Source organism: Caulobacter sp. UNC279MFTsu5.1, from assembly GCF_900114015.1.
Taxonomy (GTDB): domain Bacteria; phylum Pseudomonadota; class Alphaproteobacteria; order Caulobacterales; family Caulobacteraceae; genus Caulobacter.
In genome coordinates, this window is sequence record NZ_FORN01000011.1 from 1 (window position 1) to 57,671 (window position 57,671).

42 protein-coding genes and 1 riboswitch are annotated in these 57,671 nt (G+C 68.4%); of the genes, 17 read left to right on the plus strand and 25 right to left on the minus strand.

All coding sequences use genetic code 11. The annotated features are described in order from the left end of the window. Positions 1-576: 576 nt before the first annotated feature. The gene (locus BM066_RS08315) at positions 577-1,455 is read right to left on the minus strand and encodes an isoaspartyl peptidase/L-asparaginase family protein (RefSeq protein ID WP_018113125.1); all 879 of its coding nucleotides are present in this window, start codon (positions 1,453-1,455) and stop codon (positions 577-579) included. 71 nt (positions 1,456-1,526) lie between these two features. On the opposite strand from BM066_RS08315, the gene BM066_RS08320 reads away from it, so the two are divergent. From BM066_RS08320 to BM066_RS08335, 4 genes are all read left to right on the plus strand, one after another. Further along, entirely contained in the window at positions 1,527-2,525 is a 999-nt protein-coding gene (locus BM066_RS08320) for an NADPH:quinone oxidoreductase family protein (RefSeq protein ID WP_018113124.1), read from the plus strand. A 207-nt stretch (positions 2,526-2,732) separates the two neighbouring features. Further along, a complete protein-coding gene (locus tag BM066_RS08325; protein ID WP_029589448.1) occupies positions 2,733-3,647 on the plus strand; it encodes a WecB/TagA/CpsF family glycosyltransferase in 915 nt (304 codons plus the stop codon). After that, entirely contained in the window at positions 3,644-3,838 is a 195-nt protein-coding gene (locus BM066_RS08330) for a hypothetical protein (RefSeq protein WP_018113122.1), read from the plus strand. Before BM066_RS08325 ends, BM066_RS08330 begins: the two co-directional genes overlap by 4 nt. Before the next feature lie 109 nt (positions 3,839-3,947). Next, on the plus strand, positions 3,948-4,835 hold the full coding sequence (locus BM066_RS08335; RefSeq protein WP_018113121.1) for an SDR family NAD(P)-dependent oxidoreductase: 888 nt from the start codon (positions 3,948-3,950) through the stop codon (positions 4,833-4,835). Between the two features lie 64 nt (positions 4,836-4,899). Here BM066_RS08335 and BM066_RS08340 read toward each other — a convergent pair whose 3' ends face one another. The 3 genes from BM066_RS08340 to BM066_RS08350 all read right to left on the minus strand — a co-directional run bounded on the left by BM066_RS08340 (position 4,900) and on the right by BM066_RS08350 (position 8,830). Beyond that, positions 4,900-5,766, minus strand: a complete 867-nt coding sequence (locus tag BM066_RS08340) for a transglutaminase-like cysteine peptidase (protein WP_018113120.1) — start codon at positions 5,764-5,766, stop codon at positions 4,900-4,902. A gap of 224 nt (positions 5,767-5,990) precedes the next feature. Then, on the minus strand, positions 5,991-6,461 hold the full coding sequence (locus tag BM066_RS08345; RefSeq protein WP_029589447.1) for a VanZ family protein: 471 nt from the start codon (positions 6,459-6,461) through the stop codon (positions 5,991-5,993). Between the two features lie 164 nt (positions 6,462-6,625). Beyond that, positions 6,626-8,830, minus strand: a complete 2,205-nt coding sequence (locus BM066_RS08350) for a GumC family protein (RefSeq protein WP_029589446.1) — start codon at positions 8,828-8,830, stop codon at positions 6,626-6,628. 280 nt (positions 8,831-9,110) lie between these two features. On the opposite strand from BM066_RS08350, the gene BM066_RS08355 reads away from it, so the two are divergent. The 3 genes from BM066_RS08355 (at position 9,111) to BM066_RS08365 (ending at position 12,717) form a co-directional block, all read left to right on the plus strand. Beyond that, positions 9,111-11,582 (plus strand): beta propeller repeat protein, encoded by a 2,472-nt coding sequence (locus BM066_RS08355; protein ID WP_255367523.1) that lies wholly within the window; start codon positions 9,111-9,113, stop codon positions 11,580-11,582. A gap of 179 nt (positions 11,583-11,761) precedes the next feature. After that, positions 11,762-12,241 (plus strand): glycosyltransferase family protein, encoded by a 480-nt coding sequence (locus BM066_RS08360; protein WP_218150899.1) that lies wholly within the window; start codon positions 11,762-11,764, stop codon positions 12,239-12,241. After that, on the plus strand, positions 12,238-12,717 hold the full coding sequence (locus BM066_RS08365) for a glycosyltransferase (protein WP_029589444.1): 480 nt from the start codon (positions 12,238-12,240) through the stop codon (positions 12,715-12,717). The genes BM066_RS08360 and BM066_RS08365 overlap by 4 nt, the downstream gene beginning before the upstream one ends. A 37-nt stretch (positions 12,718-12,754) precedes the next feature. On the opposite strand, the gene BM066_RS08370 is transcribed toward BM066_RS08365, so the two are convergent. Continuing rightward, complete coding sequence (locus tag BM066_RS08370) at positions 12,755-13,894, minus strand: glycosyltransferase family 4 protein (RefSeq protein ID WP_089926212.1); 1,140 nt, start codon at positions 13,892-13,894, stop codon at positions 12,755-12,757. Positions 13,895-14,148: 254 nt separating this feature from the next. On the opposite strand from BM066_RS08370, the gene BM066_RS08375 reads away from it, so the two are divergent. Further along, entirely contained in the window at positions 14,149-15,231 is a 1,083-nt protein-coding gene (locus BM066_RS08375) for an acyltransferase family protein (protein ID WP_018112991.1), read from the plus strand. Between the two features lie 1,407 nt (positions 15,232-16,638). Here the strand turns inward: BM066_RS08375 and BM066_RS08380 are convergent. The 3 genes from BM066_RS08380 to BM066_RS08390 form a co-directional block, all read right to left on the minus strand. Beyond that, a complete protein-coding gene (locus BM066_RS08380) occupies positions 16,639-18,672 on the minus strand; it encodes an acyltransferase family protein (protein ID WP_018061286.1) in 2,034 nt (677 codons plus the stop codon). Positions 18,673-18,841: 169 nt separating this feature from the next. Continuing rightward, positions 18,842-19,912: a glycosyltransferase family 4 protein gene (locus BM066_RS08385; protein WP_089926215.1), complete on the minus strand. Its 1,071-nt coding sequence runs from the start codon at positions 19,910-19,912 to the stop codon at positions 18,842-18,844. 61 nt (positions 19,913-19,973) lie between these two features. Next, positions 19,974-21,140, minus strand: coding sequence for an acyltransferase family protein (locus BM066_RS08390; RefSeq protein WP_177218408.1), 1,167 nt, complete (start codon positions 21,138-21,140; stop codon positions 19,974-19,976). 165 nt (positions 21,141-21,305) lie between these two features. Here BM066_RS08390 and BM066_RS08395 point away from each other — a divergent pair, with 165 nt between their 5' ends. Both BM066_RS08395 and BM066_RS08400 read left to right on the plus strand, forming a co-directional pair. Then, a complete protein-coding gene (locus BM066_RS08395) occupies positions 21,306-22,142 on the plus strand; it encodes a heparin lyase I family protein (RefSeq protein ID WP_018061083.1) in 837 nt (278 codons plus the stop codon). A gap of 75 nt (positions 22,143-22,217) precedes the next feature. After that, positions 22,218-23,246, plus strand: a complete 1,029-nt coding sequence (locus tag BM066_RS08400) for a glycosyltransferase family 2 protein (RefSeq protein ID WP_089926221.1) — start codon at positions 22,218-22,220, stop codon at positions 23,244-23,246. 1 nt (position 23,247) lies between these two features. On the opposite strand, the gene BM066_RS08405 is transcribed toward BM066_RS08400, so the two are convergent. The 11 genes from BM066_RS08405 to BM066_RS08455 all read right to left on the minus strand — a co-directional run bounded on the left by BM066_RS08405 (position 23,248) and on the right by BM066_RS08455 (position 36,885). Then, positions 23,248-24,696 carry an oligosaccharide flippase family protein gene (locus BM066_RS08405; RefSeq protein WP_018061179.1) on the minus strand — a complete coding sequence of 483 codons (1,449 nt, stop codon included), beginning with the start codon at positions 24,694-24,696 and terminating at the stop codon, positions 23,248-23,250. An 81-nt stretch (positions 24,697-24,777) separates the two neighbouring features. Further along, the gene (locus tag BM066_RS08410; RefSeq protein WP_089926224.1) at positions 24,778-26,724 is read right to left on the minus strand and encodes an acyltransferase family protein; all 1,947 of its coding nucleotides are present in this window, start codon (positions 26,722-26,724) and stop codon (positions 24,778-24,780) included. Continuing rightward, positions 26,717-27,733: a glycosyltransferase family 2 protein gene (locus BM066_RS08415; protein WP_089926226.1), complete on the minus strand. Its 1,017-nt coding sequence runs from the start codon at positions 27,731-27,733 to the stop codon at positions 26,717-26,719. The genes BM066_RS08410 and BM066_RS08415 overlap by 8 nt, the downstream gene beginning before the upstream one ends. After that, the gene (locus tag BM066_RS08420; RefSeq protein ID WP_089926229.1) at positions 27,730-28,995 is read right to left on the minus strand and encodes an MATE family efflux transporter; all 1,266 of its coding nucleotides are present in this window, start codon (positions 28,993-28,995) and stop codon (positions 27,730-27,732) included. The genes BM066_RS08415 and BM066_RS08420 overlap by 4 nt, the downstream gene beginning before the upstream one ends. A 60-nt stretch (positions 28,996-29,055) precedes the next feature. Next, positions 29,056-30,378: an O-antigen ligase family protein gene (locus BM066_RS08425; protein WP_089926232.1), complete on the minus strand. Its 1,323-nt coding sequence runs from the start codon at positions 30,376-30,378 to the stop codon at positions 29,056-29,058. A gap of 48 nt (positions 30,379-30,426) precedes the next feature. Then, the gene (locus BM066_RS08430) at positions 30,427-31,575 is read right to left on the minus strand and encodes a glycosyltransferase family 4 protein (RefSeq protein WP_177218409.1); all 1,149 of its coding nucleotides are present in this window, start codon (positions 31,573-31,575) and stop codon (positions 30,427-30,429) included. Between the two features lie 56 nt (positions 31,576-31,631). Further along, positions 31,632-32,441, minus strand: a complete 810-nt coding sequence (locus BM066_RS08435) for a WecB/TagA/CpsF family glycosyltransferase (RefSeq protein WP_218150900.1) — start codon at positions 32,439-32,441, stop codon at positions 31,632-31,634. A 458-nt stretch (positions 32,442-32,899) separates the two neighbouring features. Continuing rightward, the gene (locus BM066_RS08440; protein WP_089926238.1) at positions 32,900-34,252 is read right to left on the minus strand and encodes an O-antigen ligase family protein; all 1,353 of its coding nucleotides are present in this window, start codon (positions 34,250-34,252) and stop codon (positions 32,900-32,902) included. A gap of 11 nt (positions 34,253-34,263) precedes the next feature. Further along, positions 34,264-35,574: an outer membrane beta-barrel protein gene (locus tag BM066_RS08445; RefSeq protein ID WP_255367524.1), complete on the minus strand. Its 1,311-nt coding sequence runs from the start codon at positions 35,572-35,574 to the stop codon at positions 34,264-34,266. Positions 35,575-35,637: 63 nt separating this feature from the next. Beyond that, entirely contained in the window at positions 35,638-36,114 is a 477-nt protein-coding gene (locus BM066_RS08450; protein WP_143093692.1) for a hypothetical protein, read from the minus strand. A gap of 189 nt (positions 36,115-36,303) precedes the next feature. Next, positions 36,304-36,885 carry a hypothetical protein gene (locus tag BM066_RS08455; RefSeq protein ID WP_143093693.1) on the minus strand — a complete coding sequence of 194 codons (582 nt, stop codon included), beginning with the start codon at positions 36,883-36,885 and terminating at the stop codon, positions 36,304-36,306. A gap of 206 nt (positions 36,886-37,091) precedes the next feature. Here BM066_RS08455 and BM066_RS08460 point away from each other — a divergent pair, with 206 nt between their 5' ends. From BM066_RS08460 to BM066_RS08470, 3 genes are all read left to right on the plus strand, one after another. After that, positions 37,092-37,685 carry a polysaccharide biosynthesis/export family protein gene (locus BM066_RS08460; protein WP_255367525.1) on the plus strand — a complete coding sequence of 198 codons (594 nt, stop codon included), beginning with the start codon at positions 37,092-37,094 and terminating at the stop codon, positions 37,683-37,685. Positions 37,686-37,866: 181 nt separating this feature from the next. After that, positions 37,867-38,652, plus strand: a complete 786-nt coding sequence (locus BM066_RS08465) for a metallophosphoesterase family protein (protein ID WP_255367526.1) — start codon at positions 37,867-37,869, stop codon at positions 38,650-38,652. Positions 38,653-38,743: 91 nt separating this feature from the next. Next, entirely contained in the window at positions 38,744-41,182 is a 2,439-nt protein-coding gene (locus BM066_RS08470; RefSeq protein ID WP_255367531.1) for an EAL domain-containing protein, read from the plus strand. 466 nt (positions 41,183-41,648) lie between these two features. Here BM066_RS08470 and BM066_RS08475 read toward each other — a convergent pair whose 3' ends face one another. Next, entirely contained in the window at positions 41,649-43,193 is a 1,545-nt protein-coding gene (locus tag BM066_RS08475) for a helicase HerA-like domain-containing protein (RefSeq protein ID WP_089926255.1), read from the minus strand. A 116-nt stretch (positions 43,194-43,309) separates the two neighbouring features. Between BM066_RS08475 and BM066_RS08480 the strand changes: the two genes are divergently transcribed. From BM066_RS08480 to BM066_RS08490, 3 genes are all read left to right on the plus strand, one after another. Then, the gene (locus BM066_RS08480; protein WP_089926259.1) at positions 43,310-44,455 is read left to right on the plus strand and encodes an AI-2E family transporter; all 1,146 of its coding nucleotides are present in this window, start codon (positions 43,310-43,312) and stop codon (positions 44,453-44,455) included. Between the two features lie 269 nt (positions 44,456-44,724). Beyond that, complete coding sequence (locus tag BM066_RS08485; protein ID WP_089926262.1) at positions 44,725-49,590, plus strand: NAD-glutamate dehydrogenase; 4,866 nt, start codon at positions 44,725-44,727, stop codon at positions 49,588-49,590. A 156-nt stretch (positions 49,591-49,746) separates the two neighbouring features. Next, on the plus strand, positions 49,747-50,979 hold the full coding sequence (locus tag BM066_RS08490) for a DUF418 domain-containing protein (protein ID WP_089926265.1): 1,233 nt from the start codon (positions 49,747-49,749) through the stop codon (positions 50,977-50,979). Here BM066_RS08490 and BM066_RS08495 read toward each other — a convergent pair whose 3' ends face one another. The 3 genes from BM066_RS08495 to BM066_RS08505 all read right to left on the minus strand — a co-directional run bounded on the left by BM066_RS08495 (position 50,980) and on the right by BM066_RS08505 (position 52,655). Beyond that, on the minus strand, positions 50,980-51,324 hold the full coding sequence (locus tag BM066_RS08495) for a hypothetical protein (RefSeq protein ID WP_089926268.1): 345 nt from the start codon (positions 51,322-51,324) through the stop codon (positions 50,980-50,982). Continuing rightward, positions 51,321-51,794 (minus strand): hypothetical protein, encoded by a 474-nt coding sequence (locus BM066_RS08500; RefSeq protein WP_089926271.1) that lies wholly within the window; start codon positions 51,792-51,794, stop codon positions 51,321-51,323. The genes BM066_RS08495 and BM066_RS08500 overlap by 4 nt, the downstream gene beginning before the upstream one ends. Positions 51,795-51,881: 87 nt before the next feature. Further along, positions 51,882-52,655: a dienelactone hydrolase family protein gene (locus tag BM066_RS08505; protein WP_089926273.1), complete on the minus strand. Its 774-nt coding sequence runs from the start codon at positions 52,653-52,655 to the stop codon at positions 51,882-51,884. A gap of 435 nt (positions 52,656-53,090) precedes the next feature. Between BM066_RS08505 and BM066_RS08510 the strand changes: the two genes are divergently transcribed. Then, positions 53,091-53,699 (plus strand): exopolysaccharide biosynthesis polyprenyl glycosylphosphotransferase, encoded by a 609-nt coding sequence (locus tag BM066_RS08510; RefSeq protein ID WP_255367527.1) that lies wholly within the window; start codon positions 53,091-53,093, stop codon positions 53,697-53,699. A gap of 84 nt (positions 53,700-53,783) precedes the next feature. Here BM066_RS08510 and purH read toward each other — a convergent pair whose 3' ends face one another. Continuing rightward, a complete protein-coding gene (purH, locus tag BM066_RS08515) occupies positions 53,784-55,373 on the minus strand; it encodes a bifunctional phosphoribosylaminoimidazolecarboxamide formyltransferase/IMP cyclohydrolase (protein ID WP_089926279.1) in 1,590 nt (529 codons plus the stop codon). A gap of 31 nt (positions 55,374-55,404) precedes the next feature. Then, a riboswitch (ZMP/ZTP riboswitch) is annotated at positions 55,405-55,541 on the minus strand. 115 nt (positions 55,542-55,656) lie between these two features. Continuing rightward, on the minus strand, positions 55,657-57,483 hold the full coding sequence (locus BM066_RS08520) for a heparin lyase I family protein (RefSeq protein WP_089926282.1): 1,827 nt from the start codon (positions 57,481-57,483) through the stop codon (positions 55,657-55,659). Positions 57,484-57,671 lie beyond the last annotated feature (188 nt).

Sequence of the window (57,671 nt, forward strand, 5' to 3'; positions counted from 1 at the left end):
ACCCTTCCAGACCACCCCCATACTGGTCCCACCTGAAGGCACGGGAAGGGCGTCCGGCCGGCGACCGAGCGGCCTTCGGGGGTGGACGAGCGGGAAGCGCTCGCCGGTGGTCTTGAGTGACGCTTCGGGCGTCCTGGGCAGGTTCCTTGCAACACAGGACGAAGCCCGGCGGCGAAGGATCGGCGGACGCGGCAGGCCTGGGCTGAAATCGCCCAGGCGGTCCGGAAGGGTCGTCAACCTTCCGCCCGTCGGGGGCCTCCATCGGAGCGGGTTAAAAATCCGCGATCCGAAGGCTTCCGGATAACGGCTGCACGCGAAGCGCCTGCCCTTCGTCGAAACGGTACACAACATCAAAGCTACTCCGGGCGAGGCCCGGGCGCTTCGCACCCTTCCCACCCATCGCAGCGAAAGCGCGTGAGCGCGAAATCGCGCCTGCGAGAGGCCCCCTCAGTCGCTTCGCGACAGCTCCCCCAGAGGGGGAGCATCTATGCGGCGCGGCGGCCGATCAGATCCTCCCCCTCTGGGGGAGGTGGCCCGGAGGGCCGGAGGGGGATCGCGGGCGGTGCGCCGGGACCCCTAGAACGCCTCGGCCACGATCGTCCCGTCCGGCAGCAGCGCCGCGCGCTTGAGGCCGCTCGAGGCGAACGGCATGGCCACGTTGCCGTCGCGGTCGACGGCGACCAGCCCGCCGTGGCCGCCGAGGTCGGCCACGCCCTGGATGGCGGCCCGGGCGGCGCTGTCCAGGCTTTCGCCGCCGAACCGCACCCGGTGGGCGATCTGGGCGGCGACGGCGGTGCGGATGAAGTATTCGCCCTGGCCGGTGCAGGACACCGCCGCATGGCCGTCGGCCCAGGCGCCGGCCCCGATGATCGGACTGTCGCCGACCCGGCCTGGCAGCTTGCCGAACACCCCGGCGGTCGAGGTCGCGGCGGCCAGGCGCCCCTCGGCGTCGCGGACCACGCAGCCGACGGTGCCGGTCGGCAGGACCTCTGGGGCGTGATTGGCCTCGAAGGCCCCGGCCTGGGTGAACCAGGTGGTCGGATCGGCGATCGCCTTGAGGCCCTGCTCGCGGGCGAAGGCCATGGCCCCTTCGCCGGCCAGCATCACGTGCGGGGTGCGCTCCATCACCGCGCGGGCCGCCAGGATCGGGCTTTCGAAGCCCTGCAGGGCCGCCACCGACCCGGCGCGCAGGGTGGCGCCGTCCATCAGGCTGGCGTCCAGCTCGTAGGCGCCGTCGGCGTTGGGCGAGGCGCCCTTGCCGGCGATGTAGAGGCCGCTGGCCTCCAGGGCGACGACGGTCTCGACGGCCACGTCCAGGGCGCTGGCCCCCGCCGCCAGCCGCTCGCGCGCCGCCTCGACCAAGCCGCGCATGTGGGCGATCTCGACGCCGTAGTCGTGGCCGCGCTTGGCCCCCGCGCCGCCGTGCAGGGCGAGGGTAAAACGTTTGTTTGACATTCTGCTTCCTTGGCCGTCCGGCGTGCGCTAGCGTCCGGCCGCTCATAAAGACAAACGCAGGGAGAGGCGAGATGAAGGCGGTGCTCAGCAAGGCGGTCGGCGGACCCGAGACCCTGGTGCTGGAAGACCTGCCCGATCCGCGTCCCGGTCCGGGCCAGGTGGTGCTGGAGGTCAGGGCCTGCGGCGTCAACTATCCCGACGTGTTGATCATCGAGGACAAGTACCAGTTCAAGCCCGAGCGGCCGTTCGCCCCCGGCGGCGAGGTGTCGGGCGTGGTCACGGCGGTGGGCGAGGGGGTCACGGCCCTGCGGGTCGGCCAGCGGGTGCTGGCCTCGACCGGCTGGGGCGGCATGGCCCAACAGGTGGCGCTGGACGCCGCGCGCTGCACGCCGATCCCCGACGGCATGCCGTTCGACGAGGCCGCCGCCTTCATCCTGACCTACGGCACCTCCTACTACGCCTTGAAGGACCGCGGCCGCTTGAAGGCCGGCGAGACCCTGCTGGTGCTGGGCGCGGCCGGCGGCGTCGGCCTGGCGGCGGTCGAGCTGGGCAAGGCGGCCGGGGCGCGGGTGATCGCCGCCTGCTCCAGCCAGGAGAAGGTCGACCTGGCCGTCAGCCGCGGCGCCGACGCCGGCGTGGTCTATCCGCGCGGCCCGTTCGACAAGGACGGCCAGAAGGCCCTGGCGACATTGATCAAGGACGCCTGCGGTCCGGGCGGCTGGGACGTGGCCTATGACGCGGTCGGCGGCGACTATTCCGAGGCGGCGATCCGCGCGGCCGGCTGGAACGGCCGCTTCCTGGTGATCGGCTTCCCGTCCGGCATCCCGAAGATCCCGCTGAACCTGACCCTGCTGAAGTCCTGCGACATCGTCGGGGTGTTCTGGGGCGCGGCGGTGGCCCGCGATCCCGAGGGCCACGCCCAAAACGTCCGCGAGCTGATGGACCTCTATGCGGCGGGCAAGATCCGGCCCTATGTCTCCGAGCGGTTCCCGCTGGCCAGGGCCGGCGACGCCATCGCCCACCTGGCCAGCCGCAAGGCCATGGGCAAGGTCGTGGTCGTCAACGAATAGTCCGCGACATCGCGACACAGGCGGATTCATGGTCTCCGAAATCGAAGTCTTCAAAGGGCCTGGTCTGTCTGCGTCGTCAGTTGCTTAAATGGTAAATCGTTCCTGAATGCACAACCTCAAGGTTAAGTCTCGCTAATCATCCTTCTTGGGAAAAGGCTAAGCCTGTTCCTGTAGACCTATGCTCCAAGTTGTCGGAGTTGGGCCAAGATGTTTCTTCCAGCGAGAGACGCTTCCTCTCCAGAGGTGCGTCAGAACTTCCGTATGAACCGCCGCCCTGAAGAGCGCGTGCAGGTGCTTGGCGGGTCGATGGACCTGGTCCGTCCCGAGGAGGTCTTCCACTTCGTGGCGGGCAAGATCGCCGCGCGGGAAAGCGCCGTGGTCGCCAACCACAACCTCCACAGCCTGTACCTGATCCGCAGGGACGAGAAGATCGCCGAGTTCTTCCGCACGTCCGACCTGATCGAGGTCGACTCCGTGCCGCTGATCTTCTGGGCGCGCATCGTCGGCCGGGCCAGCCGCCGGTTCCACCGCTGCACCTATCTGGACTGGCGCGACGCGTTCTGGGAGCGGGCCATCCACGAGAACTGGAAGGTGTTCTTCGTCGGCGGCGCCCCGGGCGTCGGCGAGAAGGCGACGGCGCGGATCCAGGCCGACTGGCCGGGCGCGCGGATCCGCACCCACCACGGCTATTTCGACGTCACGCCCGGCTCGGCCGAGAACCAGGCGGTGGTCGACGCGATCAACGACTATCGGCCCGACATCGTGCTGGTCGGCATGGGCATGCCGCGCCAGGAGGTCTGGGTGCTGGAGAACAAGGCCAAGCTGGGACCCTGCGTGACCTTCACGGTCGGCGGGGCGTTCGACTACGAGGCCGGCGTCCAGCGTCCTTCGCCCCGCTGGATGGGGCAGGTGGGCATGGAGTGGCTGTTCCGGCTGGTGGTCGATCCGCGGCGCCTGTTCACCCGCTATTGCGTGGAACCGTGGCACCTGATGGGCCCGGCCCTGCGGGACGTGCGCCGCGCCTTGGCGCGGCAGGCCGTTTCCGGTAAAGCTGCGGACGCTCGCGCGGAGTATGTGCGGGCGTCGGATTTGGCGCGCTCTGATGTTCTGGGGGGACAATGAGCCTGAAAATCTACATGCCGTCGCCTGGCCGCAAGGCCGAACCCAATATCGCGCAACGCGTCGCGGCGATCTTCGGCCTGGCCGGACTTGTCCTGGCCTGGGCCGTCGTTCTGCTGCCCTGCGCGGTCTGGCTGCTGTTTAACCTGGTGTTCAACCGGCCGCAGCCGTCGCCGGCCGGTCAACAAGCCTGAACGTCGTTCACTTAGTCCTGGCCAGGCGCGCCGCGCCGCGCCAGGATAGCCGCGCCTGACGCAGCGGCCCGCCCTTCCAGAGGCCGCGCGCGGCCAAAGGGAGCGGCGCATGACGGGACGTCTGGACGGCAAGGTCGCGGTGATCACCGGCGGGTGCTCGGGCATCGGGCTGGGGACGGTGGAGCTGTTCGCGGCTCAGGGCGCGAAGGTCGTCGCCGCCGACGTGCAGACCGAGAAGGGCGAGATGCTGGAGAAGCGTTTCCCCGGCCAGGTCCGCTTCGCCCCTTGCGACGTCACTCACGAAAGCCAGATCGCCGCGGCCATGGCCCTGGCCCAGGAGGCGTTCGGCGGCCTCGACATCCTGTTCAACAACGCCGGTCACGGCGGGGCGCCCAACGGCGTGGCCGACATGACCGCCGAGGGCTGGGACGCCACCTTCGCCCTGCTGCTGCGCGGTCCGGTGCTGGGCATGAAGCACGCCCTGCCGCTGATGCTGGAGCGCGGCGGCGGCAGCATCGTCAACACCGCCTCGATCGCCGGCCTGCAGGCGGGTTTCGGACCCCTGGCCTATTCCACGGCCAAGGCGGCGGTGATCCACCTGAGCCGCTGCGCGGCGGCCGAGCTGTCGCCGCTGAAGGTCCGGGTCAACGCCATCTGCCCCGGTCTGATCGCCACCTCGATCTTCGGGGCGTCGATGGGCCTGTCGCGTGAGGTCGCCGACCAGATGGCGGCCCGGGTGGCCGAGGTCGGGCCGAAGATCCAGCCGATCCCCAAGGCCGGCCTGCCCGACGACATCGCCCGGGCGGCGCTCTATCTGGCCAGCGACGATTCCGAGTTCGTGACCGGCACGCACATCGTGGTCGACGGCGGCGTCACGATCGGCGGCCGCCACGCCTGGGACCACGCCGCCCCCTCGCCCCTGTTGTCGGCCATGGGGATCACGCCCGAACAGGCCGAGCAGATGCGGGCGGCGATGATCGCCGGGCAGGGCCGGTGAAGTCGGTGCGGCGAGTCTGATCGGTCGGGGGCGTGCGAGCCGGCGTCCGCTTCGGTTGGATCCTTTAGGAGCGCACGCCCACGCCAACATGAACCCACTTCGTGGGCGCGCCGGGGGCCTGGCGGTCCAGCCACTGATAGGGCGCTTCGTTCCAGGGCACGATCCAGGGCGACAGGTTGTCGAGCACGACCTCGCCCTCGCTGGTGGCCACCAGCAGCACGGCGTGCATCTCCCCGTGGAAGGTGCGGACGATGGCGATCGACAAGGCCTCGCCCGGAGCGCCGGCCTCGATCAGCGCCCGCCGCTTGGCCAGAGCGTAGTCCTCGCAGTCGCCGCGTTTGACGTGGTCGACGCCGGCGGCCCAGTAGTCGGCGCGCCCATAGGCGGCGTAGTCGTCGGAGCGGCGGATCGAGCGGTTGATCTGGGTGTTGATGCGCTGCAACTCGCGGTCGCTCAAGGCGCTGACGATCGGGGGCGCCGGGGCGTCCTCCACCGCCGGGGCGTCCTCCACCGCCGGGGCGGGGGTTTCGGCCGCCGCCTGCTCGGCCTCTTCCGTGAAGGCGGGGGCGATGGGTTCGAACAGGTTCGGGACGGGCCGCGGCGCGAGCGGGCGGTTGATGTAGCCCGGGAAGGCCGAGGCGGGCGCCTCGCTGAGCTCGGCGGTCGTGCGCCCGAACAAGGCGGCCCAGCGGGCCTGGCCGGCCCACTGACGGACTTCGGCGAGCTTGGCCGCCTGGCTGGCGTCGATCTCGCCGCCGCGGATGCCGTCCACGCACTCGATGGGCTGGCGCTGGCAGAGGTCGGCGAAGCCGACCGGCGCGGCGGTGGGGGCGCCCAGCGGCATGGGCGGCGCAACCTTCATCGGCGCCGCGACGGCCAGGGCCGGAGCGAACGCAAGAACCAGAAGGCTGAGGGCAGGCCAGTTGCGCATGGATATTCATCCCCTGTTCGGGAGTAAATATCACCAACAAAACATAACAACCGGCGTAGATGGATGGGTAAATAGAAGTATATAGACATAGTAAATTCCCCATTATTCAATAAGGGATTTTACCTAGACGAGTAAGCGTTGCTGCATGGCTTGATCTTGGCGCGCGCAACGAAAAAGCCGGCGACGTCGGGGACGTCGCCGGCTTCTGAGGTCGCACAGGCCGATCAGGCTGGGTTGGCCGAGGAGGCCGCGCCCCGCCCCTCGGGAGCGGGACGGTGACGGCGGCGCTTGCGCCTGTCCATCGCCCGGAGCTGCCGGACGCTGAGGTCGGGGTGGGCGCGAAGCTGATGGCGCAGGCGCTCGACCATGCCCGGCAGAACGGCCGCGGCGATCCCCGCCGTGTCCGCGATGAAGTCAGCCAGCGACATGTCGCGGCCTGTCAGGCCCTGCAGGAGTTCGATGGCCAGGCCCAGCGCGGCTGCGACCACGGCCAGGTCGGTCCGTCGCCGGCGGGGCGCGATGATGAAGAGCGCATTGGTCACCGCGAAGAAGGCGATGGCGTGGGCTTCCTTGTCGGTGAAGCCGAACCGCAGTTCGAGGTCCTGGAACGGACCCAGCATCACCACCATCAGGCTGGCGAACGCGATCGCGAAGAAGGCTTTAAAGCATCGTTGCAGAGTGCGCGGCGTCAACATCGAGGGGGTGCTCCTTAACTCGCGCACATTCCCTCATCGACTTCAATTACTGGTAAATTCCTATGATTAATGCCTGATAATACTTGGAAATTTATCGATGGGGCAAAAGAAAAGCCCGCCGCCGGACGGCGACGGGCTTTTCCAAAAAAGACCGGCGGGTCTTTCTAGCTCGCGTAGTACTTCTTGTATTCGTCGTAGTAGTAGCCGGCGTCGCCGTAGCCGTGCTTGGACTGGGCGTTCATGTCGACCTGGGTCAGGGCCACGCCGGCGATCTGGGCGTTCGCCTGCTGAAGCAGGCGGACCGAGGCGCCGATGGCGCGGGCCGGGGTCTTGCGCCAGCGGGCCAGCAGCACGACCAGATCGGTCTTGCCCGCCAGGATCCGGGTGTCGGCCAGGGCCAGCACTGGCGCGGTGTCGAGGATGACCAGATCGAACGAGGCGCGGGCGCGGGCCAGGAGCTGGTCCATCGCCGCCAGGCCGAAGATGTCCTCGGTGGACGAGGCGGTGTGGGCCAGCGGCAGGACGTAGGCGCCCGAGGCCTGGTCCAGCAGCACCGCGCTCTCCAGCGACGCCGCGCCGTGCAGCACCTCGGCCAGGCCCTTCTCTGGCGTCAGGCCCAGGGTGCGGGTGACGGCCCGGCGGCGCAGGTCGCAGTCGAGCAGGAGCACCTTGCTGCCGGCCTGGGCGGCGACGCGCGCCAGGCAGATCGAGGTGGTGGTCTTGCCTTCGCCCGGCAGGGCCGAGGTCAGGACCACGATCTTACCTTGCTGGCCGGGCACCGCGTAGAGGATCGAGGTGCGCAGCGAGCGGAAGGCCTCGGCGAAACCGGAGAGCGGTTTGCGAAGCACGTAGTCGATCGGCTGGATGCCGCGCTCGTTCGCTTCGGCGACCGACGACATCAGGGGGATCGAGGCGACGCTGGCGAGGCCGATCTTGCGCTCGACATCGTCCGAGGTCGCCAGACCGGCGTCCATGATCTCGGCGATGACGATCGCCGCCAGGCCGGCGCCGGCGCCGACGATGACGCTCAGCGCCAGGGCCAGCATCACGTTGGGCGAGCTCTGGTGGGTCGGCGGAACGGCGTGGGACACGACGCGGGCGTCGGCCTGCTCGACGCCTTCCTGAGCGCCGGTCTGCTTATAGCGGTCCAGGAAGCTCTGATAGACGTTGCGGGCGGCTTCGGCGTTGCCTTCGAGTTCTTTCAGGTGGACCGAGGCCGCGCTGTTGGCGGCCAGGGTGCCGCGCGCGCCGCCAAGGCTCGATTCCACGGAGGCGGTGCGCTGCTGCGAGACGCGAACGCGGGCTTCGAGGTTGGAGACGATACGGCGGATTTCGGCCTGGATCTGCTGGTCGATATCGGCCAGTTCGCGCTGGGCCCGGACCATGTCGGGGTGGCGCTCGCCGTAACGGCCGGACATCTCGGCCACGCGGCCGCTGACCACCGCGCGTTGGGCGCGCAGGTTCTGCACGACCTGGGAGCTCAGGGCCTCGCCGACGTCGTCGCCGTTGGAGCCGGCGGCCAACTGGGCGCGGGCGGTGCGCAGGCGGGCCTCGTCCTCGGCTTGCTGGGCGCGGGCCTGGGCCAGCTGCTGGTTATAGGCCGAGATCTCCTGCTCGGTGAGCGTGGTGCCTTCCGAGCTGAGCAGGTTGTTGGCGACACGGTAGTTGGAGACGGCCGCATCGGCTTCCTGCAGCTGGGTGCGCAGGGTGTCCAGGCGGGTGTTCAGGAAGCTGTTGGCCTGGCGAGTGGCGTCGAACTTCGCGGTCAGTTGCGACCGGATGTAGGCGTCGGCGAACGCGTTGGCGATCGTGGCGGACTTCATGGCCGAGGTGGACTGGAAGCTGATGGTGATCGAGTAGGTCAAGCCCACGCGACGAACCGTCAGCTGCTTGCCGACCGCGGCGATGACGGCCTGCTTCTCGGCCTCGGCCGAGCCGGGCGCGACGGGCGCGGCCTTCTTGCCGCCCAGGATGCTGCCGATCAGGCCCGGCGACTGGAGCGCGGCGTTGTATTCCGGATCCCGGTCGAGCTTGAGGGCCTCGACGACGCTCGCGGCCAACTGCGGCGACTTGAGAATCTCGACTTCAGTGTCGACCGTGCCGGTGTCCGCCGTCAGGCCGGACAGGACGGCCTGGGAGTCGACGACTTTCTCAGTACGCGTGTTGATCATGACATTGGCGGTCGCCGTGTACATCGGTGTCTGCCGAAGCATCACGAACATCAGGGCGGCGGCGATCAGGCCGGCGACGCCCAGGAACAGCCACATGCGACGCCGAAATGCGGCGATCAGGCGTTCAACATCGATGGTCTCGCCAGAAGACCCGCGGGCGCGGTTCGTCAGCGGCTGCGTATCAACACTGTTTTCCATTAATCTTCGCCAGATCCGTTTCTAAAGGGCTGCGCTTAGTCAATATGAACAAATACGCAGTGAAGGCGTGAGCCGCTTCCTGATAGTGGATGCATAGTTCACAACCCACCTTTCAAAAGCGTTTCTCTGTTTTTCCGTCTCATCGTATGGCGAGCGCCAAACCGGGCTCCACTAGCACACCCCCGGAACGCAAGCGAAGGGGTAAATTGAAGTCAACCAAGTTTGGACAACAAGCGCGTCAGGATTCTGGCGCCCGCACCCCCGAAATGAAAAAGCGCCTATGTGCTGGGCGCCGTGTACGTTCTGTAACGGCGAAGCTTGCCGCGGAGCTCCGTTGACCAACGACTGCGGAAAGCCTGTAGGAGGTGGGCTGATGTACAGTCCCGACCAGGGTCCGCTTGGACGTTCAGGGGGGTGTGTGTTCAGGAGTTTCATAATGCTCTCGGCGCTCGTTCTCGCTCTTCTGGCGTTGGCCGCGGACCAGTCGGCGGGTTCCGGCGACGTTCCGGCGAGGCTTATCGCGCCGCCCATGGCCGAGGCGACGGCCCAGGCCTATGCGTGGCGTCCCGTGGCGATCGGAGGGGGAGGCTTCATCACGGGGTATAGCGCCGACGCAAGGGGTTTGACCCGGACTGTCAGAACCGACGTCTACGGCGCCTATCTCTGGCTGCCCGAGGCGAACCGTTGGCTTCAACTGGTCACGACGGCGAGCATGCCATCGGAGGATCACAGGCCGATGACGCTGAACGAGGGCGTCTACGAAATCGCGGTCGCGCCCTCCGATCCGGATCGGATCTACATGGCCATCCGCGGCGGGGTCTATCGGTCGAGCGATCGTGGGCGCAGCTTCGTCCGGACCAACCTTCCGCCGGTGACCTTCGACGCCAACAGTCCCTTTCGCCACTACGGCCCGTTCATGGCCGTCTCGCCCCGCGACCCCGACCTCGTGCTGCTGGGCACGCCGACCGACGGATTGTGGCGATCGGGAAACGGCGGCCGGGACTGGACCAGGATCGCGACGGCGCCGGGCGGGCTCGGCCCGGGACGCGCCGCGCTGCAGCCCAGGCCTGGGCTGGTTTTGTGGTTCGCGCCGGACGGCGCGCAGATCTGGGCCATGTCGGCCGGCGACGGGGTCGCGCGGTCGCTCGACGGCGGCCGAAGCTTCGCGCCCCTGGTCTCGCCTTGGGATCCCCAACCGACCTCCCTTCGCCACGGCGCCTTCGGTCTCGACGGGGCGTTCTACGGCGTCGATCACGATCAGAAGAAGATCTGGAAGTTCTCGGGAGGAGCCTGGGAGGACCTGACGCGGGCGGCCGGCGTGACCCCGGCGTCGTTCGGCAGCGTCGCCGTCAATCCGGTGGACGGATCGATCTATGTCTTCGACGAGGGCGGTCACGCGATCCGCAGCGACGACGGCGGCCGGCGGTGGTCTCGCGTGCTCACCAATGCGCGGGTCGGAAAGGGCGAGCCGCCCTGGCTTCATGTCGCCGACCAGGGTTTCTTCGCCACCGGCCAGGTGGTGTTCGACCCCGTCGTCCCCGGCCGGCTCTGGAACGCCGCCGGCACGGGCGTCTATTTCGGCGACATCGCCTGGCCCCTCGGAAACATCACCTGGGAAAGTCAGGTCCGAGGCATCGAGGAGCTGGTCGCCAACGACGTCAGCGCTGCGCCGGGCCAGCTGCCGCTGTTCGCGGCTTGGGATTTCGGCATTCATCGACGCGACGATCTCGAGCGCTTCTCGACCGGCTATGGTCCCAAGGAGCGGGTGCTGATCGCCGCGCAGCAATTGGATTGGACGCCGGCCCAGCCCGGCTTCTTTGTCACCAACGCCTCGGACACCCGCACCGATTGTTGCTCCGGGGACGGCGACGCGGTGCTCGCGGGCTACAGCGAGGACGGCGGCCGGACCTGGTCGAAGTTCGCGACCTTGCCGCAACCGCCCGGAACGGCGCTGTCCGACCCTTGGCGCATGGCGTTCGGGGCGATCGCGGTCGCGGCCGACGATGCGCGCAACATCGTCTGGGCGCCCACCCACAACCGGTCGCCCTTCTACACGACCGACATGGGGCGGACCTGGCGGCGCGTGGTTCTGCCCGGCGAGCGGCTGCCCAGCACCGGCTCACACGCCGACTACTATTTCCACCGCAAGACCCTGGCCGCCGACAAGGTGCTGGCCAGGACCTTCTACCTGGTCCACAGCGGCGACGGCCTGAATCCGGGGCTCGCCGGCCTGTGGGTCACGCGTGACGGCGGCGCGGACTGGTCGAGGGTCTACAAGGGCGAGATCGCGCCTGGCAGCCGCTACAGCGCCAAGCTCCGGGTCGTTCCCGGCCAGGCGGGCCATCTGTTCTTCACATCGGGCGTCTCAGACCCGGGCGATCGGGCCCTTCGGCGGTCCGTCGACGGCGGCCGCACTTGGACCGTATTGCGTCGGGTGCAGGCGGTGCATGACATCGCCTTCGGCAAGGCCGCGCCCGAACAGGACTATCCGGCCATTTATCTCACGGGGCGGATTGACGGTCGCTACGGGGTGTGGCGATCGATAGACAATGCGGTGAACTGGGTGCGGATCGGCGAGTTTCCCGTCGGCGCCCTGGATGAAGTCGTCGCCATGGATGCAGACAAGGACGTGTTCGGTCGTGTTTATCTCGGCTTCAAGGGGTCGGGATGGCGATTTGGGCAACCTTCAGTGTGTAAACCGGGGCCTTACACGTTCGGGGATGGTGGGGAGTGCTATTTTTTGGGGTTGTGAAGCGTGCTCGGCCTCAATTTTGAGCCAAAATGTTTCAATGACATTTCTTAAGATCGAGGCTTGCTTATATTCACCGGCAGGAAGGCTTGGCGTCCGATCCGCAGAACACTTTTGGGGAATGATGAGGCCATGATCGACCGTCCGCTGGGTGCGGAGGCAGCATTGGGGTTGGGCCAGTCATGCCCGACAAGGCCCCCGCGACCATGACGGCGCCCAGACTTCTCCTTGTGGCGTCGGCCGGAGGGCATTGGGTCCAGCTCTCGCGGCTGGCCGCGGCCTTCGAGGGTTTCGACGCACAGTATGTCACCACGCTGAAAGGCGCGCGCGCGCCTTGCGGCTGGCGGCCGGTCGCCGTGGTGCGGGACGGGTCCCAGACGGATCCTCTGGCGTTGCTGATCATGTTCGCGCAACTGCTGTTCATCGTGCTGAAGTTCCGCCCGTCCACCATCGTGACCACGGGAGCCGCCCCGGGGGTCTTCGCCGTGCGGCTTGGCAAGCTGCTGGGCGCTCGCACCGTCTGGATCGACAGTATCGCCAATTCCGAGAAGCTCTCCCTGTCCGGCCGCCTTGTGCGCAAGCACGTGGATCTGTGCCTGACCCAGTGGCCTCACCTCACGGACGCCTATCCGGACGTGCAATGTTTCGGATCGGTCATTTGATACTGCTGTCCGTAGGCACCCAACTTCCGTTCGACAGGCTGGTGCGCACGGTCGACGACTGGGCGATCGCGACCGGACGGTCGGACGTGGTCGCCCAGATCGGCCCCTCGACCTACGCGCCGCGCTCGCTGAAGGCCTTCCCGTTCCTCGCCCCCGAGGCGTTCCGGGAGCTCCAGCTGAACGCCACGATCATGATCAGCCATGCGGGCATGGGCTCGATCCTGACGGCGCTGGAATACGGAAAACCGATCATCATCATGCCCCGCGATCATTCGCGCGGCGAGCATCGCAACGGCCATCAGCTGGCGACGGCCGAGCGCTTCAAGGCCGTTCCCGGCATCTACGTCGCCTCCGACGAGCTCGGCCTGGTCGAGCATCTGACGCGTTTGGCCGAATTGACGGGCTCGGCGAGGTTGCCGCCTCATGCGCCGGCCAGCTTTACGGACCGGTTGCGCGATTTCATCAGCAGGCCCTGAGCGACCTGCTCCCGGTCTCCACTTTTCCGCGGAGGCCTTAGTCGAACAACCCGGCCAGTTGCCGCCCGATCCGGGGCCAGGCCAGGGTCTGGTTCAGCAGGACGCGGCCGCGGGCCGCGCGATCCGACCACTCCGCCGCAGGCTTGGCGTAGAAGGCCAGGATGGACTCGGTGACGCCGTCGAGTTCGACGGGCTGAGGGATCTCGACCGCCGCCAGGCCGGCGGCGATCAGATCGGCGATGCCGCCCGCCGGGGCGGCGATGACCGGCCGCCCCGCCATGCCCGCCAGCACGGCCACGCCGCTCTGGGAGTTGAAGTCGGTGTAGGGCATCAGCAGCGCGTCGCAGGCCGTGAGCAGTTCGTTGACGCGCTCGTCCGTGATGAAGCCCGTCTCCAGGGTCAGGCCGTCGGGGCAGCGCGCGGCGATCGCCTGGCATTCGTCGAGATAGGCGGGGTCGTTGGGATCCTTGGCGCCGGCGACGATCATGCGGACGGGGCAGCCGGCGTCGCGGGCGGCGATGACGGCCTCCATCGCCAGGGCCACCTGCTTGTTCCGGCGGATCGTGCCGAAGGCCAGCAGGGTGTTGGAGCCTGGGACCGGTCCGGCGGCGGGGACATTGAAGGCCCCGTGCGGCGCCACCACGATCTTGCCGGCGGGCACGCCGAACAGCTGGATCAGCGGGGCGCGGCCGGCTTCGGACAGCACGGCGATCACGGAGGCGCAACCGTAGATCAGCCGATAGCCCGCGCGCTCCAGCCACCGCCAGCGCGGGGGCAGGCTCCAGGAGTGGGGCTCGGGATCGTGGCAGACGAAGACGACCTTGGCGCCGGTCAGCCGCAACAGCATCAGCGGCCAGATCGCGAAGACGAACGGGTCGGGAATGCTGACGATGAACCGATCGCTGGTGAAGCGCGCCGCCAGCAACGCGCCCAGACCGCCCGCCACCCGCGCGAGCGAAAGGAACGCCCGGTGCAGGCGCGAGCCGCCGCCAACGAGTTCCCGGACCGGGCGGACGCGGCGGACGTTGCCAAGCCGCGCGGTGCGGTCTTCCGGGTAGCCGGCTGGCGCGATGAACAGGACATCGCTTCCCGCGGCGGCCAGGCCTTCCACCAGGCCCTGGGCGTAGAGGCCGGTCCCCGAGCGCCAGGCGCGCGTATAGACGACGATCCGCTTCAAGGGTGACAGCTCCCGATGCTCGAATAGGATGGCGCGCCGGCCGAGCCGGGCTTGACCGCCGCCAGAGCCTTATCGCGCGTCGGGCGTTCCGCCAATGTCGGCCGGTCTCGACCGGCGTGAGCGTGGGCGACCGGCCTCTGGAGCGTGCATTCGGACGGCGGGATCGCCGTCACGGCCTCCAGCAGGGCGGCGTCGCTTTTCAACAGGTCCCGGGCGCGATAGTCAGGAGCCTCTTCCGTGACCTCGGAGTCCGAATGGGACGCTATCTGCCGCAGATCGACGGGCTCCGCGCCGTGGCGGTGTCGGCTGTCCTGATCGACCATTGCTTCGGGCCGCGGATTCTGGTCGGCGGCCATATCGGCGTCGACATCTTCTTCGTCATCAGCGGTTTCCTGATCACCGGCCTGCTGGTCGAGGAGATCGATCGCGACGGGCGCGCGTCGCTGCGCGACTTCTACGCCCGACGCTTCCTGCGGATCATGCCGGCCCTGCTGGGCGTGTCGCTCTTCGTCGTGGCGGCGCTCCTGGCGGGGTCCCTGGTGGCCCGGAGGCTGGACCTCTGGGGCGAGCTGCGCAACGTGCTCTACGCATTGGCCAGCATCATGAACTGGGCCCGGGCGGCCGGCTGGACCGGGGGAGGCTTCATGGGCCACGCCTGGTCGCTGAGCGTGGAGGAACAGTTCTACCTGATCTGGCCGCTGCTGCTGAACGCCACGGCCGGACGCCTGGACCGCAGGCGATACGCGATGGTGCTGGTCGGGGCGATGTTGGCTTTGGCGGCCTGGCGCGGCTTCCTGGCCTGGAACGGCGCCAGCGCCGAGCGCCTCTACAACGGGACGGACACGCGCGCCGACGGCTTGCTGCTGGGCGCGGCCTTGGCCCTGTCGGGCATGCGACGGCTTCCGGCCATCTTGCTCAAGCTCTGGCCTGTTCCGGTGCTGGGTCTGATGGTGGTCGCGGTCTCGACGCCTTGGTCGGCGCCGCCGCTCGGATATGGGGGCTTCACCCTGGTGGCGCTCTGCGCCGCCTGGCTGGTCGCCCTGGCGGTGGACGACCGCGCGCCGTTCGTCACGTGGCTGAAGTCGCCGCTCGCGCTCTGGATCGGCAAGAGGTCCTACAGCCTCTACCTGTGGCACTATCCGATCCTGATGATCTTTTCGTTCGCGGGCGTGCGCTCGCGGCTGACCGACGTCTTGACCGTCGTGGCCTCACTCGTGGCCGCGCACCTGTCCTACGTTCTGGTCGAGCAGCCCTTCCTGCGCCTGAGGGGGCGCTTCCTGGAACTCTGGGGCGCCCCCGCGCGGGGCGAAGGACGGGTACCGGACTCCATCCCCTAGCCAGGGGCGGAATGGCGCGCCGGGCGTGGAGCGGTTCCTCAGATAGACGTAGTAGGCGGCGATGAAGATCGCCGACAGCACGGTCGACGACCCCGACCACAGATCCGGGGCGATGACGCCCAGGAAGGTGCAGGCGCAACCAGTCAGGGCCAGGCCGTCCGCATCCGCGCGCTCGAAGCCGATGGCCTGCAGGAAGAAGCCGGAAAAGGCGCTGATGGCGCTGATGATCATGAAGATGATCAGCCCGACGACGCCGCCGGTGTAGAAAACGCCGACGGCGCCGATATCCGAAAAGAAGAAGGTGGTCGTCGCCATCAGGTAGATGGTGTCGTCGCGGCTGCTGGCCAGGCCGACGCCGAACAGCCAGTAGTCCCGCACGAAGTATTTGGTGGCCTCGTAGGACAGCGAGCGGATGGTGGCCGACGAATCGTTGTTGCCAAACAGGTCGTAGGGCCGGAACGCCTGGTCGTTCAGGCCGATGATCAGCACCAGGGAAACGACGAAGAAGGCCAGGAAGCAGAGAACGCCGACCCGCTTGGTGTTCCGCAGCACGACATAGGTGACCAGCGCGAAGATCGTGACCGCCGTGACGGCGCGGAAGTAGGACAGCCAGATGCCGGCCGCGAACAGGCCGAAGGTCAGCAGATAGATCCACTTCTTGCCGACGAAGGCCCGGGTGAACGACAGGCACAGGCCGAACACCATCAGGGACGACATCATCGCGAAGCGCGACGGGCGGCCCAGCCGCAGGTCGGCGGCGATGAACAGCTTCTCCGCGCCCGGATCCGTCGGCGCCTTCAGGCCCCCGACGCCGAGGCTCAGCGCCAAATAGAAGAGCGCGTAGACCAGGGCCACCGCGAACAGGGCGTTGATCAGGGTCTTGCGCTCGAGGTTGACCAGGGCCGCGACGAAGACGACCGAGGAGAAGAGCCCGATATAGACCGATATGGCGTTGAGATTGGCGTCGCCCCCCCAGGCGGCCGAGAACCAGTAGACCTGCGACACCGCGTAGATGGTCGCGATCACGCTCCACAGGACGATGCCGTACTGGCGGTAGACGATGCAGATGCCGGAGGCCAGGGCCAGGGCCAACAACTCAAGGCCCAGGGCGATCGTGCGGCCGTTGGGACCCGCATAGAAGCTGATCCGGCCTTGGTGCGCCACGAACGCGACCAGGAACAGCATCAGCGCGACCGTGGTCGTCAGCCTGGCCAGCCATGGCTTGGGAATGGCGGTCGGTTGCACGAAATCGGCTTTGCTGGCGTTGGTGAAGGACAGGGCGGCGGTCACTTTCGGTCGCGCGGGACTGGTATCAGTGCCCGCCAAATCAGGCAACATCAGGGAGCTTTCACGTCGCCGGGGCCGCCGCGCAGTTCGATTTGTGTGCGCCGCCGAGCGATCAACGCGTCAATCCGTTCCAGACGTGGGATTTCCGGCCGAGGCGGCCGGGGGCCGCAAGGTGAAATCGCCCGTCGCCACACCGGCGCCGGTCGCGGTCAGGTGCTGGAAATCGAAATAATAGAGCGCGCCGGGCGCGCCGTAGCGGCAGCCTTCCGCGCCGCACAGCCGGGCCTTGGTGTCGAAGAAGGTCGCGGCCGGATGGGCCTTCGCCGTCGAGCGCAGAACGGCCGTGGCGGGGTCGTCGAAGATCTCGTCGCCGCGAGCGGCGAAGACGCCGGGCGTGCGCGAGAACCAGCGCTGCGCCATCGCTCTTGCGGGGATCAGGTCGCCGACGATGCGGCCGTAGGGATCGAACCGGAAGGTCGGCACGTCGTCGACCAGAATCACGCGGCGTCTGGCCGCTGTCAGGCGGGCCACGGTGTCGTCCAGGGCGTCGGCCAGCGGAACGTCCGCGCCCTTGCCGTCGGTCAGGATCATGTCCGAGGGCCAATAGCTGGCCAGCACGACGACCTCGATCTCGGGGTGGCGCTCGACATAGGCGAAGGCCTCGCGCTGGAAGGCCTGACATTGCGCCAGATGACCCACACGGCCGGGGATTTCGCGGGCGAAACCCCATAGGGGCGGGCACGAGGACTTGGTGATCTGGCCGAAGCCGAAGCCCTCGCGCGCCGCCAGCGCCTTGAAGCCCGGCGCGATCGCGCTGCCGTGGCTGTCGCCCAGCACCAGGACGCGAGGGGCCGCTGAAGTCGGCAGGCAGGCCGCCGGATTCTGCGGCGACACCGCCCCGTAGGGCGCCAGACACGGGTCGGTCCGGGCCTCGCTGACGGTCCGGGACATCTGTCGCACGGCCGGCGAGAACCGGCCGGGCCAGCCGTCGGCCAGGAAGAAGAACAGGGCGGGAAGGGCGATCAGCGCGGCGACGACGCCGTAGCGCGCCAGGACCGCGGTCTCTCCGAGGACGCGGCGGCGGAAGGGTTGTTCCACCCATCGCCAAGAGGCCGCGGCCGGGATCACGGACAGGATCAGCAGGGCGGCGGGCGGCAGACCCTTGCCGTCCGGCGCCAGGATGCGGTTCAGGAAGAACAGCGGCCAGTGCCACAGGTACCAGGAATAGGAGATCTTGCCGATGAAGACGAAGGGGCTCCAGGACAGGACCTTGCGATTGAGCAGGCTGTCGGGAGTGGCGATCAGGATCGCCGCGGCGATCGTCGGGATCAGGGCGTACCAGCCCGGGAAGGCGTAGGCGGGCCGATAGAGCGCCATGGCGGCCGCCAGCGCCGCCACCGCGGTGAAGGCCGCGACGTCGGCGACCGGGCGCGGCGGAGTCCAGGCGCTCGACCGGCGTTCCGACAGCGCCAGGATCGCGCCCAGGCCCAGCTCCCAGGCGCGGGTCGGCAAGAGATAGAACGCCGCCTTGGGATTCAGGTGGGTCAGCACGATCGAGCCGGCGAACGAGACCAGGGTTCCCAGGACCAGGACCGGCATGAACAGCCGCGGCCTGATCTTGAGGCACAGCAGCACCAGGATCGGGAAGACGATATAGAACTGCTCCTCGACGCCCAGCGACCAGCTCATCAGCAGCGGCAGATGGTCGGAGGCCGGGTCGAAATAGCCGCCGGCGGTGTAGAACAGCAGGTTGGAGGCGCCGAAGATGGCGGCGAAGGCCTCCTTGCCCAGTTCCCGCAGCTCGAGCGGCGTCAGCAGCAGCGCGCCCAGGCCGAACATCACGGCCAGGAGCACGTAGAGGGCCGGCAGGATGCGCCGCACCCGCCGGGCGTAGAACCGTGAGAACCGGAACTCCCCGGCGACGGCTTCGCGGAAGACCTGGCCGCCGATCAGGTATCCGGAGATGACGAAGAACACGTCCACGCCGATGAAGCCGCCGAACACGCCGGAGAAGCCGGCATGGAACACCACCACCGCCAGCACCGCGATCGCGCGCATGCCGTCGATATCGGGCCTGTAGGCGCCGGCCCAGGCGATCGGCGCGCTATCGGGCTCGGCCGAGCGGGACGTGTCTAGCGTGGCTTCCTGGATCATGCGGAGCCCGTTGTCTTCGTTCGGCGGGCGCGAGACAAGGCGTGGACAGCTTCGCAACGTCGATGCGTCGTGGGCGGGATGCGGTCGGGGCGGAAATCGCGCGCGGCCGCCCGCGCCTTGGGCGCGACGCCTCCCCTGGCACGAAGTCGGGCGCGGGCGGCGGATGCGGTCACAGCGACCTATAGAGTTCGGCGAACCGCTCGGCGCAGGCGGTCACCGAGAAATGGGCCTCGAACCGCCGCAGTCCCGCCTGGCCGTAGGCGGCGCGCCGCTCGGGCGACAGGATCAGGGCCGCCAGGGCCTGGGCTAGCTGCGCCGCGTCGTCGGGCTCGACCAGCAGGCCGGTCTCGCCGTCGAGAACCTGCTGGGGAATGCCGCCGATCCGGGTGGCGACGACAGGAAGCCCGCGCGCCATCGCTTCCAGGATCGCCACCGGCTGGTTCTCGGCGCGAGAGGGCAGGACCAGCAGGTCGGCCGCCCGCAGCACCTTGTCGGCGCCCGCCTCGTCCACCCAGCCCAGGAAGACGATCCGATCCATCACACCGGCTCGCGCGGCCTGGGCGCGCGCCGTCTCCAGGTCGCCGTTGCCGCCGATCGTGGCGGTGAACGCCAGGCCTTCGGCCTTGAGCCGGGCGAGGGCGTCGATCAGGACGTCCACGCCCTTGCGATGGCCCACCTCTCCCAGGAAGGCGATCGCCGGGGTGGCGTTCGGGGCGCGCGCGATGGGAAGGGCGGCCGGCACGCCGTTGGGAATCTCGACCACCCTGGCCGGCGCCAGCCGCAGGTCGGTCAGCATGAACCGCTTCCAGTGGTCGCCCAGGGCGACGACCGCGTCGGCCCGCGCGAAGAAGGCCCGCACGCCGGCCTGGCGCCCGGCCGGCAGGTCCGCGTAGTACTGGTCGTAGCCGCTGCCGTGCAGGTGCAGGACCGTCCGCAGGCCCAGGGCCTTGGCCACGGCCTGGTACAACCGCTTGCGCAGGGTCGATCCGCGCGGCGCGACGTTGAGATGCGCGACGTCGATGCGTCCGGTCGCGCATTTCACCGCGAAGGCCGCAAGGGCGAACGGGGCGGTCAGGTGCTTGAGCAAGGCGTTGTCGCTGTATCGCGAGCGATAGACGTGCGTCTCGATATCGGGAATGTGCGCCTGGATGTGACGCGTCAGGTACGCCGTCACGCGCACGATCCCGCCGCGGCCCGAAAGACCTTCGGGGATGACGATCGCGACTCGTGTTGTTTTCACTGGGGCGTCCGTGCTCTAGGCGGGGCGTGTCTTCGGCGGGGAAGGGACGGAAACAGCGGGCCTATCCCTGGCTTTGCCCGGGCGGCTGCGGGGTCGTCAAGGCGAAGCCGGCGTTCGGGGGCGGCGCCACGGCCGGCGGCGCGTCCTTCATCACGGCCTTGGGGTGGCGGCCGAGGGCGGACAGGCGCTTGAGCAGCCACTTCTCGACGGTCAGGTGGATGACCAGGGCCGTCGCCACGGCCGAGACCGCCAGGACCGCGAACATGACCTCCGGCGACAGGGGCAGGCGCTTCAGAAGGCGCAGGGCCAGGGAGGCCAGCGGCTGATGGATCAGATAGAGCACGTAGGACGAGCCGCCGGCCGCCTTCCAGAAGCCGGGCGCCGGCACGGTCCAGGTCGCCTCCAGCCGGGCCAAGCCGCTGATCAGCGCCGCCGCGCCCAGCAGCAGGCCGATCGTGCCGAACGGACCCAGGACGTCGACGCCGTGCGCAACGCCCCGGCCGAACGTCCACTCGATCGCGCACAGCAGCAGCGTCAGGCCGCCGCCCAGGCCGATCAGCGGCCAAGGCCGCGAGGCGGCGGGCGCGTTGGTGTTGGCCGCCACGATCATGCCCAGGCCAAAGCCCAGGTTCAGCGTGCTGGCCACCACCGACCAGGACCCCATCCAGCGAACCGTGTCCACCCCGGCGGCCAGGGCGTAGAGGCCGGCGGCGATGCTGATCGCGATCCAGGCCCCGATGGCCCAGAACGCCTTGGGGCCGAACCATAGGGCCAGAGCGAACAGGGCGTAGAACACCATTTCGTGGCGCAGGGTCCAGGAGATCGACAGGATGGCGTCGGCGTGCGGCAGCAGCAGCAGGTCGGCCGCCACGCCCAGCGGCGTCAGTTCGCGTTGGCCGGCCATCGACGGGCTGACCAGGAAGGCCAGCAGCATGGCCAGCGAAACGGCCAGGAACATCGGAAACAGGCGGACGGCCCGCTTCACGACGAACCGTCCCAGCGCGCCGGCCTGTCCCAAATCGGCGCGATGGACGTGATAGATGATGAAGCCGCTCAGTACGAAGAAGTAGGGAACGCCCACGTGGCCGGGCCGAAAGATGTCGCCGAAGACCGTCACGCCGCGGAAGTCCGCGATCACGCCGGTATAGTGGAACAGCATGACCCCGAGAGCGGCGAAAAAGCGTCCAGCTTCCAGGGAAATCAATTTGTTGCCTTCGGAGCGGGCCATTATAGGTCTCTGTCCCTCCATCCAAGCTTGGCGGTGATTGCCCGTTCTGCTGGCGATGGTCATTTTTAAGATCGTATATGCGAAAGTCGTGCGTTGTAGTGACTGGCGGCGGTTTAGACGAAGTTCCGATAGGGACATTTCACGCCCGTTTTCAGGCGAGGCTCCATGTCTGACTTCAAGACTCATGCCGCCGAACGGAAGCGGTCGCGCCGATGGATCGCATTGATTTTGGGCGGGACCTTGGCCCTCGGCTCGATCGTGGCGGCGGCGGCGATGTCGATGCAGGAGGGGCGGGACGTCGTCGGCGAGGCGGCCGACGCGCTCAAGTCGGTGCCGCGCCACCTGCGCACCGAAAGCAATCCGGAACTGATCCAGGCCGAAAACCCGCGGTTCCAGGTGCAGAACGCCGGCCAGCCGTGGAACTACGCCGTCAAGGGCTCGCGGGTCCGCTTCGAGGTTCGCCCCGGCGACAGCTTGCCCGGCGACGGCAAGGTCAAGGAGCGGTCCGAGATCGCGACGTCCCTGCGGATGAAGCTGGACCGGCCCTACGAGGTCGCCTTCAACCTGATGATCGAGCCGGGGCCGCCCAACACGGCCGGTTGGATGACCCTCACCCAGATCCAGTCGACGCCCGACCCTGGCGAGCCCGGGCACAGCCCTCCCTTCGCGATCGAGATGGTCGGCGAGCGCATGCGGGTCATCACGCGCGACGATCCCAACCGCGTGGCCAGCCGCGAGACCACCACCTATCGCGCCCACTACACCGACAGCCAGCCGATCAAGCGCGGCCACTGGTACCGGATGCGCGTCCGGGTGAAGTTCGGCCCGGCCGGCGACGGCTTCCTGCAGGTCTTTCGCGACGGCCGCCAGCTGGTCGACTATCACGGCCCGCTGGGCTTCGACGACATCGTCGGGCCGTACTGGAAGGAAGGCGTCTACCGGGAGTCCTCCAGGGAGCCCTTCGCCGCCAATTTCAGGAATTTGAGCATCAAGCCTCTCTAGGGACTGGGCTTGTAGGTTCGGCGAGGCCGCATCGGCGGCGACGAGGTGGACGATCCAGATGACGGTGGGATTCGCGTGACGCAAGGCCAAGCCAATCCCCGCGCCGCCGCGATCATTCTCAACTGGCGGGCGGCCGCCGACACCGTCCAGTGCGCGCTGAGCGCGGCGCGGCTGGACCATGAGAACCTGGACATCGTCGTCTGCGACAACGCCTCCGGCGACGGATCCTTCGAGGCGATCCAGTCCGGCCTGGCCGAGCATCTCCCGACGATCAACCAGGAGCGCGCCGCCCGCGGGATGCGGCCCTTCGTTCTGGCCGCACTTGAAACTCCGAACCTGTCCACGCCGCCGCGCGGCGACGACGCGACCCGCCGGCTCTGGGTGGTCCAGACCGGTCGCAACGGCGGCTATGCGGCGGGCAACAATGTCGGCGCCCGCCTGGCCCTGGCCGAACCCGACGTGGAATACGTCTGGATCCTCAACAACGACACCCTGGTGGAGCGCGACGCCCTGACCCGCCTGCTGGAACGCATGGCGGAGGATCCGGCCATCGGCATCTGCGGCGCGAAGGTGGTCTATCTGGAAAGGCCGGACCGCGTGCAGTCGCTGGGCGGCGGGCGCTTCCTGCGCGGCCGGGCCCGCTGCGAGCTGCTGGGCAAGGGAACCCCGGCTGACGCCCCGGTCGACGCGGCGGCGATCGAAGCCCAGCTCAGCTACGTCAACGGCGCGGCGGCCCTGGTGCGGCGGACCCTGATCGAGACCGTCGGCTATATGGACGAGGGCTATTTCCTGTACTGGGAGGAGATCGACTGGGCGGCGCGGGCCGCGGGCCGCTTCCGCCTGGGCTATTGCGACGCGGCCAAGGTCTATCACCGAGTCGGCATGTCGATCGGAACCAGCGACGAGGGCCAATCCTCGATGCTGTCGGACTTCTACCTGACCCGGAGCAAGTTCCGCTTCCTGCGGCGGCACCATCCGGGGCTGCTGCCGCTGGCCTTGCCGAACCTGGGCCGGGCGGTGGTTCGCGAGCTGCGCGCCGGCCGGGGCGACCGGGCCCGCAACCTGCTCGTCGCCGCGGCGGGCGGGCGCTATTCGCCGGGGTGAGCTAGGCGGGGCGCGAACGGACGAGCCGGGCCGTCAGGCGGCGGCCTTCCTCCACCAGGGGGTGGCGGCAGAGCACCAGGGTGACGGCCCAGAGCGCCACGCCCAGGACGACGGCGGCGGCCACCTGCCAGAGCGGCGTGGCCGGATCGCCATGGACGGCCAGCATCAGCGCGCCGGCCGGCGCGACCGCCGCCAGGGCCAGCAGGAACGACCGGCCGTAGATCGGCACGACGTCGGCGGTGGTGGTTTCGGTCAGCCGCGCCAGGGGCGGGCGGTACATCAGGATCGCCGTCGCCGCGTCGACCAGGCGCGCCGCCGCGGCGCCCAGAAGGCCGCCGACGAATGCGCCGCCGGTGAAACAGGCCAGGCTCAGCCCCGCGCGGCGGTACTCGATCTTGACCTGCAGCTTGGTCTCGTCGCGGATGACGAACACCTCCCAGGTCATGGTCACGCAGGTCAGGAGCACGCCGGCCAGGGCCAGCATCGACAGCAACGGCGCGGCCCCGGCCCATTTGGGACCGTAGAGCAGGTGGACCAGCGGTCCCGACAGCACGGCGATGCCGGCGAAGGCGGGCCAGAGCAGGGCGGTCATGTTGGCCAGCACGCCCAGATAGGCCTCGCGCAGCGAGCCGGTCTTGCGCTGCTGCTCGGCCAGGTCGGCGAACACCACCTTGGTGAAGACCGTGTGGATGTTGTCCCAGATCACGCTGTGCAGTGAGGCGGCGCGCGAGAAGAGGCCCAGGGCGCTCAAGCCCAGGATGCGCCCCAGGATCAGCTCGCCCAGACGGGTCGACAGCGTGTTGACCCCGCCGATCGCCACCATCCGCAGGCCGAAGGTCATCACCGTTCGCCAGCGCGCCAGGCTCAGGCGCAGGGCGAAGTGACGAAAGCCGAAGGCGTTGACGATCACCACGGCGGTGATCGCGCCCGCCAGGTTCCCCCAGGCCATGCTCATATAGCTGTGGCCGGCCAGCACGCTCAGGATCGTGACGCCCGACGCCACGGCCGCCTTGCCGGCCGAGGCCATGGCGATCTTGGAAAACTGCAGTTCGCGCTGCAGCAGGCCGGATGGGCGCAGCTCGAAGATGCCGACCAGCGGCGCGACGGCGATCAGGGCCATGACCGATTCCACCCCGGGTTCGGCATAGACCCGCGCGGCGACGAAGCTGGCGGCGTAGACCAGCAGGGCCAGCAGGATGTTCAGCGCGGCGTTGACCGTGAAGACGGTGTCGACCAACGCCGCATCCAGCTCCCGCTCGCGCACCAGCAGGCTCAGCAGGCTGAAGGTCTGCAGCGTCGCCAACAGGCCGTTCGTGGACAGGGCCACGGCGTACACCCCCACCTCGTACGGCGAGAGCAGGCGCGTGACGACGATCTGGGTGCCGAACTGCAGACCGAAGAACAGGATCTGCGCCCCGGCGCTCCAAATCAGATTGCGCCTAATGGACATCGGGCGGGGGCTCCGGTTGCGCGCGATCGTCGGCGGTCGACGCCCCGCCGGGGATACGGCGATCGGGGCGCGCCGTCGAGGTCATCGGGCCTGCTTCCGGACCTGATCGCCCAGATTCATGCGCCGCGCCACGACGCGTGACCCCGACTGGCTGAAATGATCGTTGTCGAGATAGAGCGCGCGGCCGGCGGTCTCGACCTGGCATCGGTCGGCGTCGCAAAGAACCTGGTCGAAGCCGATGACCGGAACGATCTTCCGCCGTTCGACCTCCGCCAGGAACTTCAGCACCGGGGCGCGCCGCCGCCAGTACTCGCCGCGGTCGATGGCGCAGTCGGCGGTCGGAAGCACCGACCAGAGCCCGGCGTGCAGGCGGTCGACGCAACGGCCGATATTGTAGGACGCCGAGGGCGGCGGCGCGACCAGCACCACGCGCTTGCCCTGGCGGCGCAGGGCGTCGACGGTGCGGGCCAGGCCGGTCAGCAGCCGGGCGTCGTCCTGCGGGAGATCTACCAGCCCGTCCGGCGTCCGGGCCAGCACGCGCCAGTCGCCGTCCTCGGCCCCGCGCACGTATTGGGTCAGGGCGCTGGACAGGACCACCGTGTCGATCTCGGGCCGCCGAGCCAGGTCGTCGAGCACCTGGCGGTTGAAGCGCAGGCAGCTTTCCGCCCAGGGTCGGCGATAGAGCGCGCCGTTGATCGGGGCGATGTCGAGGAACGGCCCGCAGACGGTGCGGGTCGCCTGGGCCACGCCGCCGGGCGACGTCTCGGCCAGGCCGCCGGCCAGGTGCATGCCGAACGAGTCGCCCCAGACCAGGGTCCGGGCGTGGGGCGCGCTCTGGCAAGCGGGGTCGCGCTGGAAGTCGTCCTTGAACACGCAGCGCTCGTCCAGGCCGACGTTCCATTCCCGGTCCGGCAGATTCGGATGCGGCGTGTGGCGGGCCCACAGCACCGAGGCGGCGACCGCCACCGTGGGGATGGCGACCAGCACGGCGATCGCTCTCGCGTCCACCTTGAAGCGCCGCAGCGGTTGCTCGACCAGGCTGTACTGGAGCGCGGCGAGGCCGAAGCTGGCGGCCAGCAGCAGCGCGTTGACGCTCCACGGGACGGGGCCGACGAAGACGTTGTTGGCGAAGGCGAACAGCGGCCAGTGCACCAGATAGAGCGAGTAGGAGCGGTCGCCGATCGGGATCAGCGGGGCCAGCGGTCCGGCCGGGCGCACCGTCTGGCCGCTGACCAGCAGGACGGCCGTGGCCAGGCAGACGACGATGGCGGCGAGCCCGGGGTGGCCGCGCTCGGTGGCGATGAACGGCGTGACCAGCAGGACCAGGGCGCAGGCCGGTCGCGCCCAGCGGCTGATCCGCTCCAGCGTGACGCCGCGCCGGGCGATCAGGGCGGCGGCCGAGCCGGCGCCCAGCTCCCAGGCCCGGGTCGGCAGGAAATAGAACGCCGCCGAGGGGCTGCGCTGCACGGCGTAGAGGCAGAGCGCCGCGCTGGCGATCGTCAGCAGCAGGACGGCGGGCAGGCGGAACCGCCGGGGACACAGCACCGCCAGCAGGGGAAGGGCGAGATAGTACTGCTCCTCGATGGCCAGAGACCACATGTGCAGCAGGGGCTTGAGCGCCGCGCCGCTGTCGAAGTAGTCGATCTGCCGCCACAGGATCATGTTGGTCGTGAACGTGAAGGCGCCGACCAGTTGCTGGACGAACTTGGCGTTCTCGAAGACGTCCAGCAGGAAGGGCGCGGCCGCGGCGGTGACCGCCAGGGTCGAATAGGCCGCCGGCAGCAGGCGTCGCACGCGCCGGGCGTAGAAGCTTCGGAAGCTGAACCGCCCCGCGTCGATCTCGCCCTCAATGATCCGCATCATCAGGTAGCCGGAGATCACGAAGAAGATGTCGACGCCCAGGAAGCCGCCGGGCAGGTAGACCAGACGGGCATGGTCGACGACGACCAGCAGGACGGCCAGGGCGCGCAGGGCCTGGATGTCGGCGCGGACGCCCGTGGTCCGCGGCGGCCCGGTCGGATCAGTCATCCTGGCGGGCGGGAACGGCGAGGGTGACCGCGTCGAGCGCCCGGGCCGGCGGGGTCCGTCGCCGGAAGAAGCCGGTGATCAGGCTCCAGGCGCCCACGTTCCAGGCGACGAGGGAATAGACCCCCAGGCCGGGCGAGCCGCGTCGCCAGCTCAACAGCGCCAAGGGCGCCAGCAGCAGCAGGGCGAAGGCCGCGGCGCGCGCCGCCAGCGGCAGGGGGGCGACCAGGCAGGCGATCAGCAGCGCCCACCAGGCCATCACCGCCAGGCCGTTGCGGATGTGGCCCAGGCGGCGGAGCACGAGCGGCAGGTGCGGCCGGCCCAGCGCGCCGCGCAGGACCTCGCCGGCCGCGCCGGCGTAGCCGGATTTCAACCGCCGCCAGAGCATGCGGTAGCCCTCGGTCTGGTGGCCGTAGTGGTCGACGGCGGGGTGGTCGATTCGCGCCAGCTTCCACCCCTGGGCGCCCAGCCGCGCGGCCAGCTCGAACTCTTCGAAGGCGTGCAGGTTGCGATCGGCGAAGTGGCCGACCTGGCGGACGGCCGAGACGCGGTAGAGGCCGCCGCAGTCGAGGCGGTCGACGAGGCCGGGCCGCCAGTTGCGGTCGTTGTTCACGGCGGCGGCCCGGATCTGGAACTCGTGCCCCTCGACGTTCATCTCGCGGACCAGGCCGCCGACCGCCGCCAGCTCCGGATGCGCCTCCAGGTGGGCGATGGCGGCGGGCAGGAAGCCGGGGTCCAGCACCATGTCGCCGTCCAGCAGATAGAAGTAGTCGCCGTCCGCCTGCTGGAAGGCCAACTGCGCGCCGGCCCCGCACGAACGCTCGGACGGATCGGCCAGCTGGACGATGCGGACCGGCAGGGCCGAGGCGATTTCCAGGGTCCTGTCGGTGGAGCCGGAATCGGCCAGGACCACCTCGCCGCCGAACGGTTCGGCCGCGCGCAGGGCGCTGGTCAGCGCCTCGGCGATGCGCCGCTCCTCGTTCAAGGCCTTGACGCCGATGGTCAGCTTCATGAGGGGAGCTCCGCCGGGGCGACGGTTTGTTCGGTCCCGCTTCGCCAGCGCGCCGTCTCCCGCCAGATCCACAATGCGAAGACCGCCTCGCCCAGCAGCACGCCGACCAGGGAATAGAGCGGGCCGCCCAGGAGCAGCAGCGCCAGGACCCCGATCAGGGAAACGCCGCACGAGATCATGCTGGCGTGGGCCAGGGGCCTGAACTGACCGGCCGCCTGCAGCAGGACGCTCTCGGCTGTCCGCACCGTGCGCACGCCGGCGATGGCCAGCCACAGCAGGGTTCCGATCATCAGATAGCTTCTGTCGTAGCGTGTGGGGAACAGAAGCCCTGGCCCATAGCGCATCAGCGCCAGCGCCGCGACCACCGTGGCCGTCCAGGCGACGATCAGCATGATCCGGAAGAACCGCATGGTGGCCAGCGCCTCGCGTCCGTGGTCCTGCGCCAGCTGCCGGGCCATCTGGGGGCGTTCGAACTCGGTCAGGGCGTTGGTGACCACGCTGATCGGCCGCATCAGCAGGGCGCTGGCGGCCAGCGGGGCGAAGGCGGTCGCGCCGCTGATCAGGGTGACGATATAGGCGTGGGCGTTGGCGGTGGCCTCGGTCGTCAGCACGCCGGTCAGCGACCAGCCCGAATGCTCGCGCCAGACCCGCGCATAGGCGGCCGAGGCCTTGAGCGAGACCTCGCCGAACTGTTGCTTGAGATAGCGGGGTCCGAACGGCGCCAGGCTCAGCGCCGCTCCCGTTAGCAGGCTGGCATAGGCCGGCGCGGCCGAGCTGGCGTGGGTGACGGCCACCAGGCCGACGCCGGCCAGCAGCACGATGGTGTAGATGATGTCCGACGTCATCGTCCGCCATGGCCGGCCCGTCGCGTAGGCGTAGGCCCGCGCGAACCAGCGCAGCAGCATCGCCATGGCGTAGGCGGCGAACAGCAGGCTGGCGGCGGGATCGGCGTGCAGCAGCACCCCCAGCACGGCGAAGACCGCGAAGGCGAAGATCGCCAGCCACAGGTTTGTCGACATCAGGCATCGGCGCATCGGGCCGTCGCGTGCTTCGTCGCCCGACAGCAGGATCGGCATGGGCGCGCAGAACAGCGCGCTCCACAGTCCCAGGCTGAACTGGGAGGCCACCAGCAGGAACGAGAAGGCCCCGAACGCGCCCGGGTCCAGCACGTGCAGCAGTTGCACGGACAGCACGAACTGGGCGCCGGCGCTGCCGACCGGCCCGACGGACGCCAATCCGTAGCGCACGGTCCTGGCGACCATGCGCGCCAGGGGAGGTCGCGGCGATGCGGGATCAGGGGCGGGCATGGCTGTCGGCCCGGATCAGGCGCGGACCGTCGATCTGCGGCGCGAAGATGACCCCTCGCGTCGTTCCGGCGACGACGCGCGAACCGGCTTCGAGGGGCGGCGCGTGATCACGCCGGTCAGGGCGATGGTGAACATCAGGAAGACCTCGATGATCGTGTCGCGCTCCAGCAGGCTGGACTCGGTCATGTTGTGGCCGGCGCAGAACACCAGCATGGCGACCAGCAGGGCCACCTGCGATCGTCCGGCGACACTGGTGCTCAGCAGTCGAGCGGCGGGTGCGATGATCGTGGCGACGACCGCCAGGATCAGACCCGGCACGCCGACCTGGACCAGCAGGTCGATATAGCCGTTATGGCCGTTGCCCAGCTCGCTGACCCAGTTCTTGGTGTACTGATAGACGGGGCTGTTTTCGCCGATGTTCCAGAACGAACCGTAGCCGGAACCGGTGAACGGATGGTCCTTGGCGTAGTTGAACAGGTACGGCCAGATCTCCCCCCGGCCGGTCAGGGCGTCCTTGCGCTGGAACGGGCCGAGCATTTCATCCCACCATTTAAGCGAGCTCATCATGGCGATGATGCTGCCGATCAGCAGGACCGGGATCAGCGCGATCCGGTATTTCGGCTTGAACCGCAGGGCGATCGCGCCTGACACCAGGGCGGTGACCAGCATGCCCATCGACGTTTTCGACTGGGTGCGGAACAAGTAGTAGGCCGTGGCCACGATGATGGCCAGCCGCAGCGCCAGCCACATGCGTTGGCCGCCGAAGGTGAAGATCAGGATGGTCATGGCGCAGATGGCGCCGGTGAAGTTCTTTTGCGGGAGCAGGCCGCGCCAATCGCCGACCAGGCCCTTGTCCATTGAGTCGGCCAGGCTGTGCACGGCCGACGGCGAAACCGCGATCGCGACGTAGTTGGCCACGAGAAGGGCGGTCAGGAAGATCATCAGCGTCTTGATCGTCCGGTCGTAGCCGCAATCGTCGACCACGAGGAAGATCGTCCAGATGATCATCGTGGTCAGAAGCAGGCGGCGAGAGCTGATCAGCGGGTCGATCGCCCAGGTCAGGCTCAGCCAGCACCAGCCGACCGCCAACATCAGCGTCATCGGCACGATCAGCAGCTTTCGCCATTGCTGGAAGACGCCGACCGCCCACAGGGTGGCGGCGAAGAGGATGGCGTAGGTGACCTGCCGGAAGATGTTCCCGCTGCCGGTCATCGGGCCGCCGGTGGTGATGATCGGCGCGACCACCATCAAGCTCAGCAGCACGAACAGGATGTAGGCCGCCGGGATCAGGAACGGCCGGGGGCCTGTCCTGCGTCGACGCTCACCGGTTTCCGCCATGTCACGCCCTCCTGTTGCGGCTGAGGTTTCGATGTGCGCCCGCCATGCTCAGGCCATGAGCCGTTCGTAGGACGTAATCATGGCGCCGTAGGTCGCCGCCGCGCCCAGGGCGGTCGCGCGCGCGGCGGCGGCGGCATAGTGAGCGGGGTCGTCCAGCAGCCGCAGGATTTCGCGCGCCAGCGACCGGTCGTCATGCACGCCCACCACGACGCCGCAGAGCGCGCCGTCGGGCCCTGAGACGCCCTCGACCTGGACCCGCGCATCGGAGACCACCAGCGGCAGGCCCAGCTTGGCCGCTTCGATCAGAGCCAGGCTATGGCCCTCGAACAGGCTGGGTTGAACGAACACGTCGCCCCTAGCCAGGACCTCCAGCGCCTCGGCGCGGGGATGAAAGCCGAGGAACTGGACACGATCGGCCACGCCGAGCTCGACCGCCAGCGCCCGCAGCGCCGGCGCCTCGGATCCATCGCCGACGATGCGCACGACGACGTCGGGCATGTGCGCGGCGGCGCGGATCAGGACCGGATAGTTCTTCTGCTCGGCCAGCCGGCCGATGGCGACGACCTGACGCCCGGTCCGGCGACCTTGGCGCGCCTCCGCCAGGCGGGCGATCCTCGCTTCGATATCGGGCGGCAGGGCGTTCTTGATGGTTATCAGCTTGGCGCGATAGGCCGCCGGCTTGCCGCGGTGCGTGCGCTGCACCGCCTCGGACACGCCCACGACGTGGGCGACGCTGGCCAGGGAACCGGTCAGGCCGTCGATCAGGTTCAGGGCGCGGTTGTAGGTGTCGGACGGCGTGTGGTGCGAAATGACCACCCGGACCGGTCGATGAGCCAGGGTGGCGGCGATCGCCGCCAGGACATTGGCGGCGGGCAGGGCCGTGAACACGACGTCGGCCTGGAACGCGTCGAACAGGCGCGCCAGGTCGCGGACCATGGCCAGTTTGGCGCCCAGCGACGCCGGTCTTTCGGGCACGACATAGGTCCAGGCGGCCGGGGGGGCGGTTTCCTGGGCGGGGGCGTCGCCAGGATAGAGCGCCGCGAGCATCACCTGATGGCCGCGCGCCCGCAATCCTTCCGCCAGGTTGGCCCAGATCTCCTGGGCGCCGCCGGGCGTCGAATGCGAGACCAGGAAGATGACCCTGCGCGCGGTGGAAAGCGACGCGTGAGGGGGCCCGGAGACGGCCTGAAGGGTCACCGGCCGGCTCTCGGATGGAAGAGCCGCGGAGGAAGCGTTTTCGGTCAGCCTCGCGGTCACGGCGTCTTGGCGTCCCTCAGGGCCGGGGCGCTGTCGGTGGTCTGGGTCGCCAGATAGAAGAGCGCCGGCAGATTGGTTCTGAAATACCGACCGCTCAACCGAAAGGGTTCGTTGATCGTCCGGTGCAGCCACTCCAGGCCGATGATCTGCATCCACCGGGGCGCGCGTTTGAACTTGCCCGAATAGTGGTCGAACATCCCGCCGCAGGTCCGGATCCAGCCGATGCCCGAAAGGCGCTCGCGATTCCTGTGGGCGAAGGCTTCCTGCAGCGGACTGCCCAGCCCGACCCACATCACGTCCGTCTTCAGGGCCACGACCTCCGCGCAGATCCCCGCCTCGTCCTCCTCGGTGAAGTAGCCGTTGCGGACGCCCACGATCTCCAGACCCGGATACAGGGCGCGGAAGTGTTGCGCGGCCTTCTCCGCCACGCCGGGCTTGGCGCCGAGAAAATAGAACTTCAGGCCCTCGCGCGCGGCGACGGCCGCGGCGTCGTTGATGAAGTCCGTGGTGGCCACGCGCTCCCTCAAGGGTTCGGCGCACAGCAGTTGGGTGGCCATCACCAGCGGCATGCCGTCGGCGTCGACGATATCGGCCTCGAGGATCAGATCGCGAAACGCGGCGCTGCGGTGGAAGTCGGCGATGACCGCGCCGTTGGAGGAGACGACTATGCGCGGATAGCCCTTCTTTCCCGCCCGCGCCGCCTGGACGTCTTCCAGCATCACGGCCGCGAGCTCCGCGCGGGTCAGGCGCGTGGTGGGCACTCCGCCCACCAGGAGAGTGCGCAACGCCCCCGGCCTATCTGGCATGCAGTTCGCCAATCCTGAACAGACTCAACGCCATGATTTCGGTCGATATCCTTCGTGCCCGCTCAGGGCCGCATTTGCTGTTCGGATTGTGGCTCTGGCGCGACGTCACGAGGGCAGAGCGGGTGAAATCAAAGGGCTCGCGAGATCAGCACTCCTGAGATGACGTCGCCGGATCTACATGTCCGAAAGGCCACCTCATACACAAGCGTATCGTGTCGTTTTTGAAATGTCCGTGTGATCTCGATCAATTTTTTGCCACTTGAGAACGCCCGACGCGTTCGGAGCGCGTTGGGCGGACCTTGGGTGCATCCCTAAGCTCAAGACTTTGGCCGAGATTTGGAGACAAAAGGCTTAATTTTGGCCTCGATTTGGAATGCCTATATCAATCAAAGGTTTAGTTGGTTTTTGGCTCGTCATCCGCTGTATTGGTCAATGGTTAAGCTCCATCAGGCCGCAATCTAGCTTCGCCATTGCGTGAACGCGAACTGCAGGCCAAGCAGGAAGGCCCAGGACGCGGCGATGGAAGGCACCTGCAGCGCGTAGTCGGTGGCTCCGTGGAGGAGAACCACGACGCTGGAGGCCACCAGCCCCCGCGCCAGCGTCTGACCGGAGCGCATCTTGGCGATGTGGAGGGCGGAGATCAGCATGATCGCGGCCACGAGGGCGAACATGGGCAGAGCTCCGGCGACGCCGGCTTCCTCCAGCCATTGGATATAGACGTTGTGGGCGGCCCGGATCGACCACAGGACGGCATAGTTGTCCGTCGTCAAGGCTTTGCCGTTGACGTCGTTGAACGATCCCAGTCCGTGTCCGAAGACCGGCGAAGCCAGGAACGCCCCCCAGTGAGTCGAGAAGATTTGGCCGCGAATGGTGGCGTCGGAATCCAGTTCGTCCACGCGAGTCCATAGGGGCAGCGAGGCGACGGCGATGATAGCCAGCGCCGTCGCGGCGAGAACGAGGTCGCGCGGGCGGACGGTCAGGCGGATCTTGCGCTGCGACGCCAAGTCCCAAACCAGGAGCAGGACAATCGACGCGCCCGTGGCCGCCAAACCCATGCGAGACGCGGTCAGGACCAGGCAGATGGCGATGAAGAAGAGGCTTCCGGCGGGCGTCGCGAGCTTGCGCAACCGGTCTTTCTGGTCCAGCCGGGCCGTCCGTCGCAACTGCCGGAGAAAGAAGGCGACGCCGATGACCGCCAGCATGCCGAACACGGTGGCCCCGCTGTTGGCGCTCAGGAAGCCCCCGGAAAGCCGGCCTCGGACTTGGAGGCCGGCCAGGAAGAAAACGATCGACAGGGCGGCGTAGACGCCGCCCAGCAGAATGATCCATTCGATCGTCGTGCGGGCCCGTTCGCCGCGCGCGCCGTGAACACAGCCCAGGACGAAGATGCAGGCCAGGCCGCCGAGCTTGACCATTTCCAGCCAGGTCGCCGACCGGTTGACGGACAGCACGCCGGGCGCGCCCGTCAGCGTCCACATGGAGGCCGAGGCCGGCGACGCCGGCAGATAGAGCGTCAGGAGGGCGACGGCCAGTACGGTCGCGAACAACGCCAGCAGGGGCCAGACGAAACCCAGCTCCGCCAGCTCGTCTCGGACGCGCGGCCGGGTCAGCACCGCGCACAGGGCCAGCGCCAGGGCCAGGGAGAATCCCTGGGCCATAAGCGTCTGGTTCGCGCCCGCCGCCAGATGGGTCAGATAGAGAGCGCCGGGCGTCAGGGCCAGCGCCAGCCTCCGCCAACGCGTTTCCGCGGAGGCGGGGGCGCGCGAAACCAGAAGGCGCCGCTGACGGCGCCGCGCTTGCCGGGTGGCCATGACGGCGTCGGCTAGAACTGGGTCGTCAGCGAAAGGGTGACCCGATTAGCCGTATAGTTGGGGCCGCTGCTGGTCCCGTCGGACGACTGCTTTGTGCGATAGTAGCGCAGGGTGACGCCGAGGTTGCGATTGACCAGATAGTTGCCGCCGAGCGCGAACTCGGTCCGGTCGTCATTTCGGTCGATGCCGTTGTAGTCGTCGTCCACGCGCTTGGCGCTGGCGCTAAGGATCACGTTGCGCAGCAATTCGTGGTCGATGCTCAGGCCGAGGTTCGTCGACAGATAGCCGCCCGCGCCCACGACGCCGGCGTCTTCGATGCCGCGCGACGCCGTGGCGGTGATGGTGGTGAGCTCGGTCGGGAACCACTCCAACCGGGTGCGCGAGCCGAAGCCGTGAATGTCGCCATAGGCGGCGTTGTCGAACGATTGGCTGAGGTAGCCGACAGCCACTTCGCCGCGGACGACGGCGCCCAGCTCGAAGTTGACGCCGGTGAGCAGCTCATAGCCGTTTGAATCGCGCGTCGGCGTGGCGACGGTGCCGGTGTCGTAGTTGCGCTTGTTGCCGGTGACCGCGACGAAGACCGCGGTCGCCGGGCTGACGGCGTAGTCCGCGCGGCCCTGCAGGCTGCTGTTGATGCGGTCGCGAGCGTCCTGATCGATGACGTTGCCGTTCAGGTCGAAGCCGTCCTTGTAGTTGTAGGACTGGACGTCGGCGCGGACCGTCAGCTTGGTGCGGCCGACGATCCGGCTGGTCGACAGATAGGCCTGGGCCTGATCGTATTTGATCGGGTCGCGCGCCGAAACCGCCGTGTTCGACGCGGTGCGCGGCTCGATCGCCTTGATGTAGTCCGCGCCCAGAGCGAGGTTGAACTCGCGCAAGACATCGACGCGGCCGGTGCCGCCGATGCTCCAGTTGTTGGCGTTTTCGGTGTGGTACTTCTCGTTGCGAATGAAGTCGCCGCGGACGTAGGCGTTCAGCTGATGCCGCGACCAGTTCGAATTGAGGGTCGCCGACGGCCGGGCGTGGAAGGCCCAGTCGCTGACCGGACCGGTCTCGACGGCGAAGACGTTGTCGCTGTTTTCGTTGTCGAGCTGAAGGCGGGGAAACAGCGAAAACGTCCCGACCGTGGCGCCGATCGCCTCGTATTCGGGATGCGGCCGTTCCAGGACCGCGACGCTCCGATCGCGTGCGAACAGATCGGTCGTGCGAGCCTGGGCCGAATCGAGAGCCTGGCCGAACGAAGTCGTCGGACAGACGCTCGCCGCGACGGCGAGAATAAAGCAGGCCTTGGCGGCGTTCATCTTGATGTCGGTCGCCCGCATGCGGTCAAGCCTCTCGTTCCGTTCAGTCACTTTGCAACCCTTGAAGCAATTTCATGTCGGCCTTTAGGCCGAGCGGTAGTCCGAACCGCCGCCGCCGCCCGTAGCGCCGGGAGCGGAGATGGGCGGGCCGCCAGCGGGACCGATCGCGCCGGGGCCTTCCTGAACCTTGATGGCCGCCTGGACCTTGGCCAGCACTTCAGCCAGGGCGGAAGCGATGGCGGGGGTCAGGGTTCCCGCGGCCTGCATGTTCGTCTGGGCGAGCTGCAGGGCGCTCACGGCCGTGAGCGGTTCGACGCCGCTGGTCGCGATGGTCTGCTCCAGAGCCGACACGATGGCCGCGTGGGTCGCATCGGCCGTCAGGGACTTCGAAATCGCCCCCGCTTCCGCAGCCTGCGCCGCGATCGCCAGAGCCGAGGCCAGAGGGCCGGGATCGGGCGTCGGCGCCTGAGCGACCGCGACGAGCGGTGAAGCCGCCAGGCTCATCACCGCAGTAGCCGCCATCGCGCGCATGGCGATGGCCACGAGTGTGTTTCTGTTCATCTAATAACCCCCTCGCCGTGAAATCAATTCACGGCCTATCGACGCCCCAGCAAAGGCGGCGCCAATCCTCTCTCGATAGCGGTAAGCCCGACTGCCGCAAAACGTGTAAAGCTACGGCTTGGGCGTTTACTATAACTTGAAAATCGGCGCAACATCCATGCGTGAGCAGAGAATCTGAAGAATAAACGACTATTCTGCCGCTTTTGCGAGCAAACCGTGATCTCTCAGCGCATCGTTGTGACCTGAGCGCTCGATCAACGCGGCCGCCCAGCGCCCCGTTGGATTGTGAATGGCGCGGACAATATCGGGGCCGCCGCTGTGATAGCGGGCGAAGTTCCTCATTTCATTCACCGCCAGGGCCCTCAAGGCGGGTGTCGTTTCGGGCCAGTGTTCGAATATGAAACGCAGGCGCCAGCGCGTGACGTCCGGACCGAGCGGAGCGGCCTGGTAGGATTTGTCGAGATAGTCGAGGGCTTGGCCGTCGAGCGTCTGGGTCCCGAGCTGCCGCACATAGGCGCGCCGCAGCCAGGCGTTCGCCGTGGCGGGAGCTTGCGCCAGGGCGGCCTGGCTTTCCTGGTCGGCTTTGATGGTCTGGGGATACTGGGCCGAGAGCGCCCGATCGGCGCGCATCTCGTGGACGGGCGCGAGGTCGGGCGAGATCTCGGTCGGCCAGATCAGTCCCGCGGTGGTGATCGCCGCGCCGCCCGCGGCCGCAATCGCCAGGGCGACGATCGCGGTCGTTTTCAATGTCCTGGGCGTCGTGCGCGCCATTCCTAGCCCCCTAGTCGATCGATGCGCCGGCATCTGCATCGCGCAATATTGCCACTCTATTATGATCGCGCGCTCGTGGCGGCGAGCAAATCATGTCGCGGTTGCGACGATGAAGCCCAGCCCCTTGCTAAAGTCGGGCCTGTCTGCTTTTGAACAAGCTATCGCCACACCGCTATGGTTTCGACGGTCGGAAAGAGGATTTCGATATGCGGCACTTCTTGCGTCTCTGCGCCATGAGCCTGGTTCTGGCCTTCGGAGGCGCCGCTTGCGCACAGACGCCCGCTGGGCCAGCGGCCGCCGCTCCCGCCGCCGTGAGCGCCGAGGCCGCCGCTCGCGCCGTGCCGGAGTATCGGCTGGGCGTCGCGGACAAGGTGCGCGTCAACGTCTTCGGCGAGGAAGCTCTCACCGGTGAGTTCCTGGTCGGCGGCGGCGGCAAGGTCTCGCTGCCGTTGATCGGCGAGGTGCAGGCGGCCGGCCTGACGATCTCGCAATTCCAGGAGGAGATCAGCAACGAGCTGCGCAAGGGCTATATCAAGGAGCCGCGCGTCAGCGCCGAGGTGCTGAACTATCGCCCCTTCTATATCCTGGGCGAGGTGAACAAGCCCGGCGAGTATCCCTACACCAACAATCTCACCGTCCTGAACGCGGTGGCCACGGCCGAAGGCTTCACCTATCGCGCCAACAAGCGCATGGTCTACATCAAGCGCGCCGAGGATCCGGCCGAGCAGCCCTATCCGCTGACGCCTCTGACCAAGGTCGCGCCCGGCGACACCATTCGTATTGGCGAGCGTTATTTCTAGGCTTTTCGACGTTTTGAATTTGGATCGTTACCCTTGCTCCGCACCAACCGCCTGCTCCGTCACGCGCCCAGGCGTCTGTCGGGGCGGGCGCGTCTCGATGGGGTCATGACGGATTGGATGGGGGATGATCGGTAACTGGTTAGCGCGCCGGAAGTCATCGAATGCCGGACCGACCGCCAGTGTGCCGCCGGGTACGGTGGTGTGGACGGTCGGGGACATTCATGGCCGCCTCGATCTTCTGCGCCCCCTGCTCAGCGCCATCCTGGAAGATTTCGGCCGCAGCGCCGGGGCCCGGAAGGTGCTGATCTTTCTGGGCGACTACGTGGACCGCGGCCCGGAATCCAAGGGCGTGATCGACCTGTTGTGCCGCCTGGCCGACGGCGGCGGGGTCGAAACCATCTTCCTGCGCGGCAACCACGAAGATCGGATGGCGGCCTTCCTCGAGGATCCCGGCATCGGGCCGACATGGTGCGACTACGGAGGGCGCGAGGCGCTCCGGTCGTACGGCGTGACCGCGCCGGCCGATCGTGCCGACAAGGAGGCGTGGGCCGCCGCGTCGGCCAGCCTCAACGCCGCCCTCAGCGACCGTCACCGGGTCTTCCTTCGTGACCTGCAATACAGCGTCAGCGTCGGCGACTATTTCTTCGTGCACGCCGGCGCGCGGCCCGGCGTGCCGCTGGACCAGCAGTCCAGGCACGACATGATGTGGATCCGGCAGAGCTTCCTGGACGACGGCCGAACCTTCGAGAAGATCGTCGTGCACGGTCATACGCCGGCCGACGACATCCAGTCCGACCACCGCCGGCTGGGCCTGGACACAGGCGCTTACGCCACGGGGGTGCTGACCGCGGTCCGCCTGGAAGCCGCCGAGCGCGAGGCGTTGCAGACCGCCATGACGGGCTCCGGCGTCGAGCTCTGGCGCAGCGAGGTCGAGACGATCAGGAGCGCGAAACGCTCGGCGCGATAGCGACCCGCCGGCGCCTTCCGGTCCGTCCGCCCAGACGAACGCGCCGAAACGCTTTTTTTGCATCTTGGCCGCTACAAGTCGCAGGTAATCCCTGGGGGACCTGCGCTTGCTGAAGGTTTTGACCTGCCTGACCACGGAGCACGACCTGCGCCTGGTCGTGGTCGCCGGCCTGATCTGCTTCGCCGCGTGCTTCACGGCGTTCCGGCTCTATTCCCGCATGCGGGGAGCCAAGGGCGTGGTGCGGGCCGCCTGGCTGCTGCTGACCGGGCTGGTGTCCGGATCGGGCGTGTGGGCCACCCACTTCATCGCCATGGTCGCCTACACCCCGGGCCTGAAGACCGGCTACAGCCCTTCGGGCACTCTGCTGTCGCTGATGATCTCGGTGCTGTTCATGGCCGGCGGCTTCGCCGTGGCCTCGGCCCAGCGCACGCGCACCAATGACTTCGCCGGCGGCCTGATCCTCGGCATGGGCGTGGCCGCCATGCACTATACCGGCATGTCCGCCTTCGTGACCCAGGGCTTCGTGCAGTGGGAGCAGGCGACGATCGCCGCCTCCGTGCTGGCCGGGGTCATCGGCGCGGTGGCCGCCCTGCAGCTGGCGGGGCGCGCGCGCACCCTGCTCAAGCAACTGGGCGGCGGCCTAGTCCTCACGCTGGGGATCTGCGCCCTGCACTTCATCGGCATGGGCGCGATCACCATCGTGCCCGATCCGTCGATCAACGTGCCCGAGCAGATGCTGTCGGGCGCGATCCTGACATTGGCCGTGACCTCGATCACCAGCATGATCATCCTGGGCGGCCTGGGCGCGGTGGCGATCGAGTCCTCGACCAGCCGCTCGGCCCTGGACCGCATCCGCCGGCTGGCCAACGCCGCCTATGAGGGCATCGTCGTGGTCCAGGACGGCCGCATCAACGACGCCAACGCCGCGTTCTGCGAACTGGCCGGCATCGAGCTGGACGTGCTGCTGCGCGCGTCCCTGTCCGACCTGCTGACGCTCGACGGCGCCGCCCCCACCCGCGAGGGCGTGCGCCGCGAAGGTCTGCTGCAGCCCGCCGACGGCGGCCGCGCGATCCCGGTCGAGGTATTCTCGCGCCTGATGGACGACGGCGCCCGCTCGGAGACCTCGGGCCTGACGGTGCTGGCCGTCCGCGACCTGCGCGAGCGTCGCTCGGCCGAGGAGAAGATCCGCTACCTGGCCGAACACGACGGCCTGACCGGCCTGCCCAACCGCAATTCGCTGCAGACCCGCCTGGCCGCCGCCCTGGATCGCGTCGAGGCTTCGGGCGAGAGCCTGTCGCTGATCTGCATCGACCTGGATCATTTCAAGGAAGCCAACGACCTGCACGGCCACCTGGCGGGCGACGCCCTGCTGGTCGAGACCGCCCGCCGATTGCAGGACAGCCTGACCGCCCCGTCCTTCGCCGCCCGCCTGGGCGGTGACGAGTTCATCGTCGTCCAGGTGGCGGCCGGCGACCAGCCCGCCGCCGCCGCCGAGTTGGCCGGCCGGCTGCTGGAGACCCTGTCGGCGCCCGTCGTCCACGAAGGCCAGGAACTGGCCATGGGCGCCAGCCTGGGCGTCTCGCTGTTTCCCGACGACGGCCGCACGGCCGAGGCGCTGCTGGCCAACGCCGACATGGCGCTGTACCGCGCCAAGGAAGGCGGTCGCGGCGTCTATCGTTTCTTCAAGCGCGAGATGGACGAGACGATCCGCGAGCGCCGGACCATGGCCCGCGAGCTGCGCCAGGCGATCGCCGACGAGGAGCTGGTCGTCCACTACCAGCCGCTGGCCAAGGCGGCCGACGGCGAGGTCTGCGGCTTCGAGGCCCTGGTGCGCTGGAAGCATCCGGTGCGGGGCATGGTCCCGCCGCTGGAATTCATCCCGGTCGCCGAGGAGAACGGCCTGATCGCTCAGTTAGGCGAATGGGTCCTGCGCCGGGCCTGCGCCGACGCCGCCAGCTGGGAGCGGCCGCTGCGTATCGCGGTGAACCTGTCTCCGCTGCAGCTGAACCAGCCGAACCTGCCGACCCTGGTGCACGAAATCCTGATCCAGACCGGCTTGTCGCCCAAGCGGTTGGAGCTCGAGGTCACCGAGAGCGCCCTGTTCAAGGACTATCAGCGGGCGCTCGACAACTTGCGCCGATTGAAGGCCCTGGGCGTGCGGATCGCCATGGACGACTTCGGCACCGGCTTCTCGTCGTTGTCGACCCTGCAGTCGTTCCCGTTCGACAAGATCAAGATCGACAAGAGCTTCGTCGAGAACATCCACCGCCACGACCGCGCCACGGTGATCGTGCGCGCCGTGCTGGGCCTGGGCCGCAGCCTGGAAATCCCGTGCGTGGCCGAGGGCGTGGAGACCCAGGAGCAGATCGACTTCCTGCGCGGGGAGGATTGCGCCGAGCTGCAAGGCTATGCGATCGGCCGGCCCGCCGCGGTCGACACGCTGTCCGCCTGGACCCTGGCGAGCAAGGCCGCGGCGATCCCGTCGGAACCCCTCGCGGACAAAAAGGCGCAGAGGCGTAAGCTCGCCTGATCGGAGCTCAGTCTCAGGCCCGGCTTGCGAGCCTGGATATCGGTCGCGTCACCGGCTGATGGCGATGGCGCCGAAGATCAACGCCGCCCATACGGCCAAACTGAAGCCGATGCAGAGAAGCAGGGGCCATCGAATCTTGTACCTGGGCGGCGCACGCCGGGTCGCGCCCAGAAATGGAGTATTGTGCGTTTGAACGTTCGAGGGACCGAACTTCATTTGCGTTGCCTCCCGCGCCCGGCCTTGATCGAAGGTCTCAGCCTCGTCCTGCCGTGTACGCCTACGGATAAGATTCCTAGATTAGCTTAGGCGCAAGGCATACACACGCAAAGGGCGTGGAAAAATGCGTCAAATTCGCACAATACACCCATAAGATGGGTCGCGGTCGCGCTTCAGCCTCCGGCGGAACCGGCAATTTCCAACCCGCCGCCGGCGCATCGCGGCGCCGGCCCCAAGCTGTGCCTTTGACCTAGCGTCTCCGACTCATGCCGCCCATCAGGCCGCGCATGATCTCGCGCCCCGCCTGGTTGGCGATGGTCCGCAGCAGCGAGGTGGCGAAGGCCTCGCCCATCGACTGGCGGCTGGAGGCGCGGGGACGCGGCGCGGCGCGGGCCTCCCGCGCCTCCTCCCGCTCGCGCACCTTCTCCGCCGCGATCCGCTGGCGTTCGGCCTCGGCCTGGGCGGCGGCCGTGTCGGCCTGCTGCTGGGCCTGGGCGGCGCGGCCCTGCAGGGTCTCGTAGGCCGAGGCGCGGTCCAGCGTGGTGTCGTAGAGGCCGGCGACCGGGCTCTTGGCGATCAGGGCTGTGCGTTCCTCCGGCGTCAGCGGTCCGAGGCGCGAGGCCGGCGGGCGGATCAGCGTCTTCTGGACGACGCAGGGCGCGCCCTTGGCGTCCAGGGTGGAGATCAGGGCCTCGCCAACGCCCAGGGCCTGGATGGTCTCGGCGGTGTCGAAGGCCGGATTGACCCGGAACGACTGGGCGGCCGCCTTCAGCCCCTTCTGGTCGGCCGGCGTATAGGCCCGCAGGGCGTGCTGCACCCGCGCGCCGAGCTGACCCAGCACCGCGTCGGGAATGTCGGCCGGGTTCTGGGTAACGAAGTAGATGCCCACGCCCTTCGAGCGGATCAGCCGCACGACCTGCTCGATCTTCTCCAGCAGCGGCTTTTCGGCGTCGTTGAACAGCAGGTGGGCCTCGTCGAAGAAGAACACCAGCTTGGGTTTTTCGGGATCGCCCACCTCGGGCAGTTCCTCGAACAGCTCCGACAGCAGCCACAGCAGGAAGGTCGAATAGAGCTTGGGCGACTGGATCAGCTTGTCGGCCGCCAGCAGGTTGACGTAGCCGCGGCCAGCGACGTCGGTGCGCATCAGGTCGGCCAGCTTCAGGGCCGGCTCGCCGAAGAAGTTCTCGGCCCCCTGGCTCTGCAGGGTCAGCAGCTTGCGCTGGATCGCGCCCACCGTGGCCGGCGAGACGTTGCCGTATTGCGTGCCGATCTCGGCGGCGTGGTCGGCGACATATTTCAGGGCCGCCTGCAGGTCCTTCAGGTCCAGCAGCAAGAGGCCGTCCTGGTCGGCGACGTGGAAGACCACGGTCAGCACGCCTTCCTGCACGTCGTTCAGCTCGAGCAGCCGCGACAGCAGCAGCGGACCCATCTCGGAGATGGTGGTGCGGATCGGGTGGCCCTTCTGGCCGAACAGATCCCAGAACACCACCGGCGGGGCGGACGGCGTCAGGGTCAGGCCCATGGACGCGGCGCGCTCCAACATCCTGTCGTTGGGCGCGCCGATCGCGCCGACCCCTGACAGGTCGCCCTTCACGTCGGCCGCGAACACCGGCACGCCGGCGTCCGAGAAGGCCTGGGCCATGACCTGCAGGGTGACGGTCTTGCCCGTGCCGGTCGCGCCGGCCACCACGCCGTGGCGGTTGGAGCGATCGAGCCGCTGGGTCACCGGCCCGCCCTGCGCGCCCTCCTGGGCCAGTCCGATGAGGATTTCGCCTTCGCCGATCGCCAGGGTCATACGCCGCGTCCTTCACATTGAGCGCTTAAGCCTAGCCCCGGCCTTGCGCCGCGCCAATCGCCTCGCGCAATGTGGCGCCAGTCTTTTACAGACCGTTCGAGAAAGAGATCCCGCCGATGTCCATCTCCCCGTCGATCACCGGCCGCAACGCCCTGGTGTTCCTGGCGGTCATCGCCGGCGGCGCGACGCTGTACTGGATGCGCGGCATTCTCACGCCCCTGGCCATGGCGGTGTTCCTGGCGGTGATGATCGACAGCTTCGCCCGCGTGCTGGTCGAGCGCCTGCCGCGGTTCCCCCGTAACCTGGCCCTGCCGGCCGCGATCTTCCTGTCGATCGCCATGTTCGCGGCCTCGGTCTGGGTGGTCACCGCCAACGGCGCCAGCTTCGCGGGCCAGATCCGCGATTACGCGCCCCGCCTGAACGAGGTGATCGCCAAGGTCGCCGCGCTGGTCGGGATCAAGGTGGCGCCGACGATCGGCGACCTGATCAACCAGCTCGATCCCAGCAAGTACGCCGGAGCGGCCGCCCAGAGCCTGCAGAACTTCGCCTCCAACGCCATACTGGTGCTGATCTATCTGGGCTTCATCATCGCCTCGCGGCGGGGGTTCAATCGCAAGATCGTCGCGCTCTATCCGCATCATGCCGAGCGCGATGGGGCTGTGCAGCTGTTCCAGCGCATCCGCAACGGGGTCGAGCAGTACCTGTGGATCCAGACGGTCACCGGCCTGATGATCGCCGCCGCCGCCTGGGTGGTGATGATGCTGCTGCGCCTGGACAACGCCCTGTTCTGGGCCTTCCTGATCTTCGTGGCCGCCTACATCCCGATCATCGGCGGGGCGGTGGGCTGCATCCTGCCGCCGCTGTTCGCCCTGGTGCAGTTCCCCGACAGCTTCTGGCCGGCCCTGATCCTGTTCGGCGCCCTGGAGCTGATCTTCTTCGTGGTCGGCAACGTGATCTATCCACGCATGCAGGGCGACAGCCTGAACATCGACCCGACGGTCGTGCTGCTGTCACTGGCGGTGTGGGGCGCGCTGTGGGGCGTGACGGGCATGTTCCTGTCCACGCCGCTGACCGTCGCCCTGATGCTGGTCATGGCCCAGTTCGACGGCACGCGCTGGATCGCCATCCTGCTGTCGGAGGACGGCGATCCCAGCGGTTCGGGCCTGGACCGCAAGACGCCGGGCGCGCCGGGCAAGGCCCCGTCGGACAAAAAAGCGGGTTCCGCGTCGACTTCGCGACAGAAGTCGATCAAGGGGGCTTAACATCCCAGATGGCCTTCCTATCTAGATCCTGTCGGCAGCCCCCCATGCCGGCCCCGCACGACGCAGACCGATTTTCTGGAGCGTCCATGCGGAACCGCCCGCCTCCCCCCGGCGGGCCCGCGCCGCCGGTTCCCCCCAACCGGCGGCGCTTCCGTGTCCGGCCGACCGGGGAATTCATCTCGGTAAGATATTCTGCGCCTTTCCCTGGATACGGTTGAAACCGGGTCCGAAAAGGCTAGGTTGTCGCCAAAAATTCGCGAGGAAATCCCATGGTCGGTGAAAAACTTGACCCCAAGGCCGCCGCCACTCAACCGGAAGGCTTGATTTCGGCCTTCGGCGCGGCGCTGGGGCAGGGGACGCTGACCGCGACGCAGACCCAGTTCGCCGCCCAGGTCCAGGAAGACTGGTCGGCCGAGGAGCTGCCGGGCTTCGATCCGGCCGACGTCGGCCATGCCCTGGTCGATTTCTGGCGGTTTGGCGAGGGCGCTTCCGAACCCCTTGCGATCCGCGTCCGCCCGGCCGTTCGCGCCGACGGGACCGACCTGAAGAGCGACCTGCTGGAGATCGTCCAGCCCGACCGCCCGTTCCTGGTCGACAGCATCATGGGCGCCATCGCCGAGCAGGGCTTCTCGGTGCGGGCCATGTTCCACCCGGTGATCGACACCCCGGATATGGGCAAGGGGGCCGGCCGGCGCTCGATGATCCAGGTCTATCTGGCGCCGGTGGGCGAGGACCGCGAGGCCGCCCTGGTCGAGGGCGTCCGCGACGCCCTGGCCGACGTCCAGGTGGCGGTCGACGACTTCGCCGCCATGAAGGCCCTGATCCGACGCACGATCGACGAGCTGCGCGCCTCCAAGGCCCCGATCCCCGAGGGCGAGCGCGAGGAGGGCCTGGCCTTCCTCGACTGGCTGGAGGGCGACCGCTTCGTGTTCCTGGGCGCTCGGGTCTACGCCTATCCCCGCACGGCCGACGGCGGCTATGCGGCCGAGGAGCCGCTGTACCAACCCGAGGGCAGCCTGGGCGTGCTGCGCGACCAGACCCTGACCGTCCTGCGCCGGGGCAGCGAGCCGGCGGTCCTGTCGCCCCAGGTCCGCGACCACCTGCTGCTGGGCGCACCCCTTGTGGTGGCCAAGTCGAACCTGCGCTCCAAGGTTCATCGCCGCGGCTACATGGACTACGTCGGGGTGCGTCGGTACGGCGCCGACGGCAAGCCGTCGGGCGAGGTCCGGTTCGTGGGCCTGTTCACCGCCGAGGCCTACGAGACGCCCGCCCATGAGGTGCCGGTGATCCGCCGCAAGGTCGAGCACGTGCTCAAGGAGGCCGGCAAGGACCCCGAGGGTCACAGCGGCAAGCGTCTGCGCAACATCCTCGAGACCTGGCCGCGCGACGAGCTGTTTCAGATCTCCGAGGACGAGCTGCTGGCGATGGCCATGGGGGTGCTGCACCTCTACGACCGGCCGCGCGTGCGGCTGTTCGCCCGCAAGGACCCGTTCGACCGCTTCATCTCGGTGCTGATGTTCGTGCCGCGCGAGCGCTACGACAGCGGCGTGCGCGAGCGGGCCGGCAGAATCCTGGCCGAGGCGTTCGAGGGCCGGGTCAGCGCCTACTATCCCAGCTTCTCCGACGCGCCCCTGGCCCGCGTGCACTACGTGCTGGGCGTGACGCCCGGCAAGCATGGCGATCCGGATCTCGCGGTGCTGGAAGTCAAGGTCGCCGAGACCGCCCGCACCTGGGACGACCGCTTCGAGGCCGCCGTGCGCGACGGCGGGGCGCCGGGCCGGGTGGCGCAGACCCTGGCCCGCTGGCAGGGCGCCTTCCCGCCCGGCTATCGCGACCAGTACGACGCCGCCGAGGCCCTGGCCGACCTGGCCGTGGTCGACGACCTGACGGCGGACGAGCAGGTGCGGGTCCGCGCCTTCCGCCACGCCGACGACGACAAGCTGACCTTCCGCTTCAAGCTCTATCGCCCCGGCGCCGCCGCGCCCCTGGCCGACGTGCTGCCGATCCTCGAGCACATGGGCCTGAAGGCCCTGATCGAAGACGGCTTCAAGCTGACGCCCGTGGATGGCGTGCACGGCAAGGTCTGGGTGCACGAGTTCACCCTGCGCGACGAGCGCGGCGAGCACCTGTCGTTCGCCGACATCAAGACCGCCTTCGAGGCCGCCTTCGTGGCCATCTGGACCGGCCGCGCCGAGAGCGACGGCTTCAACCGCCTGGTGCTGGAGCTGGGCGTCGGCTGGCGCGAGGCCGCCCTGGTCCGCGCCCTGGCCCGCTATCGCCAGCAGACCGGCCTGGACCCCAGCCAGGGCGTGCAGGAGCAGGCGCTATCGGACAATCCGGGCGTCACCCGCCTGATCCTCGACCTGTTCCGCATCAAGTTCGACCCGGCCGTGCGCGCCGACCTGGCCGCCCGCGAGGCGCAGGCCAAGGCCGTCGAGGCCGGCATCGTCGAGGCCCTGCAGGCGGTCGAGAGCCTGGACGCCGACCGCGTCCTGCGCCGCATCGCCGCCCTGATCGGCGCCATCCAGCGCACCAACTTCTTCCAGGTCGGACCCGACGGCGAGCCCAAGCCCTACATCAGCTACAAGATCGCCTCGCGTGAGCTCGAGGACCTGCCGGCCCCCAAGCCCTATCGCGAGATCTACGTCTCGGCCCCGCATGTCGAGGGGGTGCATCTGCGCTTCGGGCCCGTCGCCCGGGGCGGGCTGCGCTGGAGCGACCGCCGCGACGACTTCCGCACCGAGGTGCTGGGCCTGGTCAAGGCCCAGCAGGTCAAGAACGCGGTCATCGTGCCGGTGGGCTCCAAAGGCGGCTTTTATCCCAAACAGCTGCCGCGCGGCGGCGACCGCGACGCCATCCAGGCCGAGGCGATCCGCGCCTACAAGACCTTCCTGTCGGGCCTGCTGGACATCACCGACAACATCGACGCCGACAACCGGATCGTGCCGCCGGCCGGGGTGGTCGTCCATGACGGCGAGGATCCCTATCTGGTCGTCGCCGCCGACAAGGGCACGGCCACCTTCTCCGACATCGCCAACGGCGTGGCCGAGGACTACGGCTTCTGGCTGGGCGACGCCTTCGCGTCCGGCGGTTCGGTCGGCTACGACCACAAGGTGATGGGCATCACCGCCCGCGGCGCCTGGGAGGCGGTCAAGCGCCATTTCCGCGAGTTGGGCAAGGACATCCAGACCGAGCCCTTCACCGCGGTCGGCGTCGGCGACATGAGCGGCGACGTGTTCGGCAACGGCATGCTGCTGTCCAGGCAGACCCGGCTGCTGGCCGCCTTCGACCATCGCCATATCTTCCTGGATCCCGATCCGGACCCCGCCGCCTCGTGGGCCGAGCGCGACCGGATGTTCAAGCTGCCGCGCTCGTCGTGGGACGACTACGACAAGAGCCTGATCTCCAAGGGCGGCGGGGTCTTCGCCCGCTCGCTGAAGACCATCCCGCTATCGCCGGAGGTGCGGGCGCTGTTCGAGATCAAGGCCGAGACGGTGACCCCGGCCGAGCTGCTGACCGCGATTCTCAAGTCGAAGGCCGAGCTGCTCTATCTCGGCGGCATCGGCACCTATGTGAAGGCCAGGGGCGAGAGCCAGGCCGAGGCGGGCGACAAGGCCAACGACGCCATCCGCGTCAACGGCGCCGATCTGCGGGTCAAGGTAGTGGGCGAGGGCGCGAACCTGGGCCTGACCCAGGCGGGCCGCATCGAGTTCGCCCAAATGGGTGCGGGAGGGGCAGGCGGGCGCCTGAACACCGACGCCATCGACAACTCGGCCGGCGTCGACAGCTCCGACCACGAGGTCAACATCAAGATCCTGACCGGGATCCTGGAGCGCGGCGGCGGCCTGACCCGGGAGGCCCGCAACCAACTGCTGCCGACCATGACCGACGACGTGGCCAGCCATGTCCTGGCCGACAACTACGACCAGACCCTGGCCCTGTCGCTGATGGAAAGCGACGCGGTCTCGGAGGTCGAGTCCCACGCCCGGTTCATGGCCGAGCTCGAGGCCAAGGGGCGGTTGGACCGCAAGGTCGAGGGGTTGCCGGAGGCGGCGGCGCTGACCGATCGCGCCAAGGCCGGCAAGGGTTTGACCCGGCCCGAAATGGCCGTGCTGCTGGCCTATGGCAAGATCGACCTGTTCGACGACATCGTCGCCTCGCAGGCGCCGGACGATCCGTGGTTCGAGGCGACGCTGAAGGGCTACTTTCCGCCGGCCCTGGGCCGGTACGGCGAGGCCATGCAGCAGCACCGCCTGAAGCGCGAGATCATCGCCACGGTGCTCGACAACCAGATGATCAACATGTGCGGCCCGACCTTTCCCAGCCGCCTGCGGGCCGCCGCCGCCTGCGACACCACGGCCCTGGTCATCGCCTTCGCCGCGGCGCGGGAGATCCTCGGAATCGACGCCCTGTGGGACCAGGTCTCGGCCCTGGACGGCAAGGCCTCGGCCAACGGCCAGCTGGCCCTCTACAAGGCGCTGGCCTACGCCCTGCGCAGCCTGACCTTCTGGCTGGCCCGCCGGGCCTTCAAGGACAAGTCGACCGTCCGGCAGCTGGTCGAGGCCTACGGGCCGTCGGTCAAGGCGCTGTCGGCCCTGGGAACCACGATCCTCTCACCGTTCGAGCAGAAGGCCGTGGCCAAGCGGGCCAAGGCCTATGTCGCCGACGGCGCGCCCGAGGCCCTGGCCCAGGCCGTGGCGGCCCTGCAGCCGGTGACCACCGCGGCCGACCTGGTCGACCTGGGCAACGCCTCCAGCTGGTCGGTCGAGAACGTGGCTCGCCTCTATCATCAGGTGGGCGCGGCCTTCGGCTTCGACCGCCTGCGCTCGGCGGCCGGTTCGTTCGTGGGCGGCGACGCCTTCGAGCGCCTGGCCGTCCGCCGGCTGATCGAGGACATGCTGGGCGAGCAGACCGCGATCACCCAGGCGGTGCTGAAGTTCGCCGCCAGCGCCCAGGCCGGCGACGACGAGGCCTCGGCCAAGGCGGCGGTCAGCTCGTGGGCCGCCCTGCGCACCGACGGGGTCCGAGCCGCCAAGCGCACGGTCGACGACATCGAGCAGGCCGGCGGCGGCTGGACCTTCGCCAAGCTGACCATCGCCAACGCGGCTCTGCGGGGCCTGGCGACCGCCAGCTAGGGCATGATCGGGGGACACGCCCATGTGCGTGTCCCCGCCAGCATCGCCGCCGCTCTGTTCGCTCACCCGCCTTGCGACATCCCAGGGTTGTCTCCGGCCCCGATGCGGTACAGGATCGCCGCGGGTCGGCGTGAGCTTGGCGTTTCGGGGGCGTGCATGGTCAAGGATCGTATCGTTCTGCTGGACTCCCTGCGGGGCCTGGCGGTGCTGGGCATCCTGCTGTGCAACATCCCGATCGCGGCCGAGCCGCACCCGGTGGCCACCAGCCTGACCCTGTGGCCGCTGGGCAGGGCCCCGGCCTCGGTGGCCGTCTGGTGGGTCACCCAGGTGTTCTTCCAGCAGAAATTCTACTCGATGTTCGCCATGCTGTTCGGCGCCTCGATCCTGCTGGTCGGCGGCGAGGGCGGCGACGCGGCCGACGCCAGGGAGCGGCGCAAGGTCCTGGTCCTGCGCCTGGTCAGCCTGCTGGCCATCGGTCTGTTCCATGGCCTGGTCATCTGGCAGGGCGACGTGCTCAACACCTATGCGATCGTCGGCCTCCTGGCGTTGTGGGCGCGCGCGTGGTCGGCCAAGCGCCTGCTGCAGGCGGGGATCGGCCTGCACCTGGCCCTTTCGGCCTGGGGCGCCTGGACCCTGCTGAAGCACGCGGCCGAGGGCGGCGGCGATCCGCCGCCGGCGGCCATGGCCGAATTCCTGGCCCAGGTCCACGCCGACAGCGTCCAGTACGCCGGAAGCTTCACCCAGTCGTTCGTCCAGAACGCCAAGGATTACTGGGACTACGTCTTCACGTCCTTCACCCACTGGCCCCAGACCTGGCCGCTGCTGGTGCTGTCGCTGATGCTGATCGGCATGGGGCTGTACAAGCTGGGCGTGCTGACGGGCAAGGCGTCGATCGGCGTCTATCGCGGCCTGATCGGCGCGGGCCTCGGCGCCCTGGTCATCGTCGGTATGGCCGAGACGCTCTACGCCATGCTGCCGACCCATCCCTGGGCGCCGCGGGCCCTGGCCCGCTGGCTGCAGAGCGCCACCGCCCCGGTCGTCAGCCTGGGCTATGTTGGGCTGATGGTGCTGGCGACGCGGGCCAGGGTCTGGGGGGCGATCCCGGCCGTGCTGGCGCCGGTCGGCCAGATGGCCTTCACCAACTACCTGACCCAGTCGATCCTGATGACGACGCTGCTGTACGGCGGTCGCGGCCCGGGGCTGTTCGGCAAGGTCGACCGGCCGTTCCTGGCCGGCGCCGTGGCGGTGATCTGGCTGCTGCAGATCCTGTGGTCGCGCTGGTGGATGGCGCGCTTCACCATGGGGCCGCTGGAGTGGCTGTGGCGGCTGGCCTATCGCGGTCCCATGCCCCTGCGCCGCGAGCGCCGGACGGCGCCGGTCGCCGCCTGATCAGGGGGGCGGCCTGGACCTGAGGAAGGTGTCCAGCGCGGTGTTGATCACGGTGACGGTCACCGCGTCGCGCAGGCGCTGGGCCTCGGCCGCGCTGATCCCAGCGGCGGTGTAGCCGGCGACCTCGGTCAGGTCGGTCTCGCCCTGGACCAGGTTCTGGAACTCGGCCTGGCTCAACTGGCCCGCCGCCAGCTGGCTGGTCCAGAGCGCCAGATTGACCTTGGCTCTGTCGAGGGCGGCCTGGGCCACGGCCTTCACCTGGTCGGAATAGCCCTCGAAGCTGTCCTGGCCCAGCACCGACAGGTTGGCCTTGGCGGCCGCCAGGAAATCGTCGAACTGGCTCATGACGCGCCGCCTTCCTCGAGCTGGCCGCAGGACGTGGCTTGCCGCTTGTTGGCCTCCAGGCAGAGGATGTAGTCGAAGGCCCGCCCGATCTGGATCTTCTTCTGGTCGCGGAAGGCCGGGCTCAGCGCGCCCTGGCTTTGCCACAGGGCGATCGTCCCGCCATAGAGCGCGCGGTTGGGGTCGCGCAGCACCGACCATTGCCGCGCCGAGAAGGCGTTGAGCGGATCGGCCGCCGCCGCGCTGGCCGCCGCGTCGATCCGGGCCGTCAGGGCGGCGACTTCGGCGGCGTGATTGGCGTAGGGATCGCCGGCCACGTCCAGCAGCGACAGGGTCTGGGCTTTCAGGCTGGCGGCGTTGACCTGGGCGGCGGGGTTGGGCGCCGGCGCCACCGGCGCGCAGGCGACCGGCGCCAGGGCGGGCAGGAGAAGGGTCAGGGCGAGCGCGGCTCGCGCTATCGGCGCCAGCTTCATGGAGGGCCTCCCGCTAGGTGGCGCGACCCTGGCATACAATCTCAAAGGACACAATCTCAGCGGGAATTGTACGCGCCAAGGGCGAGTTCAGTCGGCTCGCACCACCGCCAGGGCCTGGGCGAAATAGCCCTGGGTCTGGGCGAACAGGTCGGGGCGATACTTGGCGCGCGGATCGTTGGCGCGGTCGTCGTCGAAGGCGTGGGTGGCGTCCGGATAGAAGGCCGTATCCACCGCCAGGCCGTCGCGCTTCAGGCGTTCGAGCGCCCGTTGCGGATACTTCCAGCCGACCACCTGGTCCCTGCCGCCGACCACGGAGAACACCTTGGGAGTCGTCGTGCTTTCGGGCGCGGCGCCCCATCCCCGGCTCGAAGTCAGGGACGGATAGGCCGCGTACGGGTAGACCAGCAAGGCGCCCCTGACCCGGGCGCGGAGCTTCAGCGGATCGGCGTCGACGATCCCGGTGGCGCGGGCGGCCTGCGCTCCGATCGCGTAGCCGTCCATGATCGCCCAGCCGCCATGGCTCCACCCGGCCAGGAACACGCGCTCGGGATCGGCCCAGGGCTGGTCCTCCAGCCAGGCCAGCATGGCGAAGATGTCGGCGGAACGCTTGAGGCCCTGCAGCGCGGTTCCGGTGCAGACCGTCAGCTTGGCGCGCAAGGGCGAGATCCCGCGCGGCGCGAAGCTGTCGACCACCACGGCGGCCCAGCCGGCCTCGACGGCGACCCGGGCGTAGGCCTCCAGGAACGGCGTCTTGCCGCCGCAGCCGTGCAGGATCAGCGCCACGGGGAAGGGACCCGGCCCGGAAGGCCTGAAGACCTTCGAGGCTTCGGCGACCTTGGCTCCCCAGTCAGCGCCGAGCATCAGCTTCTCCCGTCGATGGCGAACGTCATGAAATTTTCAATACGGGGCTGCGTGGCCCAATTCGAGACACTAGTTTGCTGTCTCAAGAATCTGGCTCATGTCGGGAAGCGATGAAAGAGTGTCGAAACGATCTGGCATTGTGGCGAAAAAACATGCCGCCGCTGTCGCTTGAACAACCAGATCGCAAAAAACAGCTTTCGCGTGTTCCCTTATGGCTTCTGGATTGTTAATGGGGATCTCAGTGTGGACCAAGAAACAATCTCAGCAAAGCTCGCCAACAAGCCGCCGCTCGAAATGGCTGAGCTTGGAAACTCGACTGGCGTGACCCTTGCTAGGGACGACTCCGAGGGCGCTATTCCATCGGCCCGGCACGAAGGACGGATGAGGTCTGATATGGAACAGGGGTACGCCATTACTAGCTTGGAGCGGCCGAGCATGCCTCGCAGAGGCCCTGCCCACAGTCTTCAGAAGCGTTTTCTCGACATCGCCGGCTCGTTCGGCTTGCTGATCTTCCTGGCTCCGACGCTCTTGCTGATCGCGCTGGTCATCAAGCTGGACAGCCGGGGGCCGGTCCTGTTCGTGCAAAGACGGACGGGGCTGAACGGCGTGCCGTTCCGCGTCTACAAGTTCCGCTCGATGAGGGTCGCCGACGACGGCGACGTCGTGAAGCAAGCCACCCGCAACGACAGCCGGGTGACGCGCGTGGGACGCTTCCTTCGCCGCTCCAGCCTCGACGAACTGCCGCAACTCCTGAACGTGCTGAAAGGGGATATGTCGCTGGTGGGGCCGCGTCCCCACGCCCTGGCCCACGACGAATATTACGGCTCCAACATCGCCGACTATCACAAGCGCTTCCGCGCCCGTCCGGGGATCACCGGCCTGTCGCAGGTCAAGGGCTTCCGCGGCGAGACCGAGACGGTCGCCGACATGGAGCAGCGCATCCGGTTCGACAACCTCTACATCGAGAGCTGGTCGATCCTGCAGGACATCTGGATCCTGGTTTCCACCGCCGTTGTCGTGCCGCTGCAGCGCACGGCCTACTGAGGCCGCCGCCCCGTTCCAAAAGAAACCGCCCCGGAGCCTGGCTTCGGGGCGGTTTTTGTTTGCCGATCAGGGTCGGGGCCCGCCCTAGTGGCGGAACACCCGCACGCCGGTGAAGGCCATGGTCAGGCCCAGCTTGTCGGCGGCCTCGATCACCTCGGGGTCGCGCATCGAGCCGCCCGGCTGGATGATCGCCGTGGCCCCGGCCTCGGCCGCCTGGATCAGGCCGTCGGCGAACGGGAAGAAGGCTTCCGAGGCGCAGGCGCAGCCCTTCAGGTCCAGGCCGAAGTCGGCGGCGCGAAGGGCCGCGATGCGGGCTGAGTCCTTGCGGTTCATCTGACCGGCCCCGACGCCCAGGGTTTGGCCGGCGCGGGCGTAGACGATGGCGTTGGACTTGACGTGCTTGCCGACGGTGAAGGCGAACAGCATGTCGCGCACTTCCTCGTCCGTGGGCTGACGCTGGGTGACGATCTTCAGGTCCGAGGCCTTGATCCGCGCGTCGTCGCGGGACTGGACCAGGAAGCCGCCGGCCACGCTCTTGAAGGTGTCGCCCGTCGACAACGCGTCGGGCAGGCCGCCGGTCACCAGCAGGCGCAGGTTCTTCTTGGCCGCGAACACCTCGATCGCGTCGTCGTCGGCTTCGGGGGCGATCACCACCTCGGTGAAGATCTCGACCATGGCCAGGGCGGCGTCGCGGGTCAGGCGGCTGTTGACGGCGACGATGCCGCCGAAGGCGCTGGTCGGGTCGCAGGCCAGGGCCCGCTCATAGGCCTCGCGCTGGGTGGCGCCGACGGCCACGCCGCAGGGGTTGGCGTGCTTGATGATCGCCACGGCCGGTCCGGCGGCCGGGTCGAACTCGGCGATCAGCTCGAACGCCGCGTCGGTGTCGTTGATGTTGTTGTAGCTGAGTTCCTTGCCCTGCAGTTGGGTGGCCGTGGCCACGCCCGGGCGCGGGTTGGGGAAGGTGTAGAAGGCCGCCTTCTGGTGCGGGTTCTCGCCATAGCGCATGGTCTGGCGCAGCGCGCCGGCGATCGACTTGCGGGCCGGGAAGTCCTGGCCCAGCTGGGCGGCGAACCAGGTGGAGATCGCCGCGTCATAGGCGGCCGTGCGAGCGTAGGCGCGGGCCGCCAGGGTCTGGCGCAGGGCCAGGGTGGTCCCGCCGGCCTTCAGAGCCTCCAGCACCTCGGCCAGGTCCGAAGGATCGGTGCAGACGGCGACATAGCCATGGTTCTTGGCCGCCGAGCGGATCATGGCCGGGCCGCCGATGTCGATATTCTCGACGCACTCGGCGTAGCTGCCGCCCTTCGCGACCGTGGCCTCGAACGGATAGAGGTTCACGTACAGGATATCGATGCCGCCGATGCCATGATCGGCCATGGCCTTGGCGTGCTCGGGCGCATCCCGGACGCCCAGCAGGCCGCCGTGCACGATCGGGTGCAGGGTCTTAACCCGGCCGTCCATCATCTCGGGGAACTGGGTCAGGTCCGAGACGTCCTTGACCGGAACGCCGGCCGCGGCGATCGCCGCCTTGGTGCCGCCCGTCGAGACCAGCTCGACGCCGGCGGCGTGCAGGACCTGGGCGGCCTCGACCAGGCCGGTCTTGTCGGACACCGACAGCAGGGCGCGCCTGGGGGCGACGAGGTCGGGGGCGGACGGATAGTCGGGGGCGGCGGGCACGGCGGACTCCTGGCTGGTCTGGTTGGACGAGAAACGGAGCCCAGGCGCGCGGCGTCTTACAATCGCGCCTTCCAGACGGCGGACCCAAGTCCGTTCCGCCTGAAGGCGCGGCTGAGGTCCGCGCTCCCCGATGGTTGCCCATCACTAGCGCCAGTTACGCGGACGGCGCGGAAAATACGGGGGTCGGCGGGGGAGTCAATGCAGGTCGTGGGCCGCCCCGGGGACGCCGTGCTTGTCCCGGGGGCGGTCGGTTATTCCTTGCGAATGCCGGCGACCGCCTGTCTCAGAGGATGAAGTCGCTGGCCACCAGGGTCGGCCCATAGACGATCAAGGTCGCATCGGCGATGTGGTCGAGGTTGGTGTCGAGCTGGACGGTGTAGTAGTTCGCGCCCGCCGGGTGCGAGACCAGCAGTTCGCCCGCCACGCCATGGAACTGGCTCACCAGCTTGAAGGCCGTGTCGCCGTTGGCGGCCTTGCCGTCCGCATCGATGGCGCTGAAGTCCAGCTTGTCGATCCCGGACTCGAACCCGTTGATGGTCTCGTACTTGCCGATCGGCAGGTCGGTCATGGCTAGGAACTGGAAGATGTCCTTACCGGCGCCGCCATCCATCGTGTCGGCGCCGGCGCCGCCGATCAGGATATCGTTGCCGCTGCCGCCCAGCAGGCGATCATTGCCGTCGCCGCCGCTGATGAAGTCGTTGCCGCCCATGCCGTCGATGCGGTCGTCGCCCGCCTCGCCATAGAAGGTGTTGGCCTGGGCCCCGCTGTCCGACAGGGTGTCGTTCCCGGCCCCGGCATAGACGGTGCTGGCGCCCTGGGTCACCAGGGTGTCGGAGCCGCTGCCCAGCTTCCAGACCTCGATCGAGCTGACCGTGTCGATGAAGCCGTCCCCGGTGTTGACCACGCCGGTCGCCTCGTTGCCGATGATGGCGGTCGTGACGTCCGACCAGTCGCCGGTGTCGCGCCCCAGGCCGCCGTCGAGCACGTCGTTGCCCGCGCCGCCGTGCAGGATGTCGTCGCCGGCCTTGCCGTACAGGAAGTCGTTGCCGAGGCCGCCGTCCAGGAAGTTGGCGAAATCGTTGCCCGTGAGCTTGTCGGCGCCCGAGCCGCCCGTCAGGTTCTCGATGTTGATGAAGGTCATCGAACCCAGGGCGGTGGTTTGGGCGGTGGTCACGCCCAGGTCGACGGCGATGGCGCTGGTCAGGCCCTTGAACGAGACCGTGTCGACGCCCGCGCCGCCATCCAGCTGATAAGCGCCGTTCGCCGCCATCAGGAGGTCGTTGCCGGCTTCGCCGTGCAGGATGTCGGTCTTGGAGGCGCTCGTCAGGGTGTCGGCGTTCGCGGTGCCCGACACGACGGCGTGAGCCGGTTCCGGCGGGGCGGACACGACGACGCTGTCGACGTGTGCGATGCTGGACGAGGACGAGGACGAGGACGAGGCCGCGGGCGAAGCTGCGGGCTTGGCGATCACCGTGTCGCTGACGGTCTGGATCGACAGGCCCTTGAAGTTCGCGGCGAAGGTCTCGGGGGAAGACTCCCGGTAGACTCCCTCCTTGAAATAGGCCCCCACCAAGTCGTTGAAGCCCAGGGCGCTTTGGAAGTCGACCAGTTGGACGCCATCGCGCGAGACCACCAGGTGGCCCTGCCCGAAGGGATCGAACTTGATCTCGATCTTGAAGTCGTACCAGTGGCCGCGGGCGATGTCCGCGACGTCGGTGTAGTGCCGCACATAGCGGATGTCGGCTTCGGTCGAGATGGCCACGCTGGAATCGCGAGTCACGATGCGCATCTTGTCCCCGACCATCTCGAGCGCGAACGCCGGGCTGTGACCGGCCTCGCCCTTGTCGAAGGTGGATTGCAGCTGAACCAGCGTCATCCAGTCGGCGGTGTTCTTCGCGCCCGGTTCGACCATGACGCTGAAGCGGATCTCGTAGGTCTGTCCGATCTGCATCTTCGCGGCGCTCGCGATCTCTGACCGCTCCTTGGTCTGGCCGTCGCCGGCCAGATTGTCGCCGCCCCGCACCTCGAACCGCGAGACGCCGTTGGCGACCTGGTAGTTCCAGGCGTTTCCGACGTTCTGCACGTAATAGACTTGGTTTTCCGAATTCATGGACCTTGCTCCCCGACCCGAGGGGAAAATGGCCAGGCGTCCTATATTCGCGCTTAAAAAATTCGGATAAAAGAATCATAACAAGATAAAGTGCAGATGCACTTTGATACAAATTGCATCCTATGGGCGACTTATTAAGTTAATTTTGAATAAAAAACGGGTAAATAACTTCTATATATAAAGTCGAG

Excerpts from the sequence above, each read along its gene's own strand:
- BM066_RS08315 (WP_018113125.1), bottom strand. The coding sequence starts at position 1,455 with ATGTCAAACAAACGTTTTACCCTCGCCCTGCACGGCGGCGCGGGGGCC.
- BM066_RS08320 (WP_018113124.1), top strand. The coding sequence starts at position 1,527 with ATGAAGGCGGTGCTCAGCAAGGCGGTCGGCGGACCCGAGACCCTGGTG.
- BM066_RS08325 (WP_029589448.1), top strand. The coding sequence starts at position 2,733 with ATGTTTCTTCCAGCGAGAGACGCTTCCTCTCCAGAGGTGCGTCAGAAC.
- BM066_RS08330 (WP_018113122.1), top strand. The coding sequence starts at position 3,644 with ATGAGCCTGAAAATCTACATGCCGTCGCCTGGCCGCAAGGCCGAACCC.
- BM066_RS08335 (WP_018113121.1), top strand. The coding sequence starts at position 3,948 with ATGACGGGACGTCTGGACGGCAAGGTCGCGGTGATCACCGGCGGGTGC.
- BM066_RS08340 (WP_018113120.1), bottom strand. The coding sequence starts at position 5,766 with ATGCGCAACTGGCCTGCCCTCAGCCTTCTGGTTCTTGCGTTCGCTCCG.
- BM066_RS08345 (WP_029589447.1), bottom strand. The coding sequence starts at position 6,461 with ATGTTGACGCCGCGCACTCTGCAACGATGCTTTAAAGCCTTCTTCGCG.
- BM066_RS08350 (WP_029589446.1), bottom strand. The coding sequence starts at position 8,830 with ATGGAAAACAGTGTTGATACGCAGCCGCTGACGAACCGCGCCCGCGGG.
- BM066_RS08355 (WP_255367523.1), top strand. The coding sequence starts at position 9,111 with ATGTGCTGGGCGCCGTGTACGTTCTGTAACGGCGAAGCTTGCCGCGGA.
- BM066_RS08360 (WP_218150899.1), top strand. The coding sequence starts at position 11,762 with ATGCCCGACAAGGCCCCCGCGACCATGACGGCGCCCAGACTTCTCCTT.
- BM066_RS08375 (WP_018112991.1), top strand. The coding sequence starts at position 14,149 with ATGGGACGCTATCTGCCGCAGATCGACGGGCTCCGCGCCGTGGCGGTG.
- BM066_RS08380 (WP_018061286.1), bottom strand. The coding sequence starts at position 18,672 with ATGATCCAGGAAGCCACGCTAGACACGTCCCGCTCGGCCGAGCCCGAT.
- BM066_RS08390 (WP_177218408.1), bottom strand. The coding sequence starts at position 21,140 with ATGGCCCGCTCCGAAGGCAACAAATTGATTTCCCTGGAAGCTGGACGC.
- BM066_RS08395 (WP_018061083.1), top strand. The coding sequence starts at position 21,306 with ATGTCTGACTTCAAGACTCATGCCGCCGAACGGAAGCGGTCGCGCCGA.
- BM066_RS08405 (WP_018061179.1), bottom strand. The coding sequence starts at position 24,696 with ATGTCCATTAGGCGCAATCTGATTTGGAGCGCCGGGGCGCAGATCCTG.
- BM066_RS08410 (WP_089926224.1), bottom strand. The coding sequence starts at position 26,724 with ATGACTGATCCGACCGGGCCGCCGCGGACCACGGGCGTCCGCGCCGAC.
- BM066_RS08415 (WP_089926226.1), bottom strand. The coding sequence starts at position 27,733 with ATGAAGCTGACCATCGGCGTCAAGGCCTTGAACGAGGAGCGGCGCATC.
- BM066_RS08420 (WP_089926229.1), bottom strand. The coding sequence starts at position 28,995 with ATGGTCGCCAGGACCGTGCGCTACGGATTGGCGTCCGTCGGGCCGGTC.
- BM066_RS08425 (WP_089926232.1), bottom strand. The coding sequence starts at position 30,378 with ATGGCGGAAACCGGTGAGCGTCGACGCAGGACAGGCCCCCGGCCGTTC.
- BM066_RS08435 (WP_218150900.1), bottom strand. The coding sequence starts at position 32,441 with ATGCCAGATAGGCCGGGGGCGTTGCGCACTCTCCTGGTGGGCGGAGTG.
- BM066_RS08440 (WP_089926238.1), bottom strand. The coding sequence starts at position 34,252 with ATGGCCACCCGGCAAGCGCGGCGCCGTCAGCGGCGCCTTCTGGTTTCG.
- BM066_RS08445 (WP_255367524.1), bottom strand. The coding sequence starts at position 35,574 with ATGCGGGCGACCGACATCAAGATGAACGCCGCCAAGGCCTGCTTTATT.
- BM066_RS08450 (WP_143093692.1), bottom strand. The coding sequence starts at position 36,114 with ATGAACAGAAACACACTCGTGGCCATCGCCATGCGCGCGATGGCGGCT.
- BM066_RS08455 (WP_143093693.1), bottom strand. The coding sequence starts at position 36,885 with ATGGCGCGCACGACGCCCAGGACATTGAAAACGACCGCGATCGTCGCC.
- BM066_RS08460 (WP_255367525.1), top strand. The coding sequence starts at position 37,092 with ATGCGGCACTTCTTGCGTCTCTGCGCCATGAGCCTGGTTCTGGCCTTC.
- BM066_RS08475 (WP_089926255.1), bottom strand. The coding sequence starts at position 43,193 with ATGACCCTGGCGATCGGCGAAGGCGAAATCCTCATCGGACTGGCCCAG.
- BM066_RS08480 (WP_089926259.1), top strand. The coding sequence starts at position 43,310 with ATGTCCATCTCCCCGTCGATCACCGGCCGCAACGCCCTGGTGTTCCTG.
- BM066_RS08485 (WP_089926262.1), top strand. The coding sequence starts at position 44,725 with ATGGTCGGTGAAAAACTTGACCCCAAGGCCGCCGCCACTCAACCGGAA.
- BM066_RS08490 (WP_089926265.1), top strand. The coding sequence starts at position 49,747 with ATGGTCAAGGATCGTATCGTTCTGCTGGACTCCCTGCGGGGCCTGGCG.
- BM066_RS08495 (WP_089926268.1), bottom strand. The coding sequence starts at position 51,324 with ATGAGCCAGTTCGACGATTTCCTGGCGGCCGCCAAGGCCAACCTGTCG.
- BM066_RS08500 (WP_089926271.1), bottom strand. The coding sequence starts at position 51,794 with ATGAAGCTGGCGCCGATAGCGCGAGCCGCGCTCGCCCTGACCCTTCTC.
- BM066_RS08505 (WP_089926273.1), bottom strand. The coding sequence starts at position 52,655 with ATGCTCGGCGCTGACTGGGGAGCCAAGGTCGCCGAAGCCTCGAAGGTC.
- BM066_RS08510 (WP_255367527.1), top strand. The coding sequence starts at position 53,091 with ATGCCTCGCAGAGGCCCTGCCCACAGTCTTCAGAAGCGTTTTCTCGAC.
- BM066_RS08520 (WP_089926282.1), bottom strand. The coding sequence starts at position 57,483 with ATGAATTCGGAAAACCAAGTCTATTACGTGCAGAACGTCGGAAACGCC.